Genomic DNA, 57,671 nt, shown 5'->3' with positions numbered 1-57,671 from the left:
TTTTTTATCTTGTCTGTATTTAAGTTCGACTGAAATAAAACAGGAGTTCGTTTCTCTAAGAAGGCTTTGAAATTAACAACGGATACAGGATTGGAAATAAATGAATTGGCTTCTAGCTTCTTCTGAAAAGCTTCAAACTGTTTAATGACGTCTTTATTTAGAACAGTCTGTTCTTTTTTTGCACTGATATTAAGCTGTAAACGATTGCTTCCGCCAAGCTCTACCTCAACAGTTCTTAAATCTTGTTTTGCAATACCTTCAGCTAGTAAATCTCGAGAATTTGTATCTATTTTAACCTTAAAAACAGAATACATCCCAAAAAGTAAGACAGCTGTAAATCCAAGGATTATTGAGTTTTTGTATTGTGTAGTGAAACTATTAAGCCAATTTATAGCTCCGGTTTGACTGATCCATTTTAACCTTAATAGTGGTTCTGCTTTCTCAAACTTAAGATTCATAAAGCTAAATCCAATAATAGTAATGACATAAACCAAAATGAAACTTATGAGCAAACCTATACAGGTGAAAACGCCCATATTTTTAAAAGCAGGAAGTGGTGAAAGGTATAGCGCAAAATAACCTACAAACGTGGTTAAAGTAGTGTAAAAACAAGGTGTAAAACTCTTAATGACGGTCATGGCCAAAAGCTCAGCTTTGGATAAACCTTTATTCTTAAGTCCTTCTTTATGATATATATTTATAACATGTACTGCATCACTGACACTATATACCATGAGTATGGTTGGGATGAGCATCGATATCATATTTAGCGCATAACCTAAACTTGTAATCAGCCCAAACAATAAAGTTACTGGGACAGCAACAGACAATAGCGCAACAATTAGATAGCGTTTACTTGGTAATAAAAAGAGTAGCATTAAGGTGATTACCAATACTGTAAGTACACCAAACACCAAGCTTTCTTTATAAATACCTTTACTATAAGCCTCGTTAAGTACTGGCGGACCTGTAATATAGTAGTTGGTATATTTTGTTTCAATGATAGAACGTATCTCCCCTTCAATATCCTGACGGTTCTCTTCAATTGTTGGAGTGGGATTCATTTGGATATATAAAAACTGACTTTTATAATCCTTAGATACTAACTGAGAAGTCACTTTAGGTAACTTAGCAAATAAATTTTTCAACCCTTTCTCACTTCGTTTTGGACTATATAAATCCCTGAAAACAATTTTATCATTTCCATAAATGGGATATTTTGCCTTAGCAACGCTAAAAGTAGTCTTCACATAAGGCAAGTTGTCAATGTCTTGATGTAACGATTTTAAGGTGTTGATTTCGGTTTCCCCAATAGCATTATCAACAGGTAGCATGACAATGAATATTTCATCAGAACCAAAATTTTCTTGAAAATCAATATACGCCTTGTAACTTGGGTCATCCTCTAAAAACCATATACCTAATGAATTATCCACACTTAACTTGGTTAGTGTTTGGTAAGCAGAAAATCCCATTAAAATAGAAAGCACAGCTATTATTAGTATCCTAAAATTTATTATGAACTGTATGAGTGATTTTAGTCTTTCCATACTTATGAATATGCTATAGCTCCAAATCTGCCATGATGAGATAAACTCACATTAATTTCTTTGTTGTCAAAGGTTACCTTAGGTATTCCGAAGCAATCCTTTTGGAAGATGAACCCCTTTTTGTCAATCTGAAGTACATCATTTAAAACCTTGAAAAGTTGCTCTTGTAAAAATTCACTTTGATTCTGGCTTACATGAATTTCAAATTGTATAATTTTTGAACTTATCTCAGAGCATTCAAAACTTGCTTCTGATAAAATGTAATTAGAAGTAATTTCAGTATTTACATAACAATGAAAGTCTTTATAGATTACTTCATTATGGTCTTTTAGATGACAAACGAAAGATTTTGGGTTATAAAATCGACTAGGACGTAATTGTGTATAGAGCTTATATGCTGCTTCTTTCATACTCCACAATGTCCAAACCATGGTTGAAGCGTTAGAGGATGATTTTATGTAGTTATGTTCTTCAGTTGTAAAGAGTTTATCTAAATATCTAGGTCGCCTCCAATTAGACTGTATATTAGCCAACTCAACATCTACAATATCATTACCAAGCATTACTTATTTAATTTTGAAGTCACAATTGCCATTGCAGATTTAACATCAAGCATTTGTTCCATATCTTCATTCTCGAGAAGTATATCAAATTCGTCTTCTATATCTAAGATAATATCCACCAAGTTGGCAGAGTTAATCTTTAGGTCTTTCACAAAATCTGTGTCTTCTGAAAGATTTTTAAAAGCGTCCTCATCTTGAATGTAAGGTGCAATAATTGGTTTTAACTTAGCAATTAGTTCGTTATTATTCATGGCAATTTGATATAAAACAAAGTTACGCTATAAATCGCTTAAATAAAACACAAGCCGTTATTTGGTAAAAACCTAAGCTTACTTTGCTTTAGTACCTATTTCCATAAGTGGCCAAAACAAATCTATTCTTAAACACTAGCCTTATTATTTCTAAAAATGGTACAACTTAAATGCCAAATACTTTATCTAAAATAAATGTGCTCAAGTTAAAGCCCACATGTAAGGCTATATTAGCCCACATGCCATATTTTATTCTGGCATAACCAAGTACCATCCCTGAAATTAGCATGGGTATGATGAACGGAATTATTAAAAATGCACTTCCTGAAACCTCGAAGTTAAAAGCATGAACTAAAGCAAAAGCGAAAACTGACATGTAAAATGGTATAAAAAACCATTTATCGTAGAAAGTATCTAATTGTTTTGTTTTCAGTTTTTTAATGTAAATAAAAATTATTAGGGCTGCAGGAATAATAGATGCAGCAATTAAAACTATCCGTTTTATTAATAGCGATGGCAAATTAAATCCTTTAACCAACCAATAACCGCTTAACATGGTAATGAGACAAATTATAATGAGTGATATGATTTTTTTAGCCTTTAGATGATATCTAAATATAAATTCCTCTACAACAGGATATACAATAACTGCTAATAAAAAAAAGACCCATAAAGATTGCTGTTCAGTGTCTGCAATTTCACTCCGTTCTACAGCGTATTTCTCTCTTATGTACGAGTTTATGGTAAGCAACCATGTCACTTTTAATACATAGGTAAACAGAAATAAGTAAAACAGTTTTACTAAATTGCTTTTTATCGGTTTTTCAATATTTTTTATAACATGAGGTCGTTTTAAATATTGAAACAACTCAATTAATGTACTTTTCATATGATCTTATTTTGAGGTGTTTAACTTTAATACGTTTACACCAATGGCATAACCATAAATATGCTCATCATTATTATAGATCTTTATTTTGTTGCACGCCATACCCATATCTACTGGTGTCCAGGTTTCTCCACCATCCCTGGTTTCGTAACCTGAATGTACTGTACCAACATAACCATGATTTTCAGTAATAAAACCAACGCCAAATTGTCGGGCTTGGTGGTCTTCTACTAAGTTAATTTCGGTCCATGTTTCACCACCATCAATGGTTTTAGCGACACGCTGTTGCTTAACATTAGGATCTGGATTGTATGATTGTATGGTAACGTAACCCACTTTTTCTGACGGAAAAGATGCTTTCCACGTTAACTCATATGGTCTGATAGATTGGTAAACCTTTTTCCATGTCTCGCCGCCATCGGTGGTTTTTAAAATTACGGCATTAGCTTTGGTAATATCTTCACTGCTTGCAGCACAAGCAAAACCAATATTTTTATTAAACATTTTTATATCAAACAACATTTTACACTCCTCGTTCATAGATTTTGATTCCCAAGTTTCACCACTGTCATGAGATACCATAAAGTTTGCCGGACTGCCAACACGACCAACAGCATAAATATGATATTTATAGTCTAACTTTCCGTGATTGACATACTCCTCTTTAACAACATCCATTGCACAAAGTCCTTTGACATAAGGTCCTGAATAATTGATAGGCTTCCAGGTTTTTCCGCCATCTTTTGTGCCATACAGTGGTATAGTGTCTGTGACATTTGGAAAGTAGTCTGTACCAACAGTACCTGCAAATCCCACATTTTCATCTATAAACTCTACAGTTCTAAAGAATGTGCCTTGCTGTTCTAATTGCTTTGTCCAGGTTATTCCACCGTCTTTGGTGTTAAAGATTTTTCCGTGACCATTAATATACCAACCGATATCTTTATTTATAAAATCTATATCATCTTGCTTACCGCGATATGGTTCGGTTTCTAATTTTTCCCAAACATAATCTTGAGCTTGTAAGGTTGATAATGTAAAAAGTATTAGGGCTAAGTTTAAAAAATATGTTTTCATAGTTAATAGTGTTAATTCGCATTGTCAGTTTTGTTTTCCTTCAAGTAATACATACCGCCTAAAAAAGGTAAAAACCATGCTGTAAGTATCCACCAATGCTCATTCCAAGTGAATACACCTATAAAGAATTCTACTAGGATTAATAGTGATATTGCCAATACAACAAGTTTTAGTATGTTTTGTTTTTTTGTATTCACTTTTCAAAATTTTTAATGTCTTGTGACATATTTCTAAATATCAGAAATTAAACCAGACAAGTATTCTCTTATCTGGTTTCATCTACATGTAATAAACTATTGGGCTATATACTTATACTTTTTTCCCTTTGAAGAGATCGTGTGAAGCTCATTCTCTGATAAAATTTCTATAGATTCATTTTCTGATTGCCCTGCCATTTGGGTAGTAATCATCTTATTATCCTCACTTAACTTCCATGTACCAACCTGCTTTGGCGAATTTGGAATATTTACATCTAAACTACCATCTGCCTTGTATTCAAAAATAATTTGTGCAAACATTTGTTCTAATACACCTTTTTGGGCTTCCATAGCTTTAGCTTGTTCTGGACTTTGTGATTTTACCTGCTCTAAATAATCCTGAGCCATGAGCTTGGCAGTATTAGTATCTGGTTTCCATCTTTTTAGTAAACTCAACTTAGAGACTGATTTTGATCCAATTGAAGGGTCAATTAATTGTAGACTTTTCCTAGGATTTAAAAGCAATAAGTTAGCATCTTCTGGTAAAGGATCTGATCCTTTTTCAATTAATTTAATTACTTCTTCTGGTGTTAGATTAGGTTTTAGGGCTAATATTTTGGCTGCCAGATTAGCGACATTAGGTGAAGCCATTGAGGTACCAGAGAATTTAACCTTTGCACCACCAGGAACATAACTCTCTATTTCAAAACCATTAGCATATATATTAATGCCTTTACCTTCAGTTGTAAAGCTTGTTTTCTTACCTTCATTATCAACAGCGCCGATGGTAATTAGGTTTGGCAAGTCATGAAACGATGCAGGAATATACTCAACAAACTCAGCAGCATTATTCTCATTCCCAGCTCCGCAAATAAATAAGATTTCTGGTGCAGATTTAAAAGCATTGTACAGAGCTTTCTTTTCAATTTCAAACATTTTTCTTGCCATTTTCTTCCTGTCTTCTTCATCTTTTCCAACCCCATTTAATGCCAACAAACCTTCATATGCAGCAACACCATATCTCCAGCTCATGTTTACCACTCTAACTTTATTAAATTTTAAGTATGCCACAATGTCTTTATACATATCTGCTTGAAACTTTGCTTGGTCTAACGTATGTGCGGGTGGCTGAGAACGGTAATCAAATCCCATTCTAACAACCAATAATCGCGCAAACGGATTATCTTTCATAGCAATACCTGCAACATGAGTACCGTGTGCATAATTTCCATAAAACCCTAATTCTTCTTGAAATGCTTGTGCTTCTTCTGGCTTTAAAGAGGCCATAGTTTTACGCACCTCCATAACTTCTGGACTTTCTATAGAGGCCTGAAGGTCCATAAATCCTTTAGTTAGTACCTGTAGACGACTAATGTCAGATTTGATTTTTCCGTTTGGATCATCTAAGAGTAAGTCGTCATTCTTATATTTTATAAGATCGTAGCCTATACCATTTTTACCGTCTTTATCTTTATGTAAAAGCGCTTCAGGAAAAACACTCACGTCTGTACCACTATCCCAAACAGCAACCACTACAGGTTTTCCTTCTTTTATGTTGTTTAAAGACACATCTCTATCTAACCAAATGTCATTTTTAACAACATTAGATTTATTAGCCTCATAAATAGTGTTCACAACATTTAGCATGCTCGGAACCAATTTAGATCTATAATCTAATTCTAGTCTTATCCCAATAAAACTAAGTACTAAACCTTCTGGAACCACATTGTTGTTATTGTCTAAATAAGGCTGAATTTGACTTTCTAAACTTGATGTTATTAAATTAGGATTAAAAATACTTAAGCTTCCCCTTTGCGATTCGAGTTCATCCTTTATCTTCTCATATGGCAATTTCTCCCATGCGTCAGTATATGATTTTGTAAATACATCCTTAAATTGATCTGAGGTTATATCTTTATTTTGATTATATGCACTATTAAAAGATTTTATAAAAAGACCCATGGTTAGCTTTGATCCTTCTTTATCTTCTAAATCACGCGCTTTATTAATAAGGTTTATGGCTTTTTCAATATCTTTTTTATACATGTAACATGTAGCTAGGCTGATATAATAGCTCTTTAATGAAGCTTTGTCATTAATTTGGTATTTATCTAAATCCTCCTCTAAATTTTTAATGAGGTCATTTGTTAGCCTCAGTAATTGTTCATTATCGTTAACGATATCAACAGCTGTACCATTAAGCGTTACAGAACGTCTTGGTAAATCGTCTGCTTTATTAATCTCAATTTTGTTTTGAGCTATTGAAATAAATGATGTGAAAATTAGCAATTGAATGCATATTAATTTTAGTTTTTCCATGATTGAATGTTTTAAAAATAGTTTGGTAAAACATAAAACCCTATATAACCACCTATGAGAAAAAGAAGAATAGCAAGTAAGACTGTGATTAGCTTTTTTTTCATGTGCTTATTAAATGATTTTTAAGATTTATATCTTTCAAACTAAGTTTGATTAGACTTACATGTGTTAACACAACAAAGAGACGCCTATTTCAATCATCTGTTAATTAATGAAAGTTCAAAATTGATTTAATTAAAACTTAAATTTTATTTAGATGTATTCGTTTCAGATACTATAAACTAAAGGAAAACTTAAAAAGCTAAAAGAAACCTTAAAGGATTGAGTTAATCTTAGATTCTTATATATATTTAAGTATGAAAAAATCTGTTTACTATATAATTATAGTACTCATTGCTTTACCGGCTGGTCTAATGCTTGGTTTACAAATTAGTACGGTAGAAAAACAATATCAGAAGAACAAAGAGAATTTTAAAAATGATGTAGAGCAAGCTATTAGAGAAGTAGGAGGTGTATATGGTTTATGGAATAGCCATACCTCAAATACAGAAGATAAGGAAAGTTACAATTCTATGTACACAAATATAGACAGTACCTTTAGTGTCCTTATCGCTCAAAGTGCACAACCTTATCCTTTATTAGATTTTACACCTGATACGCTTTTACCAAAAATCAGAAAAACCCAATTTTTAAAATTTCAAAAAGAATTAGAAGAAACCAGACGTAAAGAAAATAAGCGGCTTAAAGAGTTTTATGTTTTAAGAAGTATTCAATATTGCGCGGACTGTGAAGATCATACTGAAAGTGTTGCAGAAATATTCCCATTAGATTCTTTAATTAGAAATAAACTTTATGATAATGGCATAGATACAGAAGTTGAAATTGCATTTTATAATACCTCATTACAGCAATATGGCTATGCAACTAATATCTCCAATTCCTCAAAATATTCAGAGACTTCATACAGCTATCCATTTACTGATAATGAGACATTAAAGTTGTATTTTCCGCAATATAAAGCGGTGCTAAGAAAAGAGTTATTAAGCTCTATTATTTCATCAACAGGTCTCGTCTTAATTTCCTTTGTATGTTTTGGTTTTGCGGCGCGAATGCTTTTTAAACACAAACAGTTTTCTAAAATGAAGATTGATTTTATCAATAACGTCACGCACGAATTTAAAACACCAATTGCAACAATAAACTTTGCGCTTGCAAATATTGAAAATGATGATGTTGTAAAAAACCCTAAGGCTATTAAGCAATTTACCAAGGTTATTAAAACGGAAAATGAGCGATTAAATGGACAAGTAGAACAAGTATTAAAAGCCGCAGTACTTAATAATAAAGCTTATCAATTAAAGAAAGAAGAATTAGATTTTCATGAAATTATAGAAGAATCTATCAATAATAATAGGTCAAAATTAGGGGATAACGATACAATGTCATCAGAGCTTTTTGCTGCAAATTATATATTAAATGGTGATGCCTTTCATCTATTAAACTTAGTGTCTAATTTACTTGATAATGCTATAAAATACTCTAGTAATAATAAGGTTATTCATATTCAAACCTCTAATAAAGGAGAATACGTTGTTTTAAGAATCACAGATAATGGCATTGGTATAAGCGCCTTAGATCAAAAGTACATTTTCGATCAGTTTTATCGTGTTCCTACGGGAAATTTACATAAAATTAAAGGGTTTGGATTAGGATTAAACTATGTCAAATCTATAGTAGAAGCTCATAACGGAAAAATTCATTTAAAAAGTAGTCCAAATGAAGGAAGTACGTTTACAATATTATTACCAACGATATGAAGGATAAGAAATTTAATGTATTAATAGCAGAGGATGATACCAACTTTGGTATGATGCTAAAGATATTTTTAGAGATGAATAGTTATCAAGTTGAACTTTGTACTGATGGTGAAGATGCTTTTGAAATGTTTTCGAAAAAAAAGTTTGACATTGGTATTTTCGATATAATGATGCCACTTGTAGACGGATTTAACTTAGCTGAACGAATTCTAAAAATTAATAATGATTTTCCATTTATCTTTTTAACTGCTAAAGCACTTAAAGAAGATCAGGTTAAAGGTTATAACTTGGGAGCATTAGATTATTTAATTAAACCTTTTGATCCTGAAATTTTACTTTTAAAATTGAATATTCTTTTACCGAGAGCTAAAAATACGAAACCCTCTTCTGCGGCTCAGTTTAAGATTGGTAATTTTAACTTTGATTTTGGTAGAAGGTCATTAGAATTAAATGGTGAAGTAACTAATTTAAGTCCAAAAGAAGCAGAATTATTAAGATTACTTTGCGAGAAAAAGGACCAAGTTCTTTCGCATACTGAAGCAATGATGAAAATCTGGAAAAATGATGACTATTTCACTAAACAGAGCATGAATGTCTATATTAGTAAACTAAGGAAATACCTCAATAAGGACGAGCTACATAATATTGAAATAAATAATTTACATAGTACTGGATTTATTTTAACCGTTACTCGGTAGAAGCATATCTATCTTTATTTGAGCAAAAATCTATAATCTAAAATTTCACTGGGATTATTCCTTAAATCTCTTAAATAAAACACAAGCATTAACATCACCAAAGCCAAAGCTAGCTTTAGCCAGTACATCAAAGTTATACACATATTCTTTTTGTGGTATTCTTTTGCGGTCTACAAGTTTTTGAATTTCAGGATGTAAGTCCTCACAATTTTTGTTTGGTGCTATGAACTGTTCATTTAGCTGAATAACACTAGCAACACACTCTATAGCACCAGCGGCAGCAAGACAATGGCCTACTAAAGACTTGGTTGAATTTATGTATGGAAAGTCTTGACCTCTTCGATTTAAGGCTTCACTCCAATTTTGGATTTCCAAAGCATCTTTACTAGTCGCTGTAAGATGACCATTTATCACATCTACTTCAGTGTTTTTTACATTAGCATTTTCCAATGCTACTGAAATACATCGTTTTACAGCTTCTGGATTAGGCGCTGTTAAAGTACCACCATTGCGTTGACCTCCGGAATTGACTTCGCCGCCTAAAACTTCAGCATATATTTTAGCTCCTCTTTCTAAGGCACTTTCTAAGGACTCAATTACAATAGCACCAGCTCCGCTACCGGGCACAAAACCAGATGCGGTTTCACTCATTGGGCGAGAACCTTCTTGTGGTGTTGCATTGTGTTTGTATGTCATTACACGCATAGCATCAAATCCTCCCCAAACATAAGGGCCATGATCACTACAACTTCCAACTAACATTCGTTTAGCTTTACCGTTCTGTATTCTATCAAAGCCCAATAGTAAAGCTTCTGTCCCTGTTGTGCATGCTGATGAATTTGTAGTTACCTGATTCCCCAAACCTAGCATTCCGCTTAGATATGCACTAACTCCACTAGCCATGGTTTGTAATACCACTGTACTTCCTAAGCGTCTTACATTACCTTCGTCTAGTTTGTAAATGGCCTCTCGAAACTTTTCTACACCTGAAGTTCCAGTTCCGAAAATGAGTCCTGTATCATAATCTAATTCTGATTTTTCATTGACATCAAAACCTGCGTCTTTCCATGCATCAACACCTGCCATACAACCATAAAGAATACCAGAACTATTAAAGCCTCGTAATTGTAGATTTGTAAAATATTTTGATTTTAATTCGTCTGAAATTTGAGGGATTCCACCAATCTGACATGAGAAATTCAAATCATTAAGATCTTGATGAAACGTAATACCAGAGACGCCATCTTTAAGCGCTTTTGTAAAAGCCTCTAATCCCACACCATTTGGTGCTACAACACCAAGACCTGTAATAACTACGCGATTCGTCATATTTTCAACATTCCTGAAATTAATCCTCTAGCAACTAGCTCATCTTTACTATTGAACATTTTTACTTTACATTTTAACTTGTTAAACCGAAACACCTCTTTTTCAGATACTACAACTACTTTTTCACCTGGTAAAACAGGTAAGTAAAAATCTATTTGATTTGCTGTTAAAGCTATTTGTGGTTGTTTAGAACTATCTAATTCATTTGCCAATAAATAAATACCTAAACATACTAATCCGATCTGGGCCATACATTCCGTTAAAATAACACCAGGCGTAATTGGGTTATTTTTAAAATGCCCTTTATAAAAAAAGGCCTCTTCATCGAAAGTATAGCTTCCCTTAACACCAGCTTCAGTAATCGTAACAATCTCGTCAACAAAAAGAAACGGAGCTTCATATGGTAATAGTTTAATAATTTTTGAAATTTCCATATTTGCCGTTTAACTGCCTTTTAGTTTTTCTCCTTTAGCGGATAATTGAACAATTTTTTTAATTCGATTTTTTCTAGTCTTGTCTGTCTTTGCCAATTTAATCCATCTCAACACAAAACGCTTACTTGAATCGTTTATAGCATCAAAAAAAGCCAGTGCCTCAGGTTGTTCTGACAATTCCTTTTCTAAATCGTCTGGTTTTATGAGCATGTCTACATCATTCATAAAATCCCACATTCCATTCTCTTTTGAAGCCTTAATACTCTTGTAACCAGAAGGTGCCATACGATTTTCTGAAATGAGTTTTTCAGCTCTGTCTTTGTAAGTTTTAGCCCAATGTTGTGCCTTTCGTTTTGAAATTAACTGCATAGTTTTGTCATCATCTAGCTTTCTTCTAATACCATCAATCCAACCAAAGCAAAGTAATTCATCCAATATTTCAGAAGTTGACACATACTTTTCAGGTGTGTCTTTTTTATAGGTAACCAACCAAACACTTTCGGTTTGATTATAATGCACTGATAACCAATTTCTAAGCTCACGTGATGAGTTAACCTCAACTTTTTCAAAATTGTCAGTTTTAATCATGTTCTCATCTTAAATGTTCACCTCCATCAACAGGAATGATAGTTCCTGTAATCCAAGAGGCTTCATCCTTAGTTAATAAATACACCGCATTAGCTACGTCTTCGGGCGTGGTGAGACGTTTATAAGGATTTCGTTTTAATGTGTGATTTATAATCTGTTCGTTACCTGGAATCATTCGTAATGATGCAGTATCAGTCACACCAGCTTGTATGCAATTGGCTTTTATGCCGTGTGCGGCAAACTCAAGTGCAATATTTCTTGTAATGGCCTCAAGCGTAACCTTTGCTGCAGAAACAGCAGCATAGTTTTGCCATGCTTTTGTATTGCCTTCACTCGTAAAGCTAATGACACGTGCATCTGACGCAAAAAGATCAGCATCAAAAATTGACTTAAACCAATCATATAAACTGATGCCCATTGCTTGAATCGTTAGTGCAAAATCATCATGTTTAAGTTCATTATTTTCATCTGACACCATAGGTTTTAAATTTCCCTTTGCCACACTATGTACCAAGGATTTAATTTTATTTTCCTTACCCAAAGACAATTTTAATGTATCAATTATCTCATTCCGCTTTTCAGGTTTAAAGGCATCACTGTTAAATGACTTGAATTCTACACCTTCTTTCTTAATGATTTCAAATTCTCTTAAAATAGCTTCTTGTTGCATTCTAGAATTACGATGTACAATGCAAATATTTAGACCGTGCTTAGCCAATTTTTTAGCTGTAGCAAGACCTAAACCACTACTTCCACCTAAAATAAGTGCCCATTCATTTCTATGTTTAAATTCTTTAATCATTCTTCTTTGTATTAGTGAGATGCTGAAACAAGTTCAGCATGACAAAACATTAATTTTGTCACCATTCTAATAAGATACGTTGTGCCGAAAAACCAGGCCCAAAACTGAGCATTATCCCTTTGTCACCTTTTGGTAAATCTCTATCCATAAATCGTTCTAAAACATAAAGAACAGTCGCGCTACTCATATTACCATAGAGGCGTAACACCTCTTTTGTGTCGTCAATGTTTTTACCTAAATCACCAAATAGTTCTTCGACAGTTTGTACAATTTTTTTGCCACCAGGATGAAACACCAAATGGTCAATCTCTGCAATGGTTAAATTATTTTGCTCTAAAAACGGATGAATGATTTTAGGGAAATGATCTGCAATGGTTTGAGGCACGGATTGATCTAATACCATTTGAAGACCTGTATTTCGCAGTTTAAATCCCATCATATGTGCAGCATCGTAAAAATGATACATAGCTTCATCTAAAATTTCAGGACCTTCTTCATCTTCGTAAGAGGATAGAATTACACTAGCGCAACCATCACCAAAAATTGCTGCACTCACAATATTAACCATGGAGTAATCGTCTAATTGAAACGTAGCTGTTGGTGATTCTACAGCTACTACTGCAGCGCGTTTATTGGGGTTGGATTTTAAAAAATTCTTTGCGTATAAAATCCCCGAAACTCCGGCAGCACAACCCATTTCAGTAACCGGTAAGCGCACAATATCTCGTCGCATCTTTAAACTATTAATTAAAAAGGCGTCTAAAGACGGAATCATAATCCCTGTACAAGAAACGGTAATAATATAGTCAATATCTGCTGGTTGTAATTTGGCTTTATCTAAGGCTTTAACCAAACTTTGCTCTGCAAGTTTTACACATTCGCGTGCGTAAATGTCATTTTTTTCTTCAAAAGATGTCTTTAAAAAAACATCTTCTGCGTCCATAATAGAATACCTTTTATCAACCGCTGCATTTTCAAAGATTTTTAAAACTTTGCGCCTAAAACGTTCGTCTTGCCCTTCTAACCAGAGTTCAACATATGGTAAAATATCCTTTGTTTTACGGGTATATTTTGGTAGTTGCTTTGCAACCGATGTAATTCTTACAGCCATTTAAGTTCTTATTAGCCATTGGTAGCGAAATGCCCATTTCCAATGAATTTGTGATTTTAGTTGCAGTTGATCTGAGTGGCTTTCTAATTCATTTCTTTTAAATGATCTTAAAATAGACGTTAATCCATCTTGCACAATCATGTCATTAGAGATAAATAATCCTAACAACTTAAATAATCCATAAGCCAATGTACTGCGATGCAAGTCATTAATCACTATACCTATATTGGCATTTGATGCTAACTGCTTTAACATATGCTCAATTTCATTTTCTTTAAAATGATGTAAAAACAATGTCGATAAGGCGATATCATATTTTAAATCTTTGAATTCCTCAGAAAAAATATCAAGTTTTTGAAAACTCAATGCTGCATAATCATTTGACAATTCTTGTGCGTAAGCAACAGCATCTTCATTCGCATCTATACCTATAAGCTTAAACTTAAACCCTTGTTTTCTTCCAAAATCCGCAACTAACCGCAACATATCACCATGTCCACAGCCCAAATCAATAATCGTATAGGTTTTAGATTTATCTTGATCTTTTAATAATTGTTCTACGCCATTAATAGTAACATTATTTCCGCCAAGCCATTTATTTATTTTTCCCAGTTTATCGAGAGTATCGCGCAACAATTCTCCTTTTATGGAAAAATCGTCCATAATCTCAGTAGCATTACTTCTATATGTAGTATCGATGAATAAACTCACTTTACTTTAATAGGTTTTCCATGTGTCATCCTAATAATTTGTGGCACTAAAAATGGTAACCCTCTTAAAAGTACGAGTAATTTTGGCGCCAACCAATCTTGTCTAAATAAATATGCAATGATGTGTCCAACACTGAGCCTTAATTTGAAATTTTTTTTCCATGACTTTATATATGCGCTTTCAAGCTTTTCACGCGTTGGAATGTTCTGATTTAAATATTCAATCATAACATCTGAAGCTAACTTTGCACTGCGTATGGCCATTCCCATTCCGTTACCACAAAGTGGATGAATCATGCCCGCGGAATCACCACACATAATCATATGGTTCTCAACCGGTTTTTTAGTTTCAAAAGAAATCTGACTTATGGTTAAGGGATGATCAAATACTTGATTTGAAGATTTAAAAATTGTCTTCAACAGTTCGTTTTTAAAGACAATAGCTTCTTGAAAATGCTGAATATCCTTGTAAACTTTAAAAGCGTCAAAACTTGTGATGTAACAAAGATTTATGTGATTATTCTCAATTTTTGAAACCCCACAATAACCTCCTTTAAAATTGTACAAGGCCACTTTATTCTCTGGAAATTCTCCCTTAACATGCAATTTTACACCAAGGTACGGCGATTTCTTTTTTATAAAATCGCGTTTAAATTGAATATCGAGATTAGAGCGTTTTCCAAAAGCACCAACGACCAATTTAGATGTAACCACATCATTTACCTTCATTTTAGTGCTGAAAGTGTCATTATTGAATTGGACATCAACCACAGAATCTTGAATAATCTTAACTCCTTCTTTCTTCGCAAGTAAGAACAGCTCATAATCCATTTTATAACGACTGATACCAAAACCTCCAAGAGGTAACTTAGCTTCAATACTTTTATTGTTATGTGTGGTCAACTGAAATTTTGTGATGGCTTTTGCCCCAAAATTAAAAGGGTCAAAACCAAGATACTCTAAATAAGGAAGTACCTCATTAGACACATATTCACCACAAACTTTATGTTTTGGATAATTATTCTTTTCTACTAATACTACCTTAAATTGATGCTTTACAAGGTGAATGGCGCAGCATAAACCGGCTAATCCACCACCAATTACAACCACATCAACATTAGGTGCTTTCATAGTAAATTATGATAATGCTTTACTTGTACTTTAACGGTTTTTCCTAAAATAAAACTGCTTCCACCAACACCAAAGTCTTTCCGGTTAATTTCAAACGCAGATGCAATAAAGATCCTGTTCTGTTGTCTTTCTAAAGTAAGTGGAATTGAAATATTCTTAGTTTTTCCTTTGATGGTTAACGTTGCTAAAACGCTATAGGTGTTGTCATCATTTTTTGTCATGGAAGTACTTTCGAGAATTATATATTGATATTTGCTTTGGTGAAAATAATCCTCCTTTAATAAGTGTTCGTCTCTGCTCTCAATGCCTGTTTCAATAGATTTGACCTCAACTTTACCATAAATTGAAACTAAGTCTCCTTTCGTATTAAATTGTGTATTAATTTCAAATGAATTAAAATGTCCATCTACATTAACACCCAAATTTTTAATAACAAAATCAATTGAATTGGTTTTTTGGGCATTACCAATGCCTATTAATGCAATAATTATAACTTGAATAAAACGAATCACAGGATCTAATTTACTTGTGAAGTTACAATAGTTTTTAAAGGAAAAAACGTAAGTGCCTCAATTTTAGATAATTTTTGTGATTGTTATTTCCTTATCACGAAATTTAAAAGTCTCATTAATAGTTTTACCTACTAATAATCTTGCAATTGGAGAACCTAGTGAAATAGCAAAAAATGTGTCGTCATTATATACTACTTCACCGACACCTGTGCTTATAAAATAATTTGACTGTGTTGTATACACAATACTACCAAGTGCAATTGTGCTGTGGTTTTGAGAGATATTAATCTTATTTAAAACTAGAAATTGTTTCTGTAATTCAGCAAGCTGCTGACCTGCTTTTTCTCGTTCTAGTTGAAGCATGGCTCTACCAGTTTCGTGTTTGTCACCTGCGGTACTTTTGGTCTCTGATGTTAAGGCCTTTTCAATATCTGAGATTGTATTTTGAATCACCTCTAACCTTTTGTTTAAAAAGGTTTCACATTGTTGATGTAATTGTTGTTTAACGGTCATTACACTAAATCTGCTAAATCTTTACCAACACTACTACCAATAGCAACTCCCATTCCGCCTAAACGGACACCACAATAGACATGGTTACTGAGTTGTTCTACTATCGCGTTCTTCTGAGAACCAACACCCATAATACCAGACCATCTGTGGTCTATTTCAAATTCCGTCTCTGGTAAAATTGTAGTTTTAAGTATGTTTTCTAACTCGTTTTGAATGAGTTCTGTTTCGCCAAATTCAGATGTTTCTTCACCATTAAAATCTAAATTTCTGCCGCCACCAAACAAGATTCTATCATCAATATTTCTGAAATAATAATAACCTTGGTCTAAGTGAAACGTACCTTTAATGTGCAAATCTTGTATTGGTTTTGTAATAAGTACTTGTGCTCGTGCAGGTTTAACACTATCAATATTTAATTTTGAAGCAAAACCATTGGTTGCAATGCATAATTTCTTTGTGCTCAACTCAAAATTATCTGTACTTATTTTTACACTATCAGTATCATCAGAAAAAGAATTAACGGTAATTCCGTTTAAAATTTTAATGTCGTTCTGAAGGACTTTTTGAAGCAATGCTTCCATCATTTTTCCAGTATCTATTTGTCCTTCGAACTGATTAAATCCTAACTGAGCTTTACAATTTTTAAACCCAAAATCATTCGTTTTAAAACTAAATATCTCATCTGAGAATAATGGCTTTAAAAGCGTATTGATATCATTTTTTTTAGCATAACATTTCTCAAATAAATCATCATGACTTGAAAAGAGCTCATAACCACCAAACGGTTTATAGTCAATAGTTTTATCACCTAAATTTTCTCTTAATAGCTGCAGCCCATTGATGCGTTTTTTCACAAGCTGAAACACTTCTTCTTCGGTATGTGATTCTAAATCATCAATGATTTCGCTTAAACTTCCAAAGCATGCAAAACCAGCATTTTTTGTGCTCGCGCCTTGTGGTAATAGGCCTTTTTCGAGAATGAGAATATTAGCTTTTGGAAAGCGTTGTCTCAATTGCAAGGCACAATTAAGTCCAACAATACCACTACCAACAATTGTATAATCTACGTTGGTTAACCAAGATTTTATTTCCCAATAGGATAGGTTCAAGAAGTGATTAGTGATTAGTGATTAGTAAATGTACGATAGTATTTAGGAAAACAAAAGTGTTAGGGATAGAAGCGGCATCCTTTTTTTTGAGATTCCTGCCTACGCAGGAATGGCAGAAAAAGATATAGCGGATAGCCCGACGCTATTGAGTATTGAGAGTATCGAAACCCCAATAGGGAAACACCCAAAGACAAAAAACTCCGAAAATAAATTTCGGAGTTTTAATATTATTCTTCTTCCTTTTGCATTTCAAAGTCTTCCATAAATTTAGTGGTGTAATTACCTGCTAAATAGTCTGGATGGTCCATTAATTGTCTGTGGAAAGGAATGGTTGTTTTAATACCTTCAATTACAAACTCGTCTAATGCACGCTTCATTTTGTTGATTGCTTCTTCTCTGGTTTGAGCTGTTGTAATCAACTTGGCAATCATAGAATCATAGTTTGGTGGAATGCTATAACCTGCATACACATGCGTGTCTAAACGCACTCCGTGTCCACCTGGCGCATGTAATGTAGTAATCTTACCTGGTGACGGTCTAAAGTCGTTAAACGGGTCTTCGGCATTGATTCTACATTCTATAGAATGCAAGTTTGGTGTATAGTTTTTACCCGAAATTGGCACACCTGCAGCCACAAGAATTTGCTCTCTAATAAGGTCAAAATCTATAACTTGTTCAGTAATTGGATGCTCAACTTGGATACGTGTATTCATTTCCATAAAGTAGAAGTTTCTGTGCTTATCTACTAGGAATTCAACCGTTCCTGCACCTTCGTACTTTATATATTCTGCAGCTTTTACAGCAGCTTTACCCATTTTATCTCTAAGCTCGTCCGTCATAAAAGGTGAAGGCACCTCTTCTGTTAACTTTTGATGTCTTCGTTGTACTGAACAATCTCTTTCTGATAAATGACAAGCTCTACCTGTAGAATCTCCTACAACCTGAATTTCGATATGTCTTGGCTCTTCGATAAGCTTTTCCATGTACATATCATCATTTCCGAAGGCTGCTTTAGATTCTTGTCTTGCAGAATCCCATGCTGGCTTTAAGTCTTCTGGTTTCCAAACGGCACGCATACCTTTTCCACCACCACCAGCAGTTGCTTTTAGCATTACCGGATAACCAACTTCAACAGCTAGTTTTTCGCATTCTTCAAAGTCTGCAATAATACCATCACTTCCTGGAACACATGGCACACCAGCAGCTTTCATAGTTGCCTTTGCTGTAGCCTTGTCTCCCATTTTTGAAATCATTTCTTCAGAAGCACCGATAAATTTAATACCATGCTCTTCACAAATCTTAGAAAACTTAGCGTTTTCTGATAAGAAACCATATCCTGGATGAATTGCATCTGCATTGGTAATTTCTGCAGCAGCAATAATGTTAGCCATCTTTAAATAAGACTCGCTACTTGGTGCTGGACCAATACATACAGCTTCGTCTGCAAACTTAACATGCAAACTATCTGCATCCGCAGTAGAGTAAACAGATACCGTTTTGATACCCATTTCTTTACAGGTTCTAATAACACGTAGTGCTATTTCACCTCTATTAGCTATTAATATTTTTTTAAACATCTTTAGGTATTTTAGATTAGTTAGATAATTGAAATGTTTAGATGTCTTCTATACATCTAAACCTCTAATTGTTCTAAAATTAAGATGGGTCAACCAAGAATAATGGTTGGTCAAACTCAACTGGTGAAGCGTCGTCAACAAGAACTTTAACGATTTTACCTGAAATTTCAGACTCTATTTCGTTAAATAACTTCATTGCCTCAATAACACATAATACATCACCTTCTTTTACGTCAGTACCTACCTCAACAAATACTGGTTTGTCTGGTGAAGGCTTACGGTAAAATGTTCCGATAATTGGTGACTTAATTGTAATGTATTTTGAATCATCAGCGGCTGGTGCAGCTGGTGCAGGAGTTTCTGCTACTGGTGCAGCTGCTACAGGAACTGGTGCTTGTTGCACAACTGGTGCTGCTGCTTGTACAGGTACTTGTTGAACAATTGTAGTTTCACTTTCTGAACCTGTTTTAATGGTAATTTTAACATCATCCATTTCTAACTTAACTTCGCTTGCGCCAGATTTAGCTACAAACCTAATTAAGTTCTGAATTTCTTTTAAATCCATAATTTTAAGAATATTTGTTAGTTAGTTTTAGTTTGAGTTGTAAGCCCACTTAAAATAAATTGAGCCCCATGTAAATCCTCCACCAAAGGCAGCGAAAATAATATTATCGCCTTTCTTTAGTTGAGATTCATAGTCATATAAAAGTAAAGGTAAAGTCGCTGATGTAGTATTTCCATATTTTTGGATATTCATCATTACTTTTTCTTCCTCTAAATTTATTCTGTTAGCTGTTGCATCAATAATTCTTTTATTTGCTTGATGCGCTGCTAACCATGCAATATCGTTATTGGTAAGATTATTTCTTTTTAAAATACGCTCAGCTACATCTGCCATGTTAAACACTGCATTTTTAAATACCGTTTTTCCATCTTGAAAAACAAAGTGTTTATCTTCATCAAAAGCTTCTTGCGTCATCGGATACGAAGAACCGCCATATTGTGCATGAAGGAATTCTCTTCCTTCTCCATTGCTTCTCAATAATTCGTCCTGTAAACCTAGTCCTTCGTCATTTGGTTCAAATAATACAGCTCCTGCACCATCACCAAAAATGATACAAGTTGCTCTATCTTTATAATTAATCATTGAAGAATTCTTATCTGCGCCAATAAGTAATACTTTTTTGTATCGACCAGATTCTATGTAAGCTGCAGCCGTTGACATCCCAAAAAGGAAACTAGAACATGCCGCTTCTAAATCATATGAAAATGCATTTACTGCACCTATTTGTGTCGCTGTATAAGCTGCTGTTGAAGCCGCTTTCATATCTGGTGTAGCCGTAGACACAATTACCAAGTCGATGTCTTTAGGGTCTACACCTGTTTTGTTTATTAAATCTTCTGCTGCTTTTATTGCTAAAAATGAAGAGCCCTTACCTTCTTCCTTAAGTATTCTTCTTTCTTTAATACCAGTACGTGTAGTTATCCACTCATCGTTGGTATCTACCATGGTTTCTAATATTTGATTAGACAACACATATTCAGGAAGATAACCTCCAACGCCAGTTATAGCTGCTGTGATTTTACTCATTATTAGCTGTTAGTTTAGTTAGCAAATATTAAAAAAATGCTCAAAACTTGCAGTTTTAAGCCGATTTTCAACACTTTTTGGCAAATAATTATACAAATAAAGTGGTTTTTGCCCTATTCAGAAAATTTAAATAAAAAAAACGCCCACAAGTGAGCGTTTTCTTATATGCGTGCATAATACTTATGCTAAGTTTTCTTCTTCTGCAGAATTGTCTATTAAAACCTGACCTCTGTAGTATAACTTTCCTTCGTGCCAGTGCGCTCTATGGTATAAATGTGGCTCACCTGTTGTAGGGCAAGTTGCTATTTGAGGCACAGAAGCTTTATAGTGAGTTCTTCTCTTGTCTCTTCTTGTTCTAGATATTTTACGTTTTGGATGTGCCATTTTAAATGTTATTTATCCGTTAATAGTTTCTTTAAATTATTCCAACGAGGATCAATATCCTCTGATTCATTCTTCTCTTCGCCTACATTAGGACTTAATTCTTCTAATTTTGAAAGTATATCTGACTTTAATGTGCCGTCTTCAATACCTGGATGAACCCGTTTTGCTGGGACAGCTAACACAATAAGTTCATATATATATTGCGCAACATTAATTTCGTACTCACCATGAGGTACAATTAAGATATCTTCATTATCATCATTGTACGCTTCGCCAAACTTTACAACCAATTTAAACTCATCTTCAATAGTTTGGTTATATGGTTCGTTAGTTAAATCACAATTGATATTTACAAAACCTGTTGCTGTAAAATACAACTCTAATAGTGTCGTTTTCTTTACAAAGTTTAGGTCAATTTTTATGTCAACTGCATTAAACTCATCATACTCAAAATTTTGAAAGAACGTATTCTCTACATCAAAATCAAAATGGTGTTCTCCTACTTTTAGACCTATAAACGGTATATTATATTCTTTTAATACCTTCATTACCACACACATTTTGAGCGTGCAAATATATAAATTTTTCCTTATTTACACTCAGATATTAACAATTTTTGTTCATATCTATTTTGACACCTTTTTTAGAGGGCTTTTACTATAGTGTAAATACTCTGTTCTATTCTTGAAAATCTGAATGGCTGTCTCTATTGCTTGTATAAAAGAACCTGCATCAGCCTTGTTTTTGCCGGCAATTTCATAAGCAGTACCGTGATCTGGTGATGTTCTCACTTTATCTAAACCTGCTGTAAAATTTACACCTTGACCAAATGTTATGGTTTTAAAAGGAATTAAACCTTGATCGTGATATGATGCAATAATGGCATCGAAACTCTTATATGTGTTAGAACCAAAAAAGCTGTCAGCAGAATATGGCCCATACACTAAATGGCCTTCAGCTCGTATTTTTTCAAGAGCAGGTTTTAATACCGTATCATCTTCTTCACCTATAACTCCATTGTCACCAGCATGAGGATTTATAGCTAATACTGCAACTTTAGGTTTTCTAATTCTAAAATCTTGTTTTAGTGAGGTTATTACAGTCTCTAACTTCTCTCTTATAAGGTCTTCATTTATATGTTCTGAAGCGTCTTTAAGTGGTACGTGGTCTGTTAAAAGCCCTACGCGTAATCCTTCGGACACCATAAACATCAAACTTTTTCCATTGAGTGATTTTGCCAAATAATTGGTGTGTCCAGGAAAATTAAATTTTTCAGATTGAATATTGTGCTTATTAATTGGAGCTGTGACTAAGACATCTACTTTACCATTTTTCAAAGCATTTGTTGCCGCTTCCAAAGATTTAATAGCATAAGAACCTATTTTTTTATCTTCTTTACCAAATTCAATTTTCACAGGCTCTTTCCAAACATTAACTACATTAAACTTACCGTGAACTAATTTGTCAGCACTATCAATATTAAAGAGATTAATTTTACTCTTAAATTGATTTTTAAAAAACTGCATTGTTTTACCAGAAGCAAAAACCACAGGTGTACTTAGTTCTAATGATCTGGGGTCTTCGTATGCTTTTAGCACTATTTCTGGCCCAATACCATTTAGATCACCAATGGAAATCCCGACTACAACTGTTTCTTCATGTTTCATACTACTCTAATAATGCTATTTTTTTATTAAAATTGATTTAAGGCAACTCTTAAGTAAGTAACTTTGTAAATGCAAATCTAACTTAATTTAAACAAATAGCATGTTTACAGGGATTATAGAAAAATTAGGTAAAATTGAAGATCTAAAACAAGAAAACACCAATCTACATCTTACGGTAAGTTCTTCTATTACCGACGAACTAAAAATTGATCAAAGTGTTGCTCATAATGGTGTTTGTTTAACTGTGGTAAGTATTGATAAAGACAATTATGTTGTTACAGCTATAAAGGAAACCTTAGATAAAACCAATATTGGACGATTATCTGTAGGTGATGCCATTAATCTAGAGCGCGCTATGAAATTAGGGGATCGATTAGATGGTCACATTGTTCAGGGTCATGTTGATCAAACAGCTACATGTACAGAAGTGCAAGAGGAAAACGGAAGTTGGATATATACCTTTGAATACGACCCAAGTTTAAGCAATGTTACAATTGAAAAAGGCTCAATAACGATTAATGGTGTGAGTTTGACGGTAGTGAACTCTAAATTAAATAGCTTTTCCGTAGCTATTATACCTTACACTTATAATCATACTACCTTTAAGCACCTCAATGTAGGTGACATTGTTAATTTAGAATTTGATGTGATTGGAAAATATGTAAAGCGCTTAAATGAATTAAGACACTGATTTTTTTGAAAACTTACTTGCTTTATATATTCCAAATAAAAAGGCAAAAACAAACAAAATAAGAATACCACTATCAATAGGAAACCCTGGTGGTGGAGGTCCAGTAGGTGGAGGTGGAGGTGTTACTGTTTGAGCATTAGAAGCAAAGCTTACTAAAATTAGCAACACTAGGGCAAATTTATTGTTGTTGTGCATGATGTTAATAATGCGGTATATATATCAAATCAAGGGCCAAAAGTATAAAAAAAACTATTGTCACCCAATTTATTTAGTTAAAAAACGTCTTTTAAACGCAAATATTGTCGATGAAATGCATTTTTTAAGCTTTTCTTAATAGAATAGTTAATAACTTAATTATATAGTCTCAACTAACCTTTTTTACATCCAAATTGAATGCACAGTGATAGGCATAAAAAACTTGGCTTTACCAATTCAAATTACAGTAAATTTGCTTTAAAAAAGGTGATATGATTTTAGATACTATAAAGAAAAGACGTTCTGTTTATACTAATCAATTTTCAGACAAAACTGTTGAAAAATGGAAAATAGAACAAATATTAGAAGCAGCGAATTGGGCACCAACGCACAGAAAAACAGAACCATGGCGATTTAAAGTAGTGCTTGGTGAATCTCAAATAAAGCTTGGCGAATTTCTTGCAGAAAAGTTCAAAAGTACAACTCCAAAATTCTCAGATTTTAAATACAATAAAATAAAAACCAACCCTACAAAAGCAGGAGCTGTTATAGCGATTTGTATGCAACGACATGAAACTATACCAGAATGGGAAGAAATAGCAGCAACAGCAATGGCTGTTCAAAACCTGTGGTTGGCAACTCAAGATTTAGAACTTGGCGGTTATTGGAGTTCACCTGCACTTATTGAATATATGGGTGAGTTTTTTGATCTAAAAGAAGGTGAACGCTGCTTAGGCTTTTTCTACTTAGGCTATATTGAAACACCTTCAATGGAGCGCGTTCCAAGCTCAATTGGAGATAAGGTTGAATGGCTTTGAATTGTACATCCTTAATTCTAAAACGAAATCCTAAACACCAAATTTGGTGTTATACCCAAACCTAAAAGCGTTTGTTGTACAATTTCAGGTTGTTCGTTTTCGTCCTGTTCAAGATTAAAAAGTTTATCAAGCTCATTTTTTTGGTTGTATATATTTAGCACAGAACATCCTATTCTTGCCTTTACTTTGTTTGTTGCTCCTAGTTTAAAATCATATAAAAGACTGGCGTCTAAACGATGATAAGTGTTTAGTCTGTTATCGTTTTGTTGTTGATATACTAAGACGTTTTCGGTTTCATTGCTTTCATTTTGAAAAGTGTCAATGCCAGAAGGTGATGAAAAAGGTTTCCCTGTAGCGATATTCCATCCTAATGACACTTGTAATTGTTTAAACTTGTAACTTCCAGAAACTGAAAGCACATGAGTTTGGTCAAAATTCCCCGAAAATTTTGAAGATTGTATGTCACTAAAATTGAAATCAGTTTTGCTTAAAGAATAACTTAACCATGTTCTAAAACGCTTTATTCGCTTTTTAATCAATATATCTATACCGTAAACAACACTTGTGCCAGATGTATAATTATCTTCTATAGAAGAGCTGTTAAAACCACGTGTAAAAGAAGTAATTCCTTTATTATACTTGTAATACCCTTCAACATCTATTTTCCAGCCGTTATGGTTAATTAAGAAACCAGTAGTAATCTGTTTGCTGTTAAGTACAGGAATATCTTCATCTTCATCTGCCAAGGTCCAAATGTTGTCATCTAAGCCTAAATCATTAAATTCTAAACTTACTAATTGACTAACAGATTGATTTTTTATTTCACCAGAAGATTTAATGGTAAATGCTTCGCTTAGTTTATAATCTGCATAGAAGCGAGGTTCTAAATAGGTTTTATTAATTTTTGAAAAAGTTACAAAGCGTAGACTAGGTTTTAGGGTAAATTTTGTTTTTGAATAATCATATTCAGCAAAAGCACTTAAGACCTGAATACGACTTTGTTGTATTTCGTCTTGCTCATCTTCTTCCAAGAAATTAATATTAAACGCCACATCACTGTCTGTATAATCTAATCCAAGATTTATGCTAGAATTAGAATTAATACTGTGAGAAGATTGTAAGGTGAAACCAATATCTTTAACCGTATTTAATCTATTAAAACCATTGTCTTCTTCTTCAAGTTGGATTTCATTCAAGATATATTGAGATTCATAATTTGAATAATGAAAACTACTGCTTAAAGACCATTTTTTATTTAAATAGTGCTCTGAAGATAAACTAAAACCACTATTTGTTAAATCTAACTTATCTGAGGATGATTGGTCAAATTCATCAATATTGGCATAATCTAAAGTATTATCTACTAATAAGCCGCTAAAGGTAATTTGATGATGGTTTGAAACTTGCCATAAGGCTTTAAGGTTAAAGTCTGTAAAATAGAATTTATCTTTAAGAATAGTTAACTCCTCTTCTTCTTGAAGGTTATTGGACTCTTCTATTTTTGTATTTTGAAATACTTTATCACCAATCTGACTAAAAGTAGGTGAATCAAAAACATCAGTTAAAGCACGTCTTCCAGAAATAAGAATACCCAACTTGTCTTTAATAATCGGTGTCTTAACAAAAATATCTGCAGTTAAGAGATTAGAGCCAAAACCTATAGACGTTTTATATAAAATATCGTTAGAAGATTGCATGTCTATAACACCAGAAATACGGTCGCCATATTTTGCGCTTACACCACTTCTATAAACGTCTACACGTTCTGTTATATAAGGATTAAATGCAGAAATCATTCCAAATAAATGACCTTGATGGTACATTTTTATACCATCCCAAAGTACTAGGTTTTGGTCTGGTGTGCCACCTCGAATATGTAGATTTGTTGCAGATTCTGTTGGGCTAGATATTCCAGGAATTAACTGCAAGCTCTGCAATACATCTGCTTCAATAAGACCTGGAAGTACACCTATTTTTTTTGGCGAAAGCGATATAGAGCCATCTTTCTTATTTTGGTTAAAACCAGACGTCAGATATTCTGAAACCAATAATACTTCATCAAGCTTTTGGGTAGCACTAAGTTTATCTTCATTAATAGGTTTAATAATAACATTTTCGTTATCCAGAAATTCAAAGTTGAGGCTGGCTTGAGCGGAAATAATATCGAGTAACACATCTAAATTTAATGTGCCACTATAGCTAACTACTTTATTTTCTATAACAGAATTATTAAACGAAAATCTTAAAGGAAAAACATCTTCGATGTCTTGAATAATATCTTTTACTGGATGATTGGTATAACTAACGTTTTGATTTTTTTCTTGAGCAGAACAAAAAAAAGAGCAGAAGAGCAGAAAAACAATCGTAATATATTTATTCACTAATACTTTTTTATAACAACAGTTTTGTTGTCTGCAAAAGTATAAGGAATATCCATTGAAATAAAAATTGTTTTTAAAGCGAGCTCTAAATTATCGTGTTTAAATCGTCCAGTAAATTGATTAGGTTTTAGATGTTTTTTACCTTTAATGGTTATGTTGTATTGGCGTTCTAGCTCATTTATAACCTCTAAAATTGGTGTATTGTAGAACGAACTTTCTTTAGATAACCATTCTGGGATGTTAGATTGTACAGTATATTCTTCTATTAAATTTGCTTTAAACTGAACGGCTTCCCCTTTAGTTAAAACAATTGGTTTTTTATTATTTGCGGTTACTTTTACTTTACCTTCATAACAAATGACGTTAAAGTAATTCTCTCTTGAATTAACAGTGAATTGCGTTCCTAACACAGTTACGCTTCCTTGAGATGTGTTTACGGTAAAGGCTTTACCTTTATTTACTTTAAAAGATGCTTCACCTTTAAGATTAAGCTCTCGATTTTGGTTCCATCTGAATGTTTTATAAGTTAATTCTGAGTCTGAGTTTAAATTTACTTCAGATTGGTCCGGAAGTTCAATTTGTAGTTGTTGAGCAAGTTGAGTCGAATACGTGCTTTCTTTTAAAAAGAACAATAGACCAAAACAAACAATGAGACAAGCAGCAATAGCGCTTGTCCAAACTGGCCACAAACGTTTAACTTTTTTAGTTTCTTTATGTTGTTTTTCAATCTTTTGTATAGTAGCTTCAAAATTATAGTCTAAATCATATTCAGGAAATTTAGCGTCTTCAAGCTCATCAACAATCTGTTTATAGTACATATAGTCATCAGAAGCTTTAAAATCTTTCAGTTCTTGTTCTGAAAGTTCATCAGCCGCCCAACGCGCTAAATATGTATCGTCGTATTGTTGTTTCATACACTAAATTTTCGTCTTTGTATTTATAACCAGTTTAATTAAATAAACCCTATTATATTTTATAATTTTTTATACTTTTTCTAAGTGAAACTAATGCACTACTCATTCGCATTTCTACAGTTTTTACTGAAATATCAAGTATTTCTGCAATTTCTTTATATTTCTTTTTTTCAATTCTATTTAATAAAAAAACTTCACGTTGTTTGTCTGTAAGTCTATTAATAGCGTTGTTTAATTCTTGTTGAAATTCTTTTTGTCTATACTCAAATTCTGGGTCTTCATTATTTACTCTATCCGCCTTTAGAGCTTTATATTTCAAAACTACTTTTTGATGTTCGTAATCATTAAAAAAAGCGTTTTTAGTAATAGTAAATAAGTACGACTTGGCTTTGTTTATTGGCACTTTTGCACAGTTGTTCCAGAGTTTTACAAAAGCATCTTGTGTATAATCTTCAGCTTTAGATACATCACCACATTTGGCATATATAAAATTACGAAGTAGCAACGAATAGTCTTTAAAGACTTTTTCAAAAACAGTTTTCTCGCAAATGGAAGCTAAAGTGTTCTTCATAAACTACGAAATAGGCACACAAACTTAATTAATAAAAAATTAAACAGGGTTTTTTTTTACGAAGCTGTTATAGAACAAAACAATCTTAAAAATGAATAAAAGTTTCCAAATTACCATTTACCTTTTAATAGCTTTTGCAATGCTCTCTATGGCATTTAAACTAAAACCACTGACAAAAACCTTAAGTGGTTTTATGCCAAGCTCTATTTATGAAGTGTCTTATAACTTTTACATAAAAGGCGATGATAAAAAGGTATTTGTAAAATCCTATTTGCCCAAAAGTAATCATAGACAAAAAATTTCTAATGTAGAACAAGACTACGAAAAGATGACCTTTAAAATAAAGGATGAAAAAGAAAACCAGCGTGCTACTTGGCGTTCAAAAACCACAAGTAAGTTTCATAGTATTAATTATAGCTTTTTGTTTAAAGGAAAAGCCGTTAAGTATAATATTGCCGAAAATTTATCTTTAGAAAAAGCATCGTCATCATATGCCAATTATTTAGTGGAAGAAGAACATATAGAAGTGCATCATCCATCAATTGATTCTTTAGCTAGAATACTAACTAAGAACACAAAAGATTTAAAATCTTTAGTTACAAGCCTTTATGATTATGTCAATAAAACTCCATCAGCACCAATTAGAGACCTTACAAGTGCTTTAACTGCTTTTAAACAAAACCAAGCATCATGTAACGGAAAGGCAAGATTGTTTGTGGCGCTTTGCAGAAATAGAGGAATAGCAGCACGATTAAAGGGTGGATTAATTTTAGAAGAAACCAAGAAGCGTACGTCTCATCTTTGGACAGAAGTAAATATAAATGGCACATGGATTCCTTTTGACGTGCTTAACAACCATTTTGCATATCTACCATCTAATTATTTAGAGCTGTATACTGGCGATCACTTTTTAATTACACATACTCCTAGTGTTCTTTTCGATTACAATTATGAAATAAAACCAGCTAACAATGTGCCTTTTATAAATAGTGCTAATATTGAAGAATTAAGTGGGCATCCTATTTCGTTATTAAAGGTTTTAGAAAGTAAAATCATTCCTAAAAGCGTACTTTATTTTCTATTACTGTTACCTCTAGGTGGTTTGCTAATTTCTCTTATTAAAAATGTAATTGGTTTAAAAACCTTTGGCATTTTTCTTCCTGTACTTATTGCTTATACACTTACTACAACCGGCTATGTTTCTGGCATATTATTGTTTTTGTTAATGACTTTAATTGTTGTATTGCTGTCATTTCCTTTAAATAAATGGGGGTTGTTATATACACCAAAAATGGCTGTAGTGCTCACTGCTACAATTATCATAATGTTAATGTTACTATCTGTTGGGTTACACTATAAACTACAGTGGCTTACTACAATAACATTTTTTCCGATTATTATCATCTCTATAATGGCAGAGCGTTTTTCTAGAGCTATAGAAGAAGATGGTCATCAAAAAGCATTAAGTACACTTTTTCAAACATTAGTAGCAACATCAATTTGCTATTTGGTGTTTTCTTCGGTGGTAATTAAAACAATATTATTACTCTTTCCAGAATTGTTATTGCTGGTATTGGCCATATCCTTAAAGCTGGGAAAGTGGATTGGACTACGATTATTCGAATACCAACGATTCAGCAAATTAATTACAAAATAAATCCTACAAGTTGTGGTTTATAGCGTTGATGGCCATACAATATAAACCACTCTTGATAGGTCAAAAAAACACAAAGAGATAATGAGAAATCTAAAACATAGAATCAATAATTATTTGGGTAATAGTACTAAGGTATTAGGTATAAACGAGAGAAACGTTTCTTTAATTTATCCTAATAACGAACGTAAATACTATAAGCTAGCGGATGATAAAGTACTTACTAAAACTATTTTAGAGACGCATTGTATTGACTGTGCAAAAACCTATGCTGTTATAGAACGTATTGGTGACATACAAGCCCAATGGCAAGCTATAAATAGGTATGATAAAATAGCCATAAAACCAGCAAATGGAAGTGGCGGTGGCGGAATTAAAATTTTGCGTAAAAATGATAAAAACCAATGGTGTTCTGGTGGACAATTGGTTGATGACGAACAGATTTTTCTGCACATGGCTAGCATTATTATGGGACGTTACTCATTAGGTTCTGACGATAGGGTTTTAATTGAAGAATGTATTGAACCACATCCATTCTTTCATGAAATTTATCCTGAAGGTGTGCCAGATTTTAGAGTAATTCTTTTAAATGAAAAACCACTTATGGCAATGCTTCGTGTGCCAACAGACGAATCTGATGGAAAAGCCAATTTACATCAAGGTGGATTAGGTATTGGTATCGATATGAAAAAAGGTAAACTTCAACTTGCTTATAATGGTAAACAATACTTTGAATCGCATCCAGATAATAACAACAACATTTTAGGCAAACGCATACCGTATTGGGAACATATAATTGCCGTTTCACTCAGAGTGGCAAAGCATTTTCCACTTCAGTATTTAGGTGTAGATATTGTAATTGATAAAGATAAAGGACCATTAATTATGGAAGTTAATGTGCGTCCGGGTTTAGGCATTCAATTAGCCAATCAGCAAGGCATGAAAAAAATGTTGAAATAATTACAGGGTTTTTTCTAACTAAACGGTTATACATAAAAACAAACACATGAAATATCAAAAGTCACCATTACCATACTTAACCTTATTAGTAATAATTATAAGCGCAGCATTATATTCTACAACAACCATAGATAAAAAAATTAATCAACCATTAGTTTATACTATAGAAAGTATACCAGAACATCAACGATTAGCAAGTGATGTCAGCACTGAAAATCTAATAAGTAAAGCATCAGCTGTAGTCTGCATCGATAAATAATTTAAAAACCACATTTTAATCCTTAATTTTTTATAATGAAACATTATATCCTAACCTTGCTATGCCTTGTTTTAAGTTCATTTTCTTATTCGCAAATAGACGTTTCAGTATCCTCTTTAAGCGGATACGAGTCTAATATTCTTAGAGCGCCAAATCAAATTTTTATAGATGATGAACTCTTAAGTGAAGATGAAATTTACAAGAGTAGTTTTTATCAAGATATTGTGGGCCATTTAAAATATAAAAAAGAAGCTCGTAAATCGTTATTTAAAATATCTGTAAAACCTCAAAAACGATTTTTCTTTTCAGAGTCAGAATCAAATCGCTTAATTGCAGATTTTAAATTGACTTATAGATTAGATATTGGTAAAAATAGTTCGTGGGAAAACAGTACACAATATTTTATTAAAGACCAAAATGGTTTAGATGCTGATGAAAATGAACTAGGCACTACTTTTGGTTACAATGTGGTAAATTTAGATAGTAAGTTAAATTTTAGACTATTTGAAAATAATCGTTCTTTCATAGGTGCTCACTATGGAAAAAAGAATTTTGACCCAACTGAAACACGAGAAGTTAGCTATTATAAATATGGTGTAAATGCTGGCTTTAAAACCGTAAAATGGAAAAATCATTTGCTAAGAAGTTCAGGCATAAACGCAAGTTTCATTCAAAGACAATACAATATAGAAACGGTAAATGAAGATGATGATTTTAATAAAGAACATAGAACTTGGAATTTACTTAGTGTAAGAGGTTTTTATAAAATGCAGCTTTCAAAAACAATTACCATTTATCCTTCTTTGGCTTATACAAAACGATTAGACCTAAGTGATGATAGATTTGGTTATAACGAAATTACACCAAAATTATATGTATCGTATTCTAAAGAAAAGCTAAATCTATCATTGTTAGCGAGCTATGCAAAGCGCAACTTTACAGATCTTATTGTCAATGACAATGACTTGTTAAGCTATGATTATTTGCGTCTTAAATGCAATACAAGCTATAAGTTTTCTAACCATTGGTCTTTTGTTTCTCAAGCATATTTTATTGATAGAGGCTCAAATAATGAAAATTTAAGTTCTATGATATTTAGGTCTTATAACAATTATTACCTCGGTATTGGGTTGAAATATACGTTTTAATAAACCCTTTAAATCCATAATTTAAAGAGTTTATTCGTGGTCCCGCCTAGGCTTACTTGGACTTAGCTCAACATAAACTTCTCGCCCAGAATATCATTGGAATAAAAATAAAAAAAACTGCCTCAAATTAATGAAACAGTTTTACGTTTGTGGTCCCACCTGGGCTCGAACCAGGGACTTTCTGATTATGAGTCAGATACTCTAACCAACTGAGTTATAGGACCTATTGACGCTTGTCAATCTCTTTAAAATTAAAGAGTGTGCAATATTACTATATATTTTAATACTCTACAAGAAATTTGTTTCAATTTAATATTAGGCATCTTGACATAATTCTACAAGTACACCATTTGTAGATTTTGGATGTAGAAAGGCTATAATTTTGTTATCAGCACCTTTTTTAGGCACCTTATGAATAAGACTAAACCCTTCATTCGTTAATCGTTCTAGTTCTTTTTCTATATCATCTACTGCAAATGCTATATGATGTATGCCTTCACCTTTCTTTTCAATAAACTTTGCTATTGGACTATCTTCATTTGTGGCTTGAAGCAATTCTATTTTATTTGGACCACACTTAAAAAAAGACGTTTTTACACCTTCACTTTCCACATCTTCTATTTTATAATGCGCTTCCCCAAATAATGATTTAAATAAACTATTTGAGTTTTCAATATCCTTTACGGCAATACCTATATGTTCAATTTTTAACATCCTTAATGGTTTTTAATTTTTGAGAAATAACGGAATTAATCTCATCTTAAAACATGATTTTTGTTACATAAAAATACTATAATAGGGGAATATCAGCTACTTTTGCCACATGGAAAGTAATAGACAGAAAAAAATAGGTGGTATTCTTCAACAAGATTTAGCAGAAGTTTTGCAACACGCCGCTTCATCTGGTGGTCTAAAAGGTGTTATCATTTCAGTAACTAAAGTAAGTGTAACTGTAGACTTGTCTATTGCTAAGGTTTACCTCAGTATCTTCCCAAACACAGAAGCTGAAGAGCTACTAAAAGGTATTAGATCTAATACACCATTAATTCGTCACGAACTTGCGCAACGCACACGTCACCAATTAAGAAGAATGCCTCAGCTAGAGTTTTTTATTGATGATTCTTTAGAGTATATTGACGGTATTGAACGTTCTCTTAAAGGTGAAGACAACCCATTAGAAGATCCTGATCTTTTAGATAAGCGCAAAAAATCTTAAGTGAATTTTCCATTATATATAGCAAAACGTTATCTCTTTTCTAAGAGTAGTAATAATGCTATTAATATAATGACACTTATTGCATCTGGTGGTGTGGTTATTGCTTCAGCAGCACTATTTATTGTGCTTTCTGTGTTTGCTGGATTAAAAAATTATAGCCTCGAATTTTCTTCTTTTGTTGACCCTGATTTAAAACTAATACCTGCGCAAGGGAAATCCTTTACGTTCACTGATAATGATCTCAATGAACTTGAAAATATAGATGGCATACTTTCTTATTCTAAGGTCATAGAAGAACGTGTTATCTTAAAATCTGAAAACAAAAACATCTTAGCAACACTTAAAGGAGTTGATGGTAATTTTATTAAAGTTACTCGTATTGACTCCATGATAAAACAAGGCAAATGGGTATCGCAAGACGGAAATGAGGTCATCTCTGGTTGGGGCATTTCTAATAATCTTTCCTTTGGAGTTTTTGATTATCTAAAACCACTTTCGGTTTATGTTCCTAAACCTGGTAAAGGACAAATTACTTCAATTAAAGGCGCTTATAATTCTGCTTTTGTTACAAATGTTGGCCTTTTTGATATTAATGAAGAACTCAACAATGAATATATCTTTAGTAATATTGAACTTGCCAAAGAACTTTTGAGTTACAAGGAAAATCAGATGAGTGCTTTAGAAATAAAACTCATTGAAAATGCTGATGAAGACGCCATAAGAGAAAACATACAAGATAAGTTTCCAAATCAATTTGAAGTCAAGAATAGAGAGCAACTTAATGACGCATTATACAAAATGCTAAACACCGAGAACCTCGCTATTTACCTCATCTTTACATTGGTTATTATTATCGCCTTATTTAATGTGATTGGAGCTATTATTATGATGATTCTAGACAAGAAAAAATCACTAAATACGTTATTTAATATTGGTGCAGAGCCTAAAACGATAAAAACGATTTTCTTTTTTCAAGGTAGCTTAATGACCTTAGTAAGTGGTCTAATCGGTGTGTTTTTAGGTGTTTTAGTTGTGGTTTTACAACAAACATTTGAGTTAATAATGCTAACCCCAGAATTAGCCTATCCTGTGCATATGGACCCGATAAACATTTTGATTGTATTGGTCACAATTCTTACTTTAGGTATTGTTGCTTCAAGAATTGCTTCGCAACGTATTACCCAGAAGTTGATTAACAATTAATGTGCGAATTGATAGTCTCCAAACTTCTCTAGAACCTCATCAAAAGCAGCAAAAACATCTTTAGAATCATCGCTGGTTACCATTTTCATTCTATATTCTTTAAAGTTCGGTATACCTTTAAAATAATTGGTATAATGACGTCTGGTTTCGAAAACACCTAGCTTCTCCCCTTTCCAATCAATTGACATTTGAAGATGACGTCTTGCAGCTTCTACACGTTCTGTCATTGAAATTGGTGGTAGATGTTTACCTGTTTTAAAGTAGTGCTTTACTTGTTTAAAAAACCATGGATTTCCTATAGTTGCTCTACCTATCATTGCGCCATCCAAGCCATAACTATCTCTCATCTCTGCAGCACGTTCTGGTGTATCTACATCACCATTTCCAAACACAGGAATATGCATACGAGGATTGTTTTTTACAGCGGCAATAGGTTTCCAGTCGGCATTACCTTTATACATCTGAGCTCTGGTTCTACCATGAATAGCAATAGATTTAATGCCAACATCTTGCAGTCGTTCCGCAACCTCAACAATTTTTATAGAATCGTGATCCCAGCCTAAACGTGTTTTTACGGTTACCGGAAGACTGGTGCGCTTTACCATTTCGGCAGTAAGCTTTTCCATAAGACAAACATCTTTAAGGATGCCTGCTCCTGCACCTTTAGAAACGACTTTCTTTACTGGACACCCAAAGTTTATGTCTATAATATCTGGATTAGATTTCTCAACAATATCAATGGTTTGAAGCATACTTTCCATATTGGCACCAAAAATTTGAATACCAACAGGACGTTCTTTTTCATAAATATCTAACTTCATAACACTTTTAGCTGCATTACGAATTAGACCTTCACTAGATACAAACTCAGTATATACTACATCAGCTCCTTGCTCCTTGCATAACGCACGGAATGGAGGATCACTCACATCTTCCATTGGTGCTAACAACAACGGAAACTCTCCTAATTCTATATCACCTATCTTAACCAAATCTTTAGTTTTGATGCAAATCTAAGACATTTCAATGTATTTACTGTTAATAAGCCAAACACCATAAAAACCAAGAATCAATTCTCCTAGTGTACCTAAAAGAAATGGTGTCGTAGGAAAACCATCTACATTAATACTAATAACACGCCCAATTCCTAGACCTAACATGAAAAAAATATTCGTAATTATCGCGTACTTTAAATATTGAGATTTAAACAGACCTGTAAGCCATAGTATTGAGAATGACAGATAGATTCCCATGACAGCTTTAGAAAAATTATGCTCGTCTATGGTTTCGTTTAACATATCCAATAATAATTGAGGCTCAAACCCATAGATGAGCGCTGCTGGAATAACAATAATTACCGAAATCACTAAATGTATTTTGGTAATTATTGTTTTATGTTTCATGATTTATTGCTTCGTCCAAACGGAAGAACTTACGGTTGTTGATGTTACAGTAGCACCTGTAAACTCATCCGTTTCTGTTGTTGTTTGGTTTTGAGAAAATGTTAGTGTTTGTCCGTTGTTTGAGAACGAGAAATTCGCGGTTTGTGGACCATCTAACAAGGAGTCATCCATACCTTCAAAAGTGAATTCAAAGAACGCTCCATCAGTAGAAATTTCATTACCTTCTACAGTATATCCACCAGAACCATTAACATTATCTAAAGTATATTCGTCGCTTCCAAAATTCATTCCATTTGCAGTAACGTCAGCAACATAACTATAACTCCCATTAGTTGTGAAATCACTATCTGTAAAAACCACTGTATAATCAACAGTTGTGCTGTATACTTCTACGTCTGAAGAAATCAACTGACCACCAAAATCCACATCAGAACTTGCCTCTGCTGAAAATTCGTCTAAAATCCAAGTCCCAACTAAATCAGCTGCATTACCACCAGTATTTCCTCCACCAGTATTATCACCTCCACCAGTATCATTGTTAGAACTAGCGTCTAAACTGTCATCTAATGGTTCGTTTTCGCATGTAAATGCGGTCAACAAACTAAATACACATACAAGAGCAAAGAATTTTTTCATTTTAAATATTGATTTAGATAGATTCGAAATATACAATAAAATTTGTTATGCCTTAAGCCTCAATTGTTTTAATCAAGATCTTTAATCCTATCTCTTTCTTCAGCCTCAGTAGCGCGCTCATTGGTGCTCAATTTTGTGTTTCCAAAATTGTATCGGAACCCTAGTTTTACAAAACGATTATCTAGATCCATAAAACCTCTACTCGATTGATTTAAATAGTTGACGGCCACATCAAAATCTTGCATGTTAAAGATGTCTTCAACACTTAAGGTTAACACACCTTTTTTGTTTAAGATTGTTTTTGAAATATTGATACTAGAAATTAATTGGTTTTCTATGGTTTGTAAATTCTGAAGTTGTTTGTTCACATACCAAAAATTCGCATTGATATTAAGACTATAATCTTTCAATAAAGATAAGTATGGCGTGAAAATAAATAACTGAGACCACTGGTTTAATTCCACCACTTCATTCCCAAAGTTAGCCTCTTCATTCACATTAAAAATGGATAAAACTGCGGAAAACCCATATCGTCTTGACGGATAATACACACACGAAAAATCAAATCCATAATCAACTTTGTTGTCTAGATTTACTGGAGTCCATTCTATGATATTGGTATCGTTATTTTGTCTTGGTATTTCAGCAATGTCTCCATCAAAATTCATATAATAAGCTTCTACCGTGAAATATCTTAAAAACTCTACTCCAATTTTATAATCATCTATATATGTTGGTAATAAATTTGGATTACCAAGTACGCGTGTATTTTCATTTAAAAAGAGTGTAAACGGATTTAAGTTGGTATAACTTGGTCTTACAATACTTCGTTTATAATTACCACTAATGCTTACATCGTCAGTGAGTTGGTGCGACACACTTAAGGTTGGGAATACATTTAAATAATCTTGGGTGTTGGTTGTGCTTAGCGTTACAGACTCTCCTTCAATATTTGTTTGTTCTGCTCTTAAACCAACATTTAAATCCCATTTATCCCAAGATTTACTATAATTTGCATAGGCCGCAAAAACGCTTTCGTCATATTTAAAGGCGTCAGTATTCGCTTCATCTATAACCGTTGATCCACCAATATTGTTTAATCGGGTAATATCACTATCTGTATTTACATTAGAAAATTTTGCGCCAGTTTCAAAACTTGAGCTGTCTCCAATTGGTAGGCTATAATCTACCTTACCTGAATAGATGTGTGTTTCTTGATTTGCTAATGTGTTAAAGTCAGAATCATCATCGGTCAGTTCATCTTGAAAAACATCTTGCTCACGTTCGTAATCATAAACTGTAAAATGTCCATTTATTGAAAGACTCGCTTCATTTTTAAAATTATGACTAAAAATAAGGTCAGTACCAATATTGTATTTATTATCTCTTGAAGTGTTTAGTGCATTAAAGCTCGATATAAAATTTCCATCAGCATCAAAAATGTTTGTTTTATTATTAATTTGATACTTAAAATAAGGTGTATATAAAGCGGTACTTGTTAAGCTTAACGTGCTTTGATAAGTTAGAAAATAGTCAAAACTCATATTGAGGTTGTGATTTTCTACCCAAGTATTGCGGTTTGTTTTTGAGAGCCAAAGCTGCTCTATTGCGCCGCCACTATTAAGAAAATCAACCGCATCGTCATTATCTCTATTGGTTTTATTCTTTGAAAAACTATAATTAAGATTGAGATTTATCTTATCATTTTTAAAGAAATGACTCGTAGACGCATTATATCTTGGAAACACGCCTTGAGTAAAATTAGTTGCAATATTTCCTCTGTAACCAGTAATTAAATTTTTACTCATTACAATATTAATCACTGAGCCACTATCAGCATCATAACTTGCAGGTGGATTAGTGATGACCTCAATAGATTTTATACTATTGGCCGGAGAATTATCTAATAATTGAATGAGTTCTTCTGTGGTTAATTGAACACGTCTATTATTTATAAATACCGTTGCAGGTGCACTTTTTATATTAATGCCTGCATCACTAACAATAACGCCTGGTGTGTTTTTTAGAACACCCAAAGTTGAGCCTTCAACCAAGGCTGTATTTTCAATATTAAAAACAAGTCTATCAGGCTTTTTAGTAATTGTAGGTTTAGTGGCAATAATTGTCACCTCATCAAGGCTCTCTGGGTAACCTTTTAGTTTGAGATTTTTTAAATCTAAATCACCTGTTAAAATAACAATCTGTTCAAAATCTGCATAACCAATGTAGCTGATACGAATAACATACGTGTCGTTAAACAATCCTTCAAATTCAAAACCACCTGTTTCATTTGTTGAGGTTCCTTTTACAAAGACATCATCTTTCATTAAGATAATATTTGCAAATTCTATCGGCAATTCTGTATTCGCGTCAATAACTCTACCTTCGATAGACGAATTCTGAGTAAATGCATACATTGACAGTAAAAAAAGAAGTAAACTTAAACGAAGCTTCAAGATAATAGTTAGTTAGAAATAAGGTTGCGAAGTGCAATATATATATTGTTTTTTACTTTTTCTTGCGGTTTTAACGTAATTCCGTTGTTTTTATTGGTGTTATTGCTATCTCAAAGCACAAGAAATCAGTTATATTTGCAGTCTTATTTAGAGTTGATAGATGAAGAATATTCGAAATTTTTGCATTATTGCGCATATTGATCACGGAAAAAGTACACTTGCCGATCGCTTGCTTGACTTTACAGGTTCTGTAACTGATAGAGAAAAACAAGATCAGTTATTAGACAGTATGGACTTAGAGCGTGAGCGTGGTATTACCATAAAGTCGCATGCGATACAAATGGAATATACTTATGAAGGTGAAGAATACATTCTAAATCTTATTGATACTCCTGGCCACGTAGATTTTTCATACGAAGTGTCTCGTTCTATTGCCGCTTGTGAAGGTGCATTATTAATTGTTGATGCTGCACAAAGCATACAGGCGCAGACCATTTCTAACTTGTATCTAGCATTAGAAAATGACCTAGAAATTATTCCTGTTCTAAATAAAATAGATTTACCAAGTGCTAACCCAGAAGAAGTTACTGACGATATCGTTGATTTGTTAGGTTGTGATCCTTCTGAAGTGATACCTGCAAGTGGAAAAACTGGACTTGGTGTTGAAAATATTCTAGCAGCGATTATTGATAGAATACCAGCACCAGAAGGCAAACCTAACGAACCATTACAAGCTTTAATTTTCGATTCTGTTTATAACCCTTTTAGAGGTGTTGAAACTTACTTTAGAGTCATTAATGGTTCAATTAGAAAAGGGCAAAATATTAAGTTTATCGCTACCGGTAAGGACTACTTTGCTGACGAGGTTGGGACTTTAAAATTAAATCAGGTAAAAAAGCAAGAAATAAAAGCAGGTGATGTTGGGTATTTAATCACTGGTATTAAAGATGCGCGCGAAGTAAAAGTTGGTGATACTATTACTGACGCTAAAAACCCAACTACAAATGCAATTGATGGTTTTGAGGATGTAAAACCTATGGTATTTGCAGGTATTTATCCTGTAGATACTGAAGATTATGAAGAGCTTAGAGCTTCGATGGAAAAACTACAACTCAATGACGCTTCTTTGGTATTTCAACCTGAAAGTTCTGCAGCTTTAGGTTTTGGTTTCCGTTGTGGATTCTTAGGTATGTTGCACCTAGAAATTATTCAAGAACGTTTGGATAGAGAGTTTAATATGACAGTGATAACAACTGTACCAAACGTAAGCTACTATGCCTATACCAATAAGAATCCTGATGATATCGTTATTGTAAACAATCCATCTGACTTACCAGAACCTTCAACATTAAACCGTGTTGAAGAACCTTTTATTAAAGCCACTATAATCACAAAAGCGGATTTTGTTGGTCCTGTAATGAGTCTTTGTATTGAAAAACGTGGACAAATAACAAACCAAACATATTTAACAACTGAAAGGGTTGAGTTAAGCTTTGATATGCCTTTGGCTGAAATTGTTTTTGATTTCTATGACCGTTTAAAAACAGTTTCTAAAGGTTATGCCTCTTTTGATTATGCACCTATCGGAATGCGTACCTCTAAACTTGTACGTGTTGATATACTACTAAACGCACAGAATGTAGACGCATTATCAGCTTTAGTACACGCTGATAACGCCTATACAATCGGTAAGAAAATGACAGAGAAGCTTAAAGAATTGATTCCGCGTCAACAGTTTGATATTCCTGTTCAGGCAGCTATTGGTGCTAAAATTATTGCCAGAGAAACCATTAAAGCGCTTCGTAAAGACGTAACCGCAAAATGTTATGGTGGTGATATTTCTCGTAAACGTAAACTTTTAGAAAAGCAGAAAAAAGGTAAAAAACGTATGCGCCAAGTTGGTAATGTAGAAATACCTCAACAAGCATTTATGGCTGTGTTGAAGTTGAATGATTAATACTTAATTCCCTTTTCAGAGGCATCTATTTAAGAAAACACCCAATAGAAAAAATAAACTAAACAGAAGTTTATAAAGCCATAAATAACCAAAGCCAACCTAAAAGGAAACTTAAAAACCTTAAAGGTTGTTCCGCTGAATTTATAATTTTTAGATTCTACTTCATCACTTTGAGTCCGTACGTTTAAAGCGTCTTCTTCTGAAATTGCTTTAGATTGTTTAGTTATGAACTTTTTAAATATTGAGTTTATTACAAACACAAACGGATAAGAAAAAAACTTAATACGCTTTTCTAAAACGCGACACAAAACTGGTCTCACCACGAATAGAGCAACGCCTTTAAATACATCTGCAAACGTAGTTTTTAATGGCACATCGCCTTGTCGTTGGGCTTTTAAGAGTCCACCATCATTATAAGCGTCTTTAGCTGTTTTTAATGTAATTTCATATACCTTTTCTATATCACTCTGAATAGTACTGAACAATCTAATTACAGAAAATAACACGACTGATGGCAAGGATAAAACCAATGTTATAATCCAAAATATAATTGCTAGAAAGGTGTTCGGAATAAAAAAATGCGCAAACAAAGATAAAAACACTAAAAACACCAAGAGTACAGTCCCGAAAACTTTACCTATATATAGTGGAAAGAAAATAGCATCAGAAATGGTTTCTGCTAATTCGTCTACTTCATATTTGCTATAATCTATTCTATTTTTTTCGCTCATTATTTATAACTACTTACTCGATTGAGATGTAATGCTTTCTATAAACTTCTGAAATCTTTCAAACTCATTGATATAAGGCTCAAAAAACGCGGATCCACCAACTTTCTTTGCAACATTAAAGTTTAAAAAGTTTCCTCGATTAGGTATCGTCATATAAACGTTGCCTTTAACCACCGAAAGTATCGGCTTAAGGTTTGCTTTTAAATACGTTTTTTGAATAGCTGAAATAATTGAAGATTCTAATATTTGCTTTTCAGAATTTTCATTGGTACAAAACAAAGTGTAGTTATCTGCGAAACCAACTTGTTCTAGCTTAAGCGCACTCAAAGGTTTACCAAATACTTCAGTTGAAAATTGCGCAGTTTGTTTCAATTTTTCATTAGGAATCAATAAAAAATTAGAACTAAAGTCAAGCTTAAGGTTTGCGAACAAAAATAGACCTTTATAAAACACATGTTCGTCTTTTATAATTCCAAAAATTGGTAAATCGTCATCATCATGAGTACTCGTTAACAAGCCTCTAATAATAAATACTGGTAACAGTAAAATAGACAGTAAACAACCTCCGATAGTTTTTGAGTAATTAACAGTTTCCTTATAAAATTTAACTTCAGAGAATTCTATGGCCTTATCATTCAATGTTCCTGAAATATTATTGTCACCAACAATATATTTGGTGTCATTAAAATAACTGCTTCCAAAAAAACCAGCATTTCTCAAATTCACCTTGTTAATACTGTAAAGACTGAAGTTTAACGCTGAATTAATGTTTGCAATAATGCGTGTCATACACTTCTCCTTAACACTTTGCTTATATATTATTCTTGGCGCAGGAATTAAGCCAGTTATAATACAAACACCACCAGAAACGGCGAGGTAAATGAGAAGTGGAGGAAACAATACAATTACAAAGATTATAACAACGCTAACTGCTTTAGCAATATGGAATATTGGCGCTACAATAAATTTATATAAGCCATGTAAAACAAAAAGTCTTCTTCTTCTGTTTTCAAGGGATTTCGCTTCTTTTTCTAAATTAAGTTGCTCTATCATCTATAACTCAAAAGTAATTGTCTAATTAGAACTCTATTTAACGTCATCAAACTTTTGACCAAGATAGACTAGTTTGCTTTTTGAGTCAATTTCGTTTTCAACATTATCATCTAACGATGGAATTACATGAATAATATCTTTACTTGTTTTAAGAAATAACGGTATTTGATCTTTATTTGATTTTACATTGTTTAAAACCAAATTGTAAGAGTCTAAATCTTTGACGGCAACTTCATGAATTTCTGGGTAATTCTGAGTAACAGACATCAGATTGTTAAAGTCATCGGACAAAGTAAAAACGCCATCTTCAGGTGAGATAGAACCATTTTCAAGCTCCATTTTTGAAGCTAATCTAAAAGAACCATGCTCCCCAAACTGGGCGCTAAACTTTTCTACAGCATATTTGTTAATGTCTGCATTCCCTGTTAAGGCCAATAAATAGCCTATGTCGTTAAATTCAACGTTATCTTTTAATGTATCTGAGTAAATATTTTCTGTATGGGCTTCAATACCCATTTTTTCGGCTTCAATGATATTATTTTGATTGCTGTCAATTAACACAACGTGCCTTCCATTTTCTGCCAAATATTGCGCAATTAAACGAGACACTTTTGAAGCGCCAATAACTAAAATACCTTCAGACTTTGTTAGGAACACACCCGAAATACGCGCAAATAATCGTGCTGTAGTTGCATTAAACAGTACGGTTCCTAAAACTATCATAAACACTAATGGTGTAATATACTCTGCTCCTACTACATCTTCGGCTCTCAATTTACTTCCAAAAAGAGAAGCGATACCTGCAGCCACAATACCTCGTGGACCAACCCAACTGATAAAGAGCTTTTCATTCATTTTAAGTTTAGAACCTTGAGCACTTGCTAAAACCGCTAAAGGCCTTATTACAAACACAACAGTTAAGAAAAGTGCTAATGTTTCCCAGCGATATAGCAACATTAAATCTTGATAATTTATGTTGGCAGCTAACAGAATAAATAGGATTGAAATCAATAAAACACTTAGGGATTCTTTAAAGTATAAAAGCTCTTTTATGTTGTCTAATTTACTATTTCCAATTACCATGCCCATCACAACAACCGCTAATAAACCAGATTCATGAGCAAAAAGTTCTGATTCTACAAATACTAAGAGTACTACTGAAAGTGATACTACATTTAGAAGATAATGCGGAATAAATTTCTTATTAATTGCATACACTAGAGCATGGGCAAAGGTGAATCCAAAAGTCGTTCCGAATAATACAATCTTACCAAACTCTATAAGTGCTGTTTTGGTAAAACCAACTTCACCACCAACAAAAATAAATTCAAACACTAATACTGCGACTAATGCACCTATTGGATCTATAAGTATGCCTTCCCACTTTAAAACTGCAGAAACATCGCGTTTCAATGGAATATTTCTTAAGATTGGCGTAATTACTGTTGGTCCGGTAACTATTATGAGACCAGAAAATAAGAAGCATAAATCCCAACTTAAACCAAAAAAATAGTGTGCTACTATGGCTGCACCAAAAAATGTAACCGCGGCTCCAAGTGTAATAAGTTTAGTAATAACAGGGCCAACGTTTCTTATTTCGCTTCGTTTAAGCGTTAATCCACCTTCAAAAAGAATAATACTAATAGCAAGAGATACAAAATAATACAAGCTATCACCAGGGAAAAGTCCTTTTTTACCGTTCCAAATTGGCTCTATCCATTTAGAGCCATCTTCATTGATAAACTCTGCAGCAATTGGACCAACCAACAGCCCAATTAAAATTAAAGGTAGAATTGCAGGAATCTTAAATTTCCATGCAAACCATTGCGCTAAAATTCCGAGGATAATTATACCTGCTAACTCTAACATTTATATCGTTTTTTCTGTTATACTAACTCTTAAAAAGCTTGAAGATACTTGTTTTTTTTTATTATCTGTTCATTTCTTAATTATCTGTGAAATTTCACTCATATAGCGTACATATTTCTTATTTTGCGCGCTATGAATTTATATCCTGTAAACGCCGGAAACTTTAAACTAGATGGCGGCGCTATGTTTGGGGTTGTTCCTAAATCCCTCTGGCAACGCACAAATCCTGCCGATAACCATAACATGATTGACATTGCGGCACGTTGTTTGTTAATTGAAGATAACAATAGACTTATTCTTATTGATACTGGCATGGGAAACAAACAAAGCGACAAGTTTTTTGGATACTACTTTCTTTGGGGAGATGATACACTAGATAAATCCTTGGCTAGTCATGGTTTTCATAGAGATGATATCACAGATGTTTTTATGACCCATCTGCATTTTGATCATTGTGGTGGAAGTGTAGATTGGAATGCAAACAAAACTGGTTATGAAGTGGCGTTTAAAAATGCAAACTATTGGAGCAACCAAGACCATTGGAAATGGGCAACAGAACCCAATAGAAGAGAAAAAGCATCTTTTCTAAAGGAAAATATTCTGCCAATGGAAGAAAGTGGACACCTAAAGTTTACCAATCTTCCAAAAGGTCATATTCTTAAAGATTCTCAACTCGGTTTCGACATTTTTTATGCTGATGGTCATACGGATAAACAAATGATTCCGATGATACACTATAAAGGAAAAACCATTTGTTTTATGGCAGATTTATTGCCTACTGCTGGTCATTTACCACTACCTTTTGTAATGGGTTATGACACAAGACCTTTATTAACCCTAGACGAGAAAGAAATCTTTCTTAATCTAGCAGCAGATAACAACTATTATCTATTCTTAGAGCACGACGCTCACAACGAAATTATTACAGTTAAACATACAGAAAAAGGTGTGCGATTAGATGAAGTCTACACGTGCAACGACATATTTATATAAACATTATTGACATGAAATTGAATTATCGAATTATTGGTTATTTAGGATTTTCTGCAACATTATTTTTTGGTTGTGGATCTACAGGAGACATTATTTCAACACCAGTTGAAAATATAGACACGTCTCCACTTAAAGTCACCGAGTTAACGGAAGCTGAAAAGAAAAACTGGGGTCATCTAGATTTAGAAAGAGATACCATTCCTGGTATGGCGGTTGATAGAGCTTACGAAGAAATCATAAAAAACAAAAAAGGAAAAAAAGTAATTGTTGCAGTTATTGATTCTGGAATAGATATAGATCATGAAGATTTAGATGATGTGATTTGGACGAATAAAGATGAGATTCCTAACAACGGAAAAGATGACGATAACAACGGTTATATAGATGACATTCATGGTTGGAATTTTCTTGGCGATGCTTATGATGAGCAATTAGAGTATGTAAGATTATTAGCTTCAAACAACACGTCAGATCCAAGATTTGAAGAAGCTAAAGCGTTGCACGACAAAGAGTATCAAAAATATTTAGGTTATAAAACTCAGTATGATCAAATTTCTGCTGCTGTAAAAAGTGCACATGAAACCCTTACAAAGCACTTTGGCAAAGAAGACTATACAAGTGAAGAAATAAGCGCTATAAAAACAGAAGACCCTTCATTATTACAAGCCGTTCAAATTGCCAATCAAATAACTGCAAATGGTATTTCTATGGCAGATGCTGGTAAAGAAATTGAAGGTGCTCAAGAGCAAATTAACGAACGTCTTAATTTTCATCTTAACAAAGAATTTTCTGGACGTACTACTGGAGACAATATTAACGACTTAACCGATACTGGTTATGGTAATGGTAATGTAAAACCTGTTAAAAAATCTGAAGCTCATGGTACGCACGTTGCTGGAATCATTGGTGCTGAACGCAACAATGGTTTAGGAGCAAATGGTGTGGCAAACAATATTGAAATTATGGCTATACGCGCTGTACCAAATGGAGATGAGTACGATAAAGATGTTGCTTTAGCAATAAGATATGCTGTTGATAATGGTGCTAAAGTTATTAACGGTAGTTTCGGGAAGTCTTTTTCGCCGTATTCACAATGGGTAAGAGATGCCATTAAGTATGCCTCTGATAATGACGTGGTATTCGTTCATGCAGCTGGTAACGATAGTAAAGATGTAGATGTTGAGCCAAACTTCCCAGACGATAACGTCAACTTTGTTGAGGTGTCTGACACTTACATTAGAGTTGGTTCTTTAACTCAAAATTATGGTGCTAAAATGGTTTCTGGTTTTTCTAACTATGGACAAAAAAATGTGGATGTTTTTGCCCCAGGTTCTGGAATCTATGCTACTATGCCTGAAAATGAATATGACTATAATAGTGGAACTTCTATGGCTGCACCTGGCGTTGCTGGTATTGCGGCTTTAGTAAGATCTCAATATCCTAAGTTAACAGCTGCACAAGTAAAACAAGTTATTGTTGATTCTGGTTTACCGTTAACCACAAAGGTTGTTGTAGGTGGTGATGCTGAAGATGTAAGATCTTTTTCAGAATTATCTACATCTGGCAAAATAGCTAATGCTTACAACGCTTTAATCATGGCCTCAAAAATTAAATAAACAAATGAAAAGACATCTTTTTTATCTTTTTGCGTTTTCTATTTTCTCTTCTTGTAGTGCAACAGAAAAGCCTTCTGCAAAGAAAACTGAAAACAATGCAACATACGGTTACTGGCAACAACATGCCAAATACGAAATGGAAATTGATATGGATGTCAAGTCATATCAATATGAAGGAAAACAAAAAATTGTTTATACTAACAACTCTCCAGATGTCTTAAATAAAGTGTTTTATCACCTTTACTTTAATGCATTTCAGCCTGGAAGTGAAATGGATGTTAGATCTCGTACAATAGCAGATCCTGACGGAAGAGTTGGCGATCGTATTAGTAAGCTTCTACCTAATGAAATAGGATATATCAAAGTGAATAGTCTTAAACAAAACGATAAAGCCATTTCTTATGAGACTGTTGGTACAGTATTAGAAGTAACCTTAAATCAACCTATTCAACCAGGAGAACAAGTTACTTTTGACATGTTATTTGATGCTCAGGTGCCTAAACAAATTCGCCGTTCGGGCAGAAACAATAAAGAAGGTGTTGCATTATCTATGACACAATGGTATCCTAAATTGGCTGAATATGATGAAGAAGGTTGGCATGCAGATCCGTACATTGGTAGAGAATTTTATGGCGTTTGGGGAGATTTTGATGTTAAACTCACCATTGATGAGGATTATGTTGTTGGTGGATCAGGTTACCTTCAAAGTGAAACAAAAGCGAAAAAAGGTAAAAAGACACTTCATTATACCGCACCTCAAGTGCATGATTTTACTTGGGCTGCTGATCCAGATTTTATCCACGATACTTTACAAATGGAAAATGGACCACTACTCCACTTCTATTACAAGAAAGACCTTGAGCAAAAGTATTTAGATAATTGGAAACGACTACAAGGTGATACTGCTAAACTTATGGAATATTTTAACGAGCATATCGGAGAATATCCATATGATCAGTATTCTGTAATTCAAGGAGGTGATGGAGGAATGGAATATGCCATGTGTACTTTAATCACCGGACAACGTAAGTATGGTAGTTTATTAGGTGTTACAGCACACGAACTTGCGCACTCATGGTTTCAGTTTGTTCTAGCTTTTAACGAAGCAAAACATGGCTGGATGGATGAAGGTTTTACGACGTATATTTCAACTCTTGCTGAAAATGAATTGTCAAGTAATCCAAAGGAAAACCCTTTGTCTAGATTGTATTTAGGCTATACAAACTTTGCATTAACAGAGTATGAGCAACCTATAACTACGCACGCAGACAGATATGAATACAATAGCGCTTACAGTGTTGCTACTTACGTAAAAGGTGCTGTATTTCTTTCACAATTAGGATATGTTATTGGAGAAGAAAATAGAGATAAAACGATTAAGAAATTCTATCAAGATTTTCAATTTAAACACCCTAAACCCCTTCATATAATCAGAACTGCAGAACGTGTTTCTGGTTTAGAGTTAGATTGGTATCTTACTGATTTTACACAAACCACAAATAAAATTGATTACGCAGTTACATCTATTGAAGGTAAATCTATAACTCTTGAGCGTAAAGGTTTAATGCCTATGCCTATTGACCTCACAGTAACTTACACAGATGGTTCTGTTGAGGAATTTTATATTCCATTACAAATGATGCGTGGTGAAAAACCAACCTCAGCGACAATCGTCAATGATTGGGCTTGGGCAATGCCTACGTATAGTTTTGAGGCGAATAAAACCGTTAAATCAGTAGAAATAGATACGTCGAAAATGATGGCAGATGTTAATAGAGACAATAATACGATGTCTGTTAATTAACAAACATATTTTATATAAAACTAAAGCCACAATTTTGTAATTGTGGCTTTTTTGTTAATACCAAGATTCGTTTTTATACATACTTTTTTTAGCAACGCGTTCTCTATTGTATAATAGTAGGTGAGTCTCGCCAAGTTGTTTGTTTCTGTATCCGAAAAGATGAAAAATAGACTTTGTTAGAAAACGAGCAACGTAAAGATTTGCCTTAAGAACACCTTCATTTTTATTGTACCAACTTATACCTGGTAAAAACGTCAATAGATGATCTGCTTTTGCTTTTCTTAGTCGTTCAGAAAGTTTAAGAAAAAATCTTGGGATGTGTTTAATTATAAAGAAGCCATCATTACCTGTTTTCTGATACAATGGCATAAATAACTTCGCCGAATAGTCTGAATGTATTTCATTACCATTTGAAACCGCAAGAAAGGTGCCTTTTTTAATGTCTTGAAAACTTTCAAATCCGTCTAACATCCTAAAAGCTTCTCTTGGCTTAATATGATATTTATAAACCACTTCAAAAATAGAATTCACACTGTTCGAAGCATGTTTTAACACTTTTGAATAATACCTAAACTTCTAATCATCTGGGCTTGTTAAATTTCCTGAATTCGTCAAAGCTAAATACACAAATGCTTCACAGTTTTTTATCGCATCAGGATCTGTGTGTTGACCAGATTCGAAACCTAAAGACACATAACCGAGTGTATTGAGATAACTCAAAAGCGGTCCTTCGAGATATTCTTCTATTCCCAAAACCACAGGAATATTAAAACAAGACGAAAACTTTCTATTTATCATGGCATCATTAATGGTGATAAATGGTAGTGTTTTACTTGAGGTAGTGTGAAGGTCTATAAAGTAAATTGGCTGTGTGTTTTTAAGCAACAAATTATTAATGAATTCAAAAAGGAATTTCTGTTCTAACTCTTCATTATTAAATACTTTCTTCTTTTTAAGTATCTCTAATCTGCGCGTTGTCCACAATCTATTGAGATCTGCATCTAAATACCTCTTTTTCTTTTTAAGTGCATTAATATTGCCATAAACACCATAAATTTCACCACATATGTCTTCATGTTTCACTTGAGATAAAATAGAATTTAGAGCATTAACGCCAGCAAATTCATTGCCGTGTATACCAGCAAAAAAAACAATAGTGGCACCTGGTTTAGTTCCTTTTAAATGATGAAAAACCCTATTGGTCTTATCTGAATCTACTCTATTTATGGTTAAGTTCTTGTGCATTCCTTATAAATCGGATGAAGTTATTATACCTAATAATTTGTTTCGTCGCACTACGGGCAAACAATTTATATTATTAGAGGTCATGAGGTTTTTAGCATCATCTAAAGATGCTTCTTGAGAAATTGTAACTAAATCTTTAGTCATAACATCCTTTACAATAAGATGTAAATCTTTATCACCAAGTTTTATAAGATCTGTCCAAGACAACAAACCTGTAAGTTCTTTTTTCTTATTAATTACTGGCAGGTGATGAATGTTCTTCCATTTCATAATACTACTTACCAATTCTAAGCTATCGTTTTGGTCTACTAGCAATATCTTGGTATTCATATTATGTTTAACAATCTTAGAAATTTCGATATTGTGATCAGAATTTAAGTCTTTCCATTGATCAATGGTTTCTTCACTTAATTGATATTTGTGCATAAACGCGGTTAAATGCTGAACAGATTCAAAATTTGTTTTCGTCTTTTGGAGCTGTCTATAGTTGCTAACCATCCATTGTGATCCTGTTTGAGACTTCACTCTTTTCTCTATAATTGATAAATACGTTTTGATATCTGTTTGATCAATGTTTGCTTTTTTTAATCCAGCTTCAGCAAGAGGTAATAATTCATTTAAAATTAGTTTTTTAGCCGATATCAACTCACCATTCCAACTAAACTTGGTTTCTATGCCGTTTCGAGCAGCTTTAAAAAAGTTGTTTTTAACATCCTTAAAATTCATCTTTTCATGGATGTTAGCATACTTTTTTGATTGCCCTAGCATTAAGCCTGTCCAAAATACCATGTTGGCTATTTCATCAGTTAGGGTTGGTCCTGTAGGTATGTAGCGACACTCAATTCTTAAATGAGGTTTTCCTCCGCCAACACCATAACACACACGATTCCATTTATAAACCGTACCATTGTGTAATTGAAGTGCTCGTAATTTTGGTATACCGCCATTTTTAATAATTTCCAAACTGTCTTCATGTTCATTAGAAGATAATAAACTTCTAAATCGCGATATATGATCTCTAAAAATATCTGTGACAGAACCTCTTTCCCAGTCTACACCAAAACTGACTCTAGACTGTTTTTCGTTATGTATAAAAGAATTTGCTCTAGTATCTATACTTTGTGTAAATAAAGCAATTCTTGTTTCTGCCCATAGCTCCCGACCAAACAATATTGGTGAATTACTACAACTGCTTAAAACTGGTCCTGAAATGGCTTGAGCCCAGTTGTATTTTTCCACAAACTCTTCCGGATGAATTTGTAAGTGCGTTTGAAAACTAGTATTACAAGCTTCTAACATGACACAATCATGTATAAGATTGAGTTCATCAACACCTTTTATATGAATATTAAAATTCTCGCGTCTAGAAGATTTGATAGATTCATTTAAAACATTATATCTTGGCTTATCGGTCATGTACTTTTCCGATATATGTGTCAATCGTATTGTTGGTAATATGCCTGTAAGTATGATTTTTGAATCTTTTCGTTCAGCACCTTCTTCCGCTTTTTGAAGTAAAGTCTTTAACTGATAATGTAATTTTGAAAAACACTTATCTTTTAATACATACGGATCAGAGTTAATCTCTAGGTTGTACTTTCCTATTTCAGTCGTAAAATGATCATCATTAATCGTCTTTAAAACTTCTATATTGTTGTTATTAGGAAAGTATTCGTTGGTGGTAATACAGAACTCCTGCTCTGCCCCAATTCGTATAGGTTCTTTCTCAACAAGGTTTTCTTTAAGCATTATATCTAAAGCCTTCAGATCTTTTATAAGATGATGAATATATAATGCTTTGTCTTTGGGGTCTTTAAGCTGTTTAACATCTAAACGTCCCATAATAAATTACACTTAAACACATTGTAACTTGTAAGTTAGTGTTATTTAAAAGCCTAAAACATGATTTTTGTCATGGGTATACAAGGCCGCGCTTTGGTTATACGGAAATACAATTCTATTTTTACAGCATATAACACAATGTAATGTCATTCAAATACGGTAAAAAGGATAAGCTTAAAAGTAAAAAACAGATAGATGATCTTTTTACCAAGGGAAAAGCGGTTACTGCATACCCGTTAAAACTTATATATCTTAAAACCGATTTTGAAGATGAATGTTTACTAAAAACAGGTGTTTCTGTAAGTAAACGTCTGCATAAAACTGCCGTAGCTAGAAACAAAATAAAGCGCTTAATGCGTGAAGCTTATCGATTAAACAAACCGCTTTATTTTAACAATACATCAACATCCTACGCGTTTATGATTTTATACCTTAGTAAGGATGGAACAACTTTTGATGAACTTAACAGTAAGATGAAAACTTTACTAGAAAAGTTTTTAGACAAAACATCAAAATAAACGTATCATGAAATATTTAGCTTACCTATTTGTATTAATAATTCCGTTAGCATGCTCTAAAGGAACTGATAAATCTTATGATGATTATGAAGTTTCAAATAGTGAAAACGTCTATGATTACGAAGCATCTGAAATGATTCTTAATGATGCCGTTTCTCTGCAAAAACCCAAAGAGGATCTTAAACTCATTAAGGAATCCTATTTATCGTTTGAAACTAAAGACGTTGATGCTACTTACAATCATATTGTTACCGTTTTAAAAAAGTATAATGGTTATATACAAGATGATAGATCTAATAAAGGCTATAACAGAACTTCGAGACATCTAACAATTAGGATTCCAACAAAAAACTTTCAATCTACTATAGATGATATAAGTGTTAATGTTGACTATTTTGACAATAAACAAGTTACCTTAAAAGATGTTACCGAAGAGTTTATAGACTTAGAGGCGCGTTTAAAAGCTAAAAGAGAACTTGAAAACAGATACCTTGAACTTTTAAATAAGGCAAAAAATGTGAAAGAAATTCTAGAAATTGAACGCGAGCTTTCACAAATAAGAGAAGAAATTGAAGCGAAACAAGGCCGATTAAAATATTTAAATAACAAGGTTTCTTTAAGTACTATAAATATTGAATTTTATAAAGTAACGGTTGAATCTAAAGTTACAAAGTCTTATGGTTCTAAAATTTGGAATGCTTTAGTATCTGGATTTGATGGCTTATCAAACTTTTTCTTAGGCATATTATATATCTGGCCATTTATAATAATTGTAATTCTATTAGTATATTTCATTAGAAAAAGGCTTAAAAAAAGAAATAAGAAATGAAACGTAAAAGACTCTTAATTCCCGTGTTTGCCGTTGTTGTATTTATCAGTACAACGGCTTTTAAAAACGATTTCTTCGAGATTGCTAAACAGATTGAAATCTTCACAACGCTTTTTAAAGAGCTAAACATGAATTATGTTGATGAAACCAATCCTGGCGATTTAATGGATACAGCGATAAAGAGTATGTTAGATGACCTTGACCCTTATACGCAATTCTACAATGAGCAAGATGTTGAAGCCTCTAGAATTAATAATGCTGGTGATTATACTGGTATTGGTGCTAAGGTGTTAACCTTAAAAGACAAACTCGTTATCGTAGAACCCTATAAAAACTATGCTGCCGACAAAGCAGGACTTAAAGCTGGTGATGAAATTATTAAAGTAGACAATGTTCTTGTTGATGATTTTAAAGACGATGCCGGTAACTTACTACAAGGTGCTTCAGGTACAGAAGTTAATATTACCTACAAACGTCAAGGACAAACAAATACCGTAAAAATTATAAGAGAATCTCTAGAGATTAAGGCTGTTCCGCATTACTCAATGATTGATGATAAGACAGGTTATATTGTGCTTAGAAAATTCAATAAAAAAGCTTCTGCAGAAACACTTGGAGCGCTTAGAGCTTTAAAAAACCAAGGCGCAACACAGCTTATTTTAGATTTAAGAGGAAACCCAGGTGGTTTACTTAATGAAGCTGTCAATGTCACTAATATTTTCGTGCCTAAAAACCAATTAGTTGTAACCACGAAGTCTAAAGTAAAAAAGTATAATAAAACTTATTATACCAAAAGAGACGCTATAGATACTGAAATTCCATTAGTTGTTTTAATCGATGGAAGCAGTGCCTCTGCTAGCGAAATTGTCTCAGGTGCTTTACAAGATATGGATAGAGCAGTTGTTGTAGGTTCCAGAAGTTTCGGTAAAGGTTTAGTACAAAGACCTAAGCCTTTAACTTATGGTACACAAATGAAAATCACAATTTCAAGATATTATACACCTTCAGGTCGTTGTATACAAGCATTAGATTATTGGAATAGAGATGAAAATGGAAAAGCTACTCGTGTAAAACAAGAAAATTACAACGAATTTAAAACCAGAAATGGGCGTTCGGTGTATGATGGTGGTGGTGTGCAACCAGATATAGAAGTCGAATTATCTAAACAAACACCTATCACAAAAACAATCTTAAAAGATAATTTAGTTTTCAATTTTGCAACTGATTACTATTACAATAATACAGTTGAAGATTTAACCGCTTTTGAGTTTTCAGAAAATGATTTTAAGGACTTTAAAAAGTATTTAAAGTCTACTGGATTTAATTTTGAAACTAAGACTGAAAAAGCTCTAAACGATTTGATGATAACTGCAGAAGATGAAGAATTAAATACTGTAATTTCTTCTGATTATGAAAACTTGGTTTCAGAAATTAAAGCTTACAAAAGCAGTGCTATAGATAAAAATAAAACACAACTAAAAGCCTTATTAACAGATGAAATCATAAAACGTTATTTCTACAGTGAAGGGCTTTATAATTATTATACGGCAAACAATACAGAAATTAAAGAAGCTATAAGTATTCTTAATAATCAGCAGCAGTATAATAATATCCTAAGAAAGTAGTTGTATTATAAAAGTTGTTAGACTTCTGTATTTCAGTAATTTGAAGGTTTTAATTAAAATTATATATCTTTAACATACCAGATAATTATTGAATATTCTTAAATTCAATTAAAATGAGGTCCCTAATTATAGTCATATTAACCTTAGTTTGTCAGTTCTCAATTGCACAAAAAGAGATAAAACATCAAGTGTATTTTTTAACTGATCAATACGATATTCCAGAAACAGAAGAGAGTCGTTTATTATTGTTTTTGTCGGAAATAGAAAATCTTGATATCAAAAAAATATCTATTTATGGTTTTTGTGATGACAGAGGAAGTGATTCATACAATATGGTGCTCTCACAACAACGCGCAGATGCTATAAAAGAAGTGTTTTCTAACAACGAATTTGATGAATCTGTAATTACTAATGTTGATGGTAAAGGTGAAATATTACTTAATGTTGTTAACGACAATGACCTTTACAAAATTCGTGGATTAAATAGAAAAGTTGAAATCATCGTTCAACCTTATGATCCACCGCGAGAGAAGAAAGTACAGCCTAAAAAAGAGACTACTGAAGATTTATTAAGCGGTGAGCTAAAAGAAGGTGATAAAATTCAATTACAAAATATTCTGTTTCGTACAGGTTATAGTACTTTAACCAAAGAATCTATGGCTGCATTAGATAAAATTGCAGAGGTACTTGTAAAACGCACAGATGTCTATTTTACAATAGAAGGACATGTTTGCTGTACGCATGGTACAAGAGACGCTATAGACCGCAAAACAAAAATTAGAAATTTATCATTAGCTAGAGCTAAAGCAGTGTACGATTATTTCATTAAAAAAGGTGTAAAACACTACCGAATGAAATTTGTAGGTCATAAACGTAAGTTTCCACTTGGCGGCGAGCCTGAACTAGACAGACGTGTTGAAATTTTAGTTACTAGAGTTTTAAAACCTAGAAACTAATCTTGATATAATAGCATATTAATATGCGGAATTCCATCTTCAAGGTACTCATCTCCTACTTCTTTAAATCCTAAATTATTATAAAAGGTTTTGAGATAACATTGTGCAGAAATCCTTATATCTGAGTTATTATAATATCTTTTAATAGCCTCAATTGAAGCTTTCATTATTGTATTTCCATATTTGTAATGACGCTCATTTTCTTTTACCACTACTCTACCAATACTTGCCTCCTTAAAATAATCACCAGCTTTAAAGATGCGTGTATAAGCCACTATTATTTCATCTTTAAAACCTATAACGTGTAAAGATTTTTGATCTTTACCATCGATATCTTGATATACACAATCTTGTTCTACAACAAAGACTTCAGATCTTAATTGTAAGACTTCATATAATTCAGATAAAGTTAATTCATTAAAAGTCTTTACTTGTATTTCTAACATATATCTAATCCTGAACAATTATATCTTTAGCATCTCGCTTACCAAACTCTGGTTGTATGTTAACATGATTAATACCATGATTTTGTTTTACAATGGTTTCAATTTCTCCCAATATAACATCAAATCTTGAAAGCGTAATATCTTCCTTAAAATCTATATGAGCTTCTAAATGGGTTTCATCTTCATTGAGTTGCCAGATATGAACATGATGAACGTTCTTTACTAAATTAAGAGACTCAATATCTTCAACGATTGCTTTCACTGAAGTCGCGTCTGGTGTAAATAACATTAGTACTTTAAATGAACTTTTTAATAAGTCCCAACCCATAACGATAAGGTAAATAGCAATAGCGAAGGTTAAAAGACTGTCTATCCACCAAATTTGATAAAACTTCATTAATAATCCACCTACTAAAACCGCTATACTTGCCATCATATCAGTAAATAGATGCAGGTAAACGGTTTTCATGTTCATATTGTCTTTGGCATTACTTCTAAGTAATAAAACACTAAAACCATTTCCTAAAATAGCAATTATAGATAACCAAATAACAAGGTTAGATTCAATTTCCTGTGGATTTCTATAACGTTCAACAGCTTCAATCATCAAAAATATCGCAACTATAATTAAGGACGCTGCATTGATAAAAGCGGCTAAAATTTCAGCGCGTTTATAGCCAAACGTTCGCTGTAATGACGCTTTTTTCCTTACCAGTTTATTAGCAACTAAACTAATTATTAATGAGATTACATCACTAAAATTATGAAGTGCATCACTTAGTAAGGCTAAACTACCAGATATTACACCACCAATAATCTGAGCCGCTGTTATCGCAATGTTTAAAACAATGGATATAATAAGG

58 protein-coding genes and 1 tRNA gene (2 of these 59 running past the window's edge) are annotated in these 57,671 nt (G+C 33.1%); 18 read left to right on the top strand and 41 right to left on the bottom strand.

Translation table 11 applies throughout. The features are described from left to right. From HRU50_RS06855 to HRU50_RS06825, 7 genes are all read right to left on the bottom strand, one after another. Nucleotides 1-1,550 carry the 5' portion of an MMPL family transporter gene (locus HRU50_RS06855; RefSeq protein ID WP_296349560.1) on the bottom strand. The gene continues 703 nt to the left of window position 1, outside the view, so only the first 1,550 of its 2,253 coding nucleotides appear in the window; it begins with the start codon at nt 1,548-1,550; the stop codon falls past the left edge of the window. A gap of 2 nt (nt 1,551-1,552) precedes the next feature. After that, a complete protein-coding gene (locus tag HRU50_RS06850) occupies nt 1,553-2,113 on the bottom strand; it encodes a 4'-phosphopantetheinyl transferase superfamily protein (RefSeq protein ID WP_296349558.1) in 561 nt (186 codons plus the stop codon). Then, entirely contained in the window at nt 2,113-2,364 is a 252-nt protein-coding gene (locus HRU50_RS06845; RefSeq protein ID WP_296349556.1) for a phosphopantetheine-binding protein, read from the bottom strand. The genes HRU50_RS06850 and HRU50_RS06845 overlap by 1 nt, the downstream gene beginning before the upstream one ends. A 166-nt stretch (nt 2,365-2,530) precedes the next feature. Then, on the bottom strand, nt 2,531-3,253 hold the full coding sequence (locus HRU50_RS06840) for a CPBP family glutamic-type intramembrane protease (protein WP_296349554.1): 723 nt from the start codon (nt 3,251-3,253) through the stop codon (nt 2,531-2,533). Between the two features lie 6 nt (nt 3,254-3,259). Then, complete coding sequence (locus HRU50_RS06835) at nt 3,260-4,330, bottom strand: hypothetical protein (protein ID WP_296349552.1); 1,071 nt, start codon at nt 4,328-4,330, stop codon at nt 3,260-3,262. 11 nt (nt 4,331-4,341) lie between these two features. Then, nucleotides 4,342-4,527, bottom strand: coding sequence for a hypothetical protein (locus HRU50_RS06830; protein ID WP_296349551.1), 186 nt, complete (start codon nt 4,525-4,527; stop codon nt 4,342-4,344). 96 nt (nt 4,528-4,623) lie between these two features. Then, nucleotides 4,624-6,846 (bottom strand): S8 family serine peptidase, encoded by a 2,223-nt coding sequence (locus HRU50_RS06825; protein ID WP_296349549.1) that lies wholly within the window; start codon nt 6,844-6,846, stop codon nt 4,624-4,626. Nucleotides 6,847-7,202: 356 nt separating this feature from the next. Between HRU50_RS06825 and HRU50_RS06820 the strand changes: the two genes are divergently transcribed. Further along, entirely contained in the window at nt 7,203-8,663 is a 1,461-nt protein-coding gene (locus HRU50_RS06820; RefSeq protein ID WP_296349547.1) for a HAMP domain-containing sensor histidine kinase, read from the top strand. Continuing rightward, nucleotides 8,660-9,361 carry a response regulator transcription factor gene (locus HRU50_RS06815; protein WP_296349545.1) on the top strand — a complete coding sequence of 234 codons (702 nt, stop codon included), beginning with the start codon at nt 8,660-8,662 and terminating at the stop codon, nt 9,359-9,361. Before HRU50_RS06820 ends, HRU50_RS06815 begins: the two co-directional genes overlap by 4 nt. 54 nt (nt 9,362-9,415) lie before the next feature. On the opposite strand, the gene HRU50_RS06810 is transcribed toward HRU50_RS06815, so the two are convergent. The 16 genes from HRU50_RS06810 to pdxA all read right to left on the bottom strand — a co-directional run bounded on the left by HRU50_RS06810 (nt 9,416) and on the right by pdxA (nt 22,819). Then, nucleotides 9,416-10,690, bottom strand: coding sequence for a beta-ketoacyl synthase (locus HRU50_RS06810; RefSeq protein ID WP_296349543.1), 1,275 nt, complete (start codon nt 10,688-10,690; stop codon nt 9,416-9,418). Then, entirely contained in the window at nt 10,687-11,124 is a 438-nt protein-coding gene (locus HRU50_RS06805) for a hydroxymyristoyl-ACP dehydratase (RefSeq protein ID WP_296349540.1), read from the bottom strand. Before HRU50_RS06805 ends, HRU50_RS06810 begins: the two co-directional genes overlap by 4 nt. 9 nt (nt 11,125-11,133) lie before the next feature. Further along, nucleotides 11,134-11,712, bottom strand: a complete 579-nt coding sequence (locus tag HRU50_RS06800) for a YdeI family protein (RefSeq protein ID WP_296349538.1) — start codon at nt 11,710-11,712, stop codon at nt 11,134-11,136. A 4-nt stretch (nt 11,713-11,716) separates the two neighbouring features. Beyond that, nucleotides 11,717-12,514, bottom strand: a complete 798-nt coding sequence (locus HRU50_RS06795) for an SDR family oxidoreductase (protein WP_296349536.1) — start codon at nt 12,512-12,514, stop codon at nt 11,717-11,719. Nucleotides 12,515-12,572: 58 nt separating this feature from the next. After that, nucleotides 12,573-13,625 (bottom strand): type III polyketide synthase, encoded by a 1,053-nt coding sequence (locus HRU50_RS06790; protein WP_296349534.1) that lies wholly within the window; start codon nt 13,623-13,625, stop codon nt 12,573-12,575. Beyond that, the gene (locus HRU50_RS06785) at nt 13,626-14,336 is read right to left on the bottom strand and encodes a methyltransferase domain-containing protein (RefSeq protein ID WP_296349532.1); all 711 of its coding nucleotides are present in this window, start codon (nt 14,334-14,336) and stop codon (nt 13,626-13,628) included. Next, nucleotides 14,333-15,466, bottom strand: coding sequence for an NAD(P)/FAD-dependent oxidoreductase (locus tag HRU50_RS06780; protein WP_296349531.1), 1,134 nt, complete (start codon nt 15,464-15,466; stop codon nt 14,333-14,335). Before HRU50_RS06780 ends, HRU50_RS06785 begins: the two co-directional genes overlap by 4 nt. After that, complete coding sequence (locus tag HRU50_RS06775; protein WP_296349529.1) at nt 15,463-15,978, bottom strand: YceI family protein; 516 nt, start codon at nt 15,976-15,978, stop codon at nt 15,463-15,465. Before HRU50_RS06775 ends, HRU50_RS06780 begins: the two co-directional genes overlap by 4 nt. A 63-nt stretch (nt 15,979-16,041) precedes the next feature. After that, nucleotides 16,042-16,491, bottom strand: a complete 450-nt coding sequence (locus HRU50_RS06770) for a 3-oxoacyl-ACP synthase (RefSeq protein WP_296349526.1) — start codon at nt 16,489-16,491, stop codon at nt 16,042-16,044. Then, the gene (locus HRU50_RS06765; RefSeq protein WP_296349524.1) at nt 16,491-17,600 is read right to left on the bottom strand and encodes an FAD-dependent oxidoreductase; all 1,110 of its coding nucleotides are present in this window, start codon (nt 17,598-17,600) and stop codon (nt 16,491-16,493) included. Before HRU50_RS06765 ends, HRU50_RS06770 begins: the two co-directional genes overlap by 1 nt. 227 nt (nt 17,601-17,827) lie before the next feature. Beyond that, nucleotides 17,828-19,177 (bottom strand): acetyl-CoA carboxylase biotin carboxylase subunit, encoded by a 1,350-nt coding sequence (accC, locus tag HRU50_RS06760; protein ID WP_296349521.1) that lies wholly within the window; start codon nt 19,175-19,177, stop codon nt 17,828-17,830. 79 nt (nt 19,178-19,256) lie between these two features. Next, a complete protein-coding gene (gene accB, locus HRU50_RS06755) occupies nt 19,257-19,742 on the bottom strand; it encodes an acetyl-CoA carboxylase biotin carboxyl carrier protein (protein ID WP_296349518.1) in 486 nt (161 codons plus the stop codon). 27 nt (nt 19,743-19,769) lie between these two features. Beyond that, entirely contained in the window at nt 19,770-20,768 is a 999-nt protein-coding gene (locus HRU50_RS06750; RefSeq protein WP_296349516.1) for a beta-ketoacyl-ACP synthase III, read from the bottom strand. Nucleotides 20,769-20,948: 180 nt separating this feature from the next. Next, a complete protein-coding gene (gene rpmF / locus HRU50_RS06745; protein ID WP_111683250.1) occupies nt 20,949-21,152 on the bottom strand; it encodes a 50S ribosomal protein L32 in 204 nt (67 codons plus the stop codon). A gap of 8 nt (nt 21,153-21,160) precedes the next feature. Further along, nucleotides 21,161-21,700 carry a DUF177 domain-containing protein gene (locus HRU50_RS06740; RefSeq protein ID WP_296349514.1) on the bottom strand — a complete coding sequence of 180 codons (540 nt, stop codon included), beginning with the start codon at nt 21,698-21,700 and terminating at the stop codon, nt 21,161-21,163. Between the two features lie 78 nt (nt 21,701-21,778). Then, nucleotides 21,779-22,819 (bottom strand): 4-hydroxythreonine-4-phosphate dehydrogenase PdxA, encoded by a 1,041-nt coding sequence (gene pdxA, locus HRU50_RS06735; RefSeq protein ID WP_296349512.1) that lies wholly within the window; start codon nt 22,817-22,819, stop codon nt 21,779-21,781. Nucleotides 22,820-22,919: 100 nt separating this feature from the next. On the opposite strand from pdxA, the gene HRU50_RS06730 reads away from it, so the two are divergent. After that, nucleotides 22,920-23,510: a riboflavin synthase gene (locus HRU50_RS06730; RefSeq protein ID WP_296349510.1), complete on the top strand. Its 591-nt coding sequence runs from the start codon at nt 22,920-22,922 to the stop codon at nt 23,508-23,510. Here HRU50_RS06730 and HRU50_RS06725 read toward each other — a convergent pair. Continuing rightward, nucleotides 23,499-23,705 (bottom strand): hypothetical protein, encoded by a 207-nt coding sequence (locus HRU50_RS06725; protein WP_296349508.1) that lies wholly within the window; start codon nt 23,703-23,705, stop codon nt 23,499-23,501. The two genes, HRU50_RS06730 and HRU50_RS06725, sit on opposite strands and share 12 nt — an antisense overlap. A gap of 272 nt (nt 23,706-23,977) precedes the next feature. Between HRU50_RS06725 and HRU50_RS06720 the strand changes: the two genes are divergently transcribed. Next, entirely contained in the window at nt 23,978-24,523 is a 546-nt protein-coding gene (locus tag HRU50_RS06720) for a nitroreductase (RefSeq protein WP_296349506.1), read from the top strand. A gap of 17 nt (nt 24,524-24,540) precedes the next feature. Here HRU50_RS06720 and HRU50_RS06715 read toward each other — a convergent pair whose 3' ends face one another. From HRU50_RS06715 to HRU50_RS06705, 3 genes are read right to left on the bottom strand one after another with little or no spacing between them, the layout of a single operon-like run. Then, complete coding sequence (locus HRU50_RS06715; RefSeq protein ID WP_296349504.1) at nt 24,541-26,904, bottom strand: TonB-dependent siderophore receptor; 2,364 nt, start codon at nt 26,902-26,904, stop codon at nt 24,541-24,543. Continuing rightward, a complete protein-coding gene (locus HRU50_RS06710; protein ID WP_296349502.1) occupies nt 26,904-27,818 on the bottom strand; it encodes a FecR family protein in 915 nt (304 codons plus the stop codon). The genes HRU50_RS06715 and HRU50_RS06710 overlap by 1 nt, the downstream gene beginning before the upstream one ends. Before the next feature lie 52 nt (nt 27,819-27,870). Further along, nucleotides 27,871-28,389 carry a sigma-70 family RNA polymerase sigma factor gene (locus HRU50_RS06705; protein WP_296349500.1) on the bottom strand — a complete coding sequence of 173 codons (519 nt, stop codon included), beginning with the start codon at nt 28,387-28,389 and terminating at the stop codon, nt 27,871-27,873. Between the two features lie 91 nt (nt 28,390-28,480). Between HRU50_RS06705 and HRU50_RS06700 the strand changes: the two genes are divergently transcribed. The 4 genes from HRU50_RS06700 to HRU50_RS06685 all read left to right on the top strand — a co-directional run bounded on the left by HRU50_RS06700 (nt 28,481) and on the right by HRU50_RS06685 (nt 32,410). Further along, complete coding sequence (locus HRU50_RS06700) at nt 28,481-30,046, top strand: 7TM domain-containing protein (protein WP_296349498.1); 1,566 nt, start codon at nt 28,481-28,483, stop codon at nt 30,044-30,046. An 81-nt stretch (nt 30,047-30,127) separates the two neighbouring features. Further along, on the top strand, nt 30,128-31,003 hold the full coding sequence (locus HRU50_RS06695) for a sugar-transfer associated ATP-grasp domain-containing protein (protein WP_296349496.1): 876 nt from the start codon (nt 30,128-30,130) through the stop codon (nt 31,001-31,003). A gap of 46 nt (nt 31,004-31,049) precedes the next feature. Then, the gene (locus tag HRU50_RS06690) at nt 31,050-31,262 is read left to right on the top strand and encodes a hypothetical protein (protein WP_296349494.1); all 213 of its coding nucleotides are present in this window, start codon (nt 31,050-31,052) and stop codon (nt 31,260-31,262) included. Between the two features lie 35 nt (nt 31,263-31,297). Then, a complete protein-coding gene (locus HRU50_RS06685) occupies nt 31,298-32,410 on the top strand; it encodes a transporter (RefSeq protein WP_296349492.1) in 1,113 nt (370 codons plus the stop codon). Nucleotides 32,411-32,560: 150 nt separating this feature from the next. On the opposite strand, the gene HRU50_RS06680 is transcribed toward HRU50_RS06685, so the two are convergent. Together HRU50_RS06680 and mce are read right to left on the bottom strand one after the other, a co-directional pair. Then, nucleotides 32,561-32,634, bottom strand: a tRNA-Ile gene (locus tag HRU50_RS06680). A gap of 91 nt (nt 32,635-32,725) precedes the next feature. Continuing rightward, nucleotides 32,726-33,124 (bottom strand): methylmalonyl-CoA epimerase, encoded by a 399-nt coding sequence (gene mce, locus HRU50_RS06675; RefSeq protein ID WP_296349490.1) that lies wholly within the window; start codon nt 33,122-33,124, stop codon nt 32,726-32,728. Between the two features lie 109 nt (nt 33,125-33,233). Here mce and rbfA point away from each other — a divergent pair, with 109 nt between their 5' ends. Continuing rightward, a complete protein-coding gene (gene rbfA, locus HRU50_RS06670) occupies nt 33,234-33,626 on the top strand; it encodes a 30S ribosome-binding factor RbfA (RefSeq protein ID WP_296349487.1) in 393 nt (130 codons plus the stop codon). Continuing rightward, on the top strand, nt 33,627-34,829 hold the full coding sequence (locus tag HRU50_RS06665; protein ID WP_296349485.1) for an FtsX-like permease family protein: 1,203 nt from the start codon (nt 33,627-33,629) through the stop codon (nt 34,827-34,829). Here the strand turns inward: HRU50_RS06665 and dusB are convergent. The 4 genes from dusB to HRU50_RS06645 form a co-directional block, all read right to left on the bottom strand. Then, nucleotides 34,826-35,821 (bottom strand): tRNA dihydrouridine synthase DusB, encoded by a 996-nt coding sequence (dusB, locus tag HRU50_RS06660; protein ID WP_296349483.1) that lies wholly within the window; start codon nt 35,819-35,821, stop codon nt 34,826-34,828. The genes HRU50_RS06665 and dusB overlap by 4 nt on opposite strands. Before the next feature lie 21 nt (nt 35,822-35,842). Then, on the bottom strand, nt 35,843-36,232 hold the full coding sequence (locus tag HRU50_RS06655) for a DUF4345 domain-containing protein (RefSeq protein WP_296349482.1): 390 nt from the start codon (nt 36,230-36,232) through the stop codon (nt 35,843-35,845). A gap of 3 nt (nt 36,233-36,235) precedes the next feature. Continuing rightward, nucleotides 36,236-36,868 carry a hypothetical protein gene (locus HRU50_RS06650; RefSeq protein ID WP_296349479.1) on the bottom strand — a complete coding sequence of 211 codons (633 nt, stop codon included), beginning with the start codon at nt 36,866-36,868 and terminating at the stop codon, nt 36,236-36,238. 68 nt (nt 36,869-36,936) lie between these two features. Beyond that, the gene (locus tag HRU50_RS06645; RefSeq protein WP_296349476.1) at nt 36,937-39,324 is read right to left on the bottom strand and encodes an outer membrane beta-barrel family protein; all 2,388 of its coding nucleotides are present in this window, start codon (nt 39,322-39,324) and stop codon (nt 36,937-36,939) included. A 160-nt stretch (nt 39,325-39,484) separates the two neighbouring features. Between HRU50_RS06645 and lepA the strand changes: the two genes are divergently transcribed. Next, nucleotides 39,485-41,281, top strand: coding sequence for a translation elongation factor 4 (lepA, locus tag HRU50_RS06640; protein WP_296349474.1), 1,797 nt, complete (start codon nt 39,485-39,487; stop codon nt 41,279-41,281). A gap of 29 nt (nt 41,282-41,310) precedes the next feature. On the opposite strand, the gene HRU50_RS06635 is transcribed toward lepA, so the two are convergent. The 3 genes from HRU50_RS06635 to HRU50_RS06625 are packed head-to-tail and all read right to left on the bottom strand — an operon-like array spanning nt 41,311 to nt 44,934. Next, entirely contained in the window at nt 41,311-42,012 is a 702-nt protein-coding gene (locus tag HRU50_RS06635) for a hypothetical protein (protein WP_296349472.1), read from the bottom strand. 9 nt (nt 42,013-42,021) lie between these two features. Then, nucleotides 42,022-43,065, bottom strand: a complete 1,044-nt coding sequence (locus HRU50_RS06630) for a DUF3137 domain-containing protein (protein WP_296349470.1) — start codon at nt 43,063-43,065, stop codon at nt 42,022-42,024. Between the two features lie 33 nt (nt 43,066-43,098). Continuing rightward, nucleotides 43,099-44,934, bottom strand: coding sequence for a sodium:proton antiporter (locus tag HRU50_RS06625; protein WP_296349468.1), 1,836 nt, complete (start codon nt 44,932-44,934; stop codon nt 43,099-43,101). 132 nt (nt 44,935-45,066) lie between these two features. On the opposite strand from HRU50_RS06625, the gene HRU50_RS06620 reads away from it, so the two are divergent. Genes HRU50_RS06620 through HRU50_RS06610 form a run of 3 tightly spaced genes read left to right on the top strand, consistent with a single transcriptional unit; the run spans nt 45,067 to nt 49,347 of the window. Further along, nucleotides 45,067-45,927 (top strand): MBL fold metallo-hydrolase, encoded by an 861-nt coding sequence (locus HRU50_RS06620; protein ID WP_296349466.1) that lies wholly within the window; start codon nt 45,067-45,069, stop codon nt 45,925-45,927. Nucleotides 45,928-45,938: 11 nt separating this feature from the next. Further along, nucleotides 45,939-47,543: a S8 family peptidase gene (locus tag HRU50_RS06615; RefSeq protein ID WP_296349464.1), complete on the top strand. Its 1,605-nt coding sequence runs from the start codon at nt 45,939-45,941 to the stop codon at nt 47,541-47,543. Nucleotides 47,544-47,547: 4 nt separating this feature from the next. Next, on the top strand, nt 47,548-49,347 hold the full coding sequence (locus tag HRU50_RS06610; RefSeq protein ID WP_296349462.1) for a M1 family metallopeptidase: 1,800 nt from the start codon (nt 47,548-47,550) through the stop codon (nt 49,345-49,347). Nucleotides 49,348-49,401: 54 nt separating this feature from the next. Here the strand turns inward: HRU50_RS06610 and HRU50_RS06605 are convergent, their stop codons facing one another. Genes HRU50_RS06605 through HRU50_RS06595 form a run of 3 tightly spaced genes read right to left on the bottom strand, consistent with a single transcriptional unit; the run spans nt 49,402 to nt 52,434 of the window. Then, nucleotides 49,402-49,878 carry a hypothetical protein gene (locus HRU50_RS06605; protein WP_296349460.1) on the bottom strand — a complete coding sequence of 159 codons (477 nt, stop codon included), beginning with the start codon at nt 49,876-49,878 and terminating at the stop codon, nt 49,402-49,404. A gap of 45 nt (nt 49,879-49,923) precedes the next feature. Next, complete coding sequence (locus tag HRU50_RS06600; protein ID WP_296349458.1) at nt 49,924-50,592, bottom strand: succinylglutamate desuccinylase/aspartoacylase family protein; 669 nt, start codon at nt 50,590-50,592, stop codon at nt 49,924-49,926. 3 nt (nt 50,593-50,595) lie between these two features. Continuing rightward, nucleotides 50,596-52,434: a CBS domain-containing protein gene (locus HRU50_RS06595; protein ID WP_296349457.1), complete on the bottom strand. Its 1,839-nt coding sequence runs from the start codon at nt 52,432-52,434 to the stop codon at nt 50,596-50,598. A 143-nt stretch (nt 52,435-52,577) separates the two neighbouring features. Here HRU50_RS06595 and rnpA point away from each other — a divergent pair, with 143 nt between their 5' ends. The 4 genes from rnpA to HRU50_RS06575 all read left to right on the top strand — a co-directional run bounded on the left by rnpA (nt 52,578) and on the right by HRU50_RS06575 (nt 56,362). Beyond that, nucleotides 52,578-52,952, top strand: a complete 375-nt coding sequence (gene rnpA, locus HRU50_RS06590; RefSeq protein WP_296349455.1) for a ribonuclease P protein component — start codon at nt 52,578-52,580, stop codon at nt 52,950-52,952. A 7-nt stretch (nt 52,953-52,959) separates the two neighbouring features. Then, nucleotides 52,960-53,781, top strand: coding sequence for a DUF4349 domain-containing protein (locus HRU50_RS06585; protein WP_296349453.1), 822 nt, complete (start codon nt 52,960-52,962; stop codon nt 53,779-53,781). Continuing rightward, a complete protein-coding gene (locus HRU50_RS06580) occupies nt 53,778-55,406 on the top strand; it encodes a S41 family peptidase (protein WP_296349451.1) in 1,629 nt (542 codons plus the stop codon). Before HRU50_RS06585 ends, HRU50_RS06580 begins: the two co-directional genes overlap by 4 nt. Before the next feature lie 113 nt (nt 55,407-55,519). Further along, entirely contained in the window at nt 55,520-56,362 is an 843-nt protein-coding gene (locus HRU50_RS06575; protein ID WP_296349450.1) for an OmpA family protein, read from the top strand. Here the strand turns inward: HRU50_RS06575 and HRU50_RS06570 are convergent. Both HRU50_RS06570 and HRU50_RS06565 read right to left on the bottom strand, forming a co-directional pair. Continuing rightward, entirely contained in the window at nt 56,359-56,808 is a 450-nt protein-coding gene (locus HRU50_RS06570; protein ID WP_296349448.1) for a GNAT family N-acetyltransferase, read from the bottom strand. The two genes, HRU50_RS06575 and HRU50_RS06570, sit on opposite strands and share 4 nt — an antisense overlap. A gap of 4 nt (nt 56,809-56,812) precedes the next feature. Then, nucleotides 56,813-57,671 carry the 3' portion of a cation diffusion facilitator family transporter gene (locus HRU50_RS06565; RefSeq protein ID WP_296349447.1) on the bottom strand. The gene runs 59 nt beyond the window's last position, so 859 of the gene's 918 nt are visible here — the last part of the coding sequence; the start codon falls outside the window, past its right edge; the stop codon is at nt 56,813-56,815.

The organism is Winogradskyella sp., assembly GCF_013213835.1.
Lineage (GTDB): Bacteria > Bacteroidota > Bacteroidia > Flavobacteriales > Flavobacteriaceae > Winogradskyella.
Note: the sequence above shows the minus strand (reverse complement) of the source record. Positions and strands in the feature narration are given on the sequence as shown.

Excerpts from the sequence above, each read along its gene's own strand:
- HRU50_RS06620 (WP_296349466.1), top strand. The coding sequence starts at position 45,067 with ATGAATTTATATCCTGTAAACGCCGGAAACTTTAAACTAGATGGCGGC.
- HRU50_RS06780 (WP_296349531.1), bottom strand. The coding sequence starts at position 15,466 with ATGAAAGCACCTAATGTTGATGTGGTTGTAATTGGTGGTGGATTAGCC.
- HRU50_RS06710 (WP_296349502.1), bottom strand. The coding sequence starts at position 27,818 with ATGAAACAACAATACGACGATACATATTTAGCGCGTTGGGCGGCTGAT.
- pdxA (WP_296349512.1), bottom strand. The coding sequence starts at position 22,819 with ATGAAACATGAAGAAACAGTTGTAGTCGGGATTTCCATTGGTGATCTA.
- HRU50_RS06650 (WP_296349479.1), bottom strand. The coding sequence starts at position 36,868 with ATGAAAAAATTCTTTGCTCTTGTATGTGTATTTAGTTTGTTGACCGCA.
- lepA (WP_296349474.1), top strand. The coding sequence starts at position 39,485 with ATGAAGAATATTCGAAATTTTTGCATTATTGCGCATATTGATCACGGA.
- HRU50_RS06805 (WP_296349540.1), bottom strand. The coding sequence starts at position 11,124 with ATGGAAATTTCAAAAATTATTAAACTATTACCATATGAAGCTCCGTTT.
- rbfA (WP_296349487.1), top strand. The coding sequence starts at position 33,234 with ATGGAAAGTAATAGACAGAAAAAAATAGGTGGTATTCTTCAACAAGAT.
- HRU50_RS06575 (WP_296349450.1), top strand. The coding sequence starts at position 55,520 with ATGAGGTCCCTAATTATAGTCATATTAACCTTAGTTTGTCAGTTCTCA.
- HRU50_RS06770 (WP_296349526.1), bottom strand. The coding sequence starts at position 16,491 with ATGACCGTTAAACAACAATTACATCAACAATGTGAAACCTTTTTAAAC.
- HRU50_RS06700 (WP_296349498.1), top strand. The coding sequence starts at position 28,481 with ATGAATAAAAGTTTCCAAATTACCATTTACCTTTTAATAGCTTTTGCA.
- HRU50_RS06595 (WP_296349457.1), bottom strand. The coding sequence starts at position 52,434 with ATGGGACGTTTAGATGTTAAACAGCTTAAAGACCCCAAAGACAAAGCA.
- HRU50_RS06625 (WP_296349468.1), bottom strand. The coding sequence starts at position 44,934 with ATGTTAGAGTTAGCAGGTATAATTATCCTCGGAATTTTAGCGCAATGG.
- HRU50_RS06825 (WP_296349549.1), bottom strand. The coding sequence starts at position 6,846 with ATGGAAAAACTAAAATTAATATGCATTCAATTGCTAATTTTCACATCA.
- HRU50_RS06740 (WP_296349514.1), bottom strand. The coding sequence starts at position 21,700 with ATGAAGGTATTAAAAGAATATAATATACCGTTTATAGGTCTAAAAGTA.
- HRU50_RS06705 (WP_296349500.1), bottom strand. The coding sequence starts at position 28,389 with ATGAAGAACACTTTAGCTTCCATTTGCGAGAAAACTGTTTTTGAAAAA.
- HRU50_RS06725 (WP_296349508.1), bottom strand. The coding sequence starts at position 23,705 with ATGCACAACAACAATAAATTTGCCCTAGTGTTGCTAATTTTAGTAAGC.
- HRU50_RS06720 (WP_296349506.1), top strand. The coding sequence starts at position 23,978 with ATGATTTTAGATACTATAAAGAAAAGACGTTCTGTTTATACTAATCAA.
- HRU50_RS06790 (WP_296349534.1), bottom strand. The coding sequence starts at position 13,625 with ATGGCTGTAAGAATTACATCGGTTGCAAAGCAACTACCAAAATATACC.
- HRU50_RS06795 (WP_296349536.1), bottom strand. The coding sequence starts at position 12,514 with ATGATTAAAGAATTTAAACATAGAAATGAATGGGCACTTATTTTAGGT.
- HRU50_RS06690 (WP_296349494.1), top strand. The coding sequence starts at position 31,050 with ATGAAATATCAAAAGTCACCATTACCATACTTAACCTTATTAGTAATA.
- HRU50_RS06730 (WP_296349510.1), top strand. The coding sequence starts at position 22,920 with ATGTTTACAGGGATTATAGAAAAATTAGGTAAAATTGAAGATCTAAAA.
- HRU50_RS06610 (WP_296349462.1), top strand. The coding sequence starts at position 47,548 with ATGAAAAGACATCTTTTTTATCTTTTTGCGTTTTCTATTTTCTCTTCT.
- HRU50_RS06845 (WP_296349556.1), bottom strand. The coding sequence starts at position 2,364 with ATGAATAATAACGAACTAATTGCTAAGTTAAAACCAATTATTGCACCT.
- HRU50_RS06800 (WP_296349538.1), bottom strand. The coding sequence starts at position 11,712 with ATGATTAAAACTGACAATTTTGAAAAAGTTGAGGTTAACTCATCACGT.
- HRU50_RS06820 (WP_296349547.1), top strand. The coding sequence starts at position 7,203 with ATGAAAAAATCTGTTTACTATATAATTATAGTACTCATTGCTTTACCG.
- HRU50_RS06750 (WP_296349516.1), bottom strand. The coding sequence starts at position 20,768 with ATGAGTAAAATCACAGCAGCTATAACTGGCGTTGGAGGTTATCTTCCT.
- HRU50_RS06615 (WP_296349464.1), top strand. The coding sequence starts at position 45,939 with ATGAAATTGAATTATCGAATTATTGGTTATTTAGGATTTTCTGCAACA.
- HRU50_RS06630 (WP_296349470.1), bottom strand. The coding sequence starts at position 43,065 with ATGATAGAGCAACTTAATTTAGAAAAAGAAGCGAAATCCCTTGAAAAC.
- accC (WP_296349521.1), bottom strand. The coding sequence starts at position 19,177 with ATGTTTAAAAAAATATTAATAGCTAATAGAGGTGAAATAGCACTACGT.
- HRU50_RS06580 (WP_296349451.1), top strand. The coding sequence starts at position 53,778 with ATGAAACGTAAAAGACTCTTAATTCCCGTGTTTGCCGTTGTTGTATTT.
- HRU50_RS06840 (WP_296349554.1), bottom strand. The coding sequence starts at position 3,253 with ATGAAAAGTACATTAATTGAGTTGTTTCAATATTTAAAACGACCTCAT.
- HRU50_RS06850 (WP_296349558.1), bottom strand. The coding sequence starts at position 2,113 with ATGCTTGGTAATGATATTGTAGATGTTGAGTTGGCTAATATACAGTCT.
- HRU50_RS06810 (WP_296349543.1), bottom strand. The coding sequence starts at position 10,690 with ATGACGAATCGCGTAGTTATTACAGGTCTTGGTGTTGTAGCACCAAAT.
- HRU50_RS06815 (WP_296349545.1), top strand. The coding sequence starts at position 8,660 with ATGAAGGATAAGAAATTTAATGTATTAATAGCAGAGGATGATACCAAC.
- HRU50_RS06655 (WP_296349482.1), bottom strand. The coding sequence starts at position 36,232 with ATGAAACATAAAACAATAATTACCAAAATACATTTAGTGATTTCGGTA.
- HRU50_RS06585 (WP_296349453.1), top strand. The coding sequence starts at position 52,960 with ATGAAATATTTAGCTTACCTATTTGTATTAATAATTCCGTTAGCATGC.
- rnpA (WP_296349455.1), top strand. The coding sequence starts at position 52,578 with ATGTCATTCAAATACGGTAAAAAGGATAAGCTTAAAAGTAAAAAACAG.
- HRU50_RS06570 (WP_296349448.1), bottom strand. The coding sequence starts at position 56,808 with ATGTTAGAAATACAAGTAAAGACTTTTAATGAATTAACTTTATCTGAA.
- HRU50_RS06685 (WP_296349492.1), top strand. The coding sequence starts at position 31,298 with ATGAAACATTATATCCTAACCTTGCTATGCCTTGTTTTAAGTTCATTT.
- accB (WP_296349518.1), bottom strand. The coding sequence starts at position 19,742 with ATGGATTTAAAAGAAATTCAGAACTTAATTAGGTTTGTAGCTAAATCT.
- HRU50_RS06600 (WP_296349458.1), bottom strand. The coding sequence starts at position 50,592 with ATGCACAAGAACTTAACCATAAATAGAGTAGATTCAGATAAGACCAAT.
- HRU50_RS06835 (WP_296349552.1), bottom strand. The coding sequence starts at position 4,330 with ATGAAAACATATTTTTTAAACTTAGCCCTAATACTTTTTACATTATCA.
- HRU50_RS06695 (WP_296349496.1), top strand. The coding sequence starts at position 30,128 with ATGAGAAATCTAAAACATAGAATCAATAATTATTTGGGTAATAGTACT.
- mce (WP_296349490.1), bottom strand. The coding sequence starts at position 33,124 with ATGTTAAAAATTGAACATATAGGTATTGCCGTAAAGGATATTGAAAAC.
- HRU50_RS06635 (WP_296349472.1), bottom strand. The coding sequence starts at position 42,012 with ATGAGCGAAAAAAATAGAATAGATTATAGCAAATATGAAGTAGACGAA.
- rpmF (WP_111683250.1), bottom strand. The coding sequence starts at position 21,152 with ATGGCACATCCAAAACGTAAAATATCTAGAACAAGAAGAGACAAGAGA.